The organism is Acinetobacter sp. YH12069 (assembly GCF_013419675.1).
Taxonomy (GTDB): domain Bacteria; phylum Pseudomonadota; class Gammaproteobacteria; order Pseudomonadales; family Moraxellaceae; genus Acinetobacter; species Acinetobacter amyesii.
This window is the reverse complement of sequence record NZ_VOZS01000014.1, coordinates 57672-100235: the sequence shown is the minus strand read 5'-3', so window position 1 is coordinate 100235 and position 42564 is coordinate 57672. Positions and strand designations below refer to the sequence as shown.

Sequence of the window (42564 nt, the reverse complement as noted above, 5' to 3'; positions counted from 1 at the left end):
TGATGAAATACGGTATTCTGATGTGACAAAACCTGAATCCTTTATAGTTGAAGTCTTTGTTAGCACTTACATTTTAACTATTTTGGACTCAGGTTTTTTATTTAAGTCAAACTATGGGACAGCAGTGGCGTTACGCTCCTTTTTAAATTTATGCTTTAGGCTTATCTTCAGCCGCTTTTACGCGAATACCCGCACCTTTGACTTTCAAAGTATTCAGGCCTTTAATCGCTTTTACAGCTTCACGACCATTTGGCATTTCGACAAAACCAAACCCTTTCGATTTACCTGTGCTTGCATCCATAACAACAACAGCAGACTCTACTGCGCCAAATGGTTTAAACAGCTCAACCAATTCAGCTTCAGTAACTGAACGCTCTAAGTTACGTACTAAAATTTTCATTCAATCTTCCAAATAGACAGCATCATCAAAAAGCATTTGTCTATTTTGCTTTTTAACTTGCGTGTAAATCACGTCAAAAATCTATTTTAATCGAGATCGATACCAAAATCTAAATTAATCGATTTTCTTTCGATTAACGCACTTTTTACGGTTTGCTGACGGGTTTTATAGTGTGTTTCCAAACTACATAAATTTCGAGTTAAATCATTCATAAAGTAACTTTCTACTTTACGCCCTTGCTCATCGACAGTTTCACGCGCCCAGTGGTTCAAGTTTTGCTTAGTCAAAATCAGTTCATTTTGCGCACGTGTCAGCGCTACATATAACACGCGACGCTCTTCTTCCACTTCATCGAAATTGCCTTGGGCACGTGCATGCGGGTATTGCCCTGGCGTGACATTCGCCACATAACAGACTTTTTGCTCCGTTCCTTTTGCCGAATGAATGGTAATTAAAGTCACGACATCACTGTCAGATTGGCGTTCAATTTCAGAAATGGACACTGGATCAAGGACATATTCTTCTAAGAATTCACTCAACTGCGTATGTTTGGATGCCAGTTGTTTCACCAAATCAAAATCACCCTGACGGCGGTTCCAATCTTTTTTATAGTTTTCTTCTAGCTGCTCAGAAATCGCTTGAACAGCCAAGCTTACACATTCTTTGACCTGATCTTTCAACACCGACATTTGCTTCATCATCAGAATCGCTTGGTCAGGTACTTTGCCAAAATTTTCCAACTTGGTTGCAATGGCTTGCATTTCTGGCTCAAGTAAAATCTGCTGCGATAACTTACTCGCACCGACATCACCCACACCATTCCACAAGGTTAAAAAGCGCATCCACGCGATATCATCTAAAGGATTGGCCACTACACGCAGCACACTGAGCAAGTCTTTGACATGGGCTGTTTCAAGTAATTTCATTCCGCCAATAAAGCGATACGGCACGTTTGCGGCAATACAGGCTGCTTCAATATGACGAGCAGCAAAGCTTGAACGCACAAGCACCATATGATCCGACCATTTGCTGCCTTCGAGGTAATGACGCTCTTTGATGTCGATGGCAATCCATTTGGCTTCATCAAACTCATTCGGGAAAATATGCATTTTTGGCTTAATCCCTTCACCACGATAGGCATCTAAGCGTTTGTCATATTTAATTTCGCTTTCATCCAACAACCAATTCGACAAGTCTAAAATTTCTTGGGTTGAACGATAATTTTTTTCGAGTTTGAAAATCTGTGCGTCTGGTACACGCTCTTTGAAATGATGAATGTTTTCAAAGTCCGCACCACGGAAGCCGTAAATGGACTGCGCATCATCGCCGACACAGAACAAGCTGACACGTTCTTTTAATGGCTCAAGTAACGCCCATTGCAGCGGATTGGTATCCTGCATTTCATCAACCAACATGTGGCGACAAATTGAAGCGACATAATCGACCAGTCCATCTGATTCCGCCAAGGCTTTCGCCACAATCGCCAAGATATCGTCATAATCTAAAAAACTACGCGCACGTTTACGAGCTTCGTATTCTTTCATGATATCCGCGATTTGATCTTTCAACGCAAAATACTCAGGCATTTGCTTTTCCATGGCAATGCTGAGTTTTTGACGCGTATTCCGCGCAAAGGAATACAGATCACAGAGTTCTTTCGGCTTGGGCAAGTGATTGGGGTTTTTCTTATCATCACGGCCACGAATCAGGCGGAACATCATGAGCTGATCATCACGATCAATAATCGAAAACTGTTCTAGACCAAAAGCTTTTGGAATGCGGCGCAATAGGTACATACAAAAGGTATGAAAGGTTGATGCGCGTAGCCCTTTGGCTTGCTCACCCAGAGCCAGCTCCACACGAGCGACAATTTCACTGGCCGCACGGCGAGTAAAAGTCAAAATTTGAATTTGATTGGCAGGCACGCCTTGATCAATTAAATAAGCTGCACGCGCTACGATGGTTTTGGTTTTACCACAACCTGCTCCCGCCAAAACCAAGCTATGCTGTGCTTCTGTTGTTGCGGCTTGTTTTTGTTGAGGATTTAATTCATCAATCAGGTTGGCTAAACTCATGTGTACTCATCATTTTATGGATAGGTATAGTTTAGCAGATTGAAAAAAAATACATGTTAATGTAGGATCAAAATTACAACTAGAAAAAGATAAGTTTATGAAAAATTTTAAGCTAATTAGCCATTTCCTTCAGCCAGTTTTATTACTTTTAATATTTACAAATCATCCATCTTACGCAAAAAAAATTGACTCAAACTGAATTTGATCACTTGATAAGTAAAAATAATCAGAAAGGAATTCAACTCCATGATGATCTAGCTGTAGCTCTAATTTCTGGCAATCATAAGCTTATATCCGATAATTTATGTGCAACTTATAAAATGAGTAAAGCACAATATGAAATTTCTTCAGAGAATTCTGAATTATTAAAAGCGAAACGGGCAAAAGAAAATGCAATAGAAAATATAAAAAACATTGAAAATATAATTCCAAAAAATCAAAAACCAATGGAAAAATATTGCAAAGATTTTCAACAAAATTAATCATATTTTCTAACTATGATTATCTTAAAACTCACTAGATGCATGTATAAATTTTACCTTGATTTTTATTTCAAACATCTCATCACATTTCTACAGCAATGTTCCAAATTTAGTTCCGCATATTTTAATGCATCTTCCAACTTACAATCTGGTGGGTTAATCCCAACAATCTGTGTGAAACCTAAATCATAGAGTTCTGCTATCCCCTCACCTACTAGACCAGTAAAGGCGATCACAGGTTTATTAAACTTTTTTGCAACTTGCGCCACACCAAATGGCGTTTTACCGAACTTAGTTTGATGATCAATTTTCCCTTCACCTGTCAGCACATAGTCTGCCTGTGCTATTTTTTCATTCAACTGACATTGTTCAATGACCAATTCCACACCTGATTGCATCGATGCACCTGCAAAAGCCATCAACCCAAAACCTAATCCACCTGCAGCACCTGCACCTGCTACATCACGTAAAGCACAACCCAGAGTCGCTTCAACGACATCGGCATAATGACTGAGGTTCTGATCTAACTGACGCACCATCTCCTGCGTTGCGCCTTTTTGCGGGCCAAAGATATGGGTTGCACCATTTTCACCACATAGTGGATTAATGACGTCGCTGGCAATGATAATTTCTGTATGCGCTAAACGTGAGTCGAGCTGCGTCAAATCAAGACTGTTAATTTGATCGAGACAACCACCACAAACTGCTATTTCCAAGCCATTTTCATCTAAAAATTGTGCCCCCAAGGCCTGCGCCATACCTGCACCGCCATCATTGGTCACACTCCCGCCCAAGCCAATGATAATTTTACTTACTCCGAAGTCTAGAGCAGCCTTGATCATTTCGCCCGTACCATAAGTTGACGTCAGTAAAGGATTTCGCTGAGCAATATCGACAAGATGAATACCATTGGCTTTTGCCATTTCAATCACTGCGGTTTTCCCACCGTCGATCAAACCGAAATACGTCGTCACACGTTGATTGGGCAAAGGACCTGTAAGCGCTATCGTCAATTTTTGGCCGTCGCAAGCACTGAGTAACGCATCTACAGTTCCCTCACCACCATCTGCCATTGGCACAGCGATGACATTGGCGTCAGGTATGAGCTTTAAAATTGCACGCTGCATCGCGTCACAGGCTTGTTGAGCACTCATACTTTCTTTAAATGAATCGGGCGCAAGAACAAAAGTGGTCATCTAAATGCTCAAAATAAAACTTGTCCTCAACCATAACGGTTTTAAAATAGCAGGTATATCTAAAAACATCAGAAAGGTTCGAAATGTCACGAATCAACCTAGGTCAGTCTGCACCTGAGCTATATAAAAAAGTCGCAGAACTTGATGCACTGGCAATGCAAAAAATAAATGAGACTGGTCTTAATGAAGGTTTAGCCCATTTACTCAAACTACGTGCATCCCAAATCAACGAATGTGCGTTCTGTATTCGCATGCATGCACAAGATGCACTTAAAACTGGTGAAAGCATTGAACGTATTAGCCTACTCAATGCATGGCGTGAAACTGCGTACTACGATGAAAAAGAACGTGCAGCTTTGAGCTTGATCGAAGCGATTACATTGATTGCCGAAGGCCAAGTTCCCGATGCCGTCTATGAAGATGCCCTACCATTTTTAACTGATGATCAAATCAGTGCGATTGAATGGCTCGCGATTGTCATTAACACATGGAACCGAATTGCAATTAGTAGCCGCTATAGCGTGAAACCTTAACGGGTTGTACACATTAAAAGTGAATAAAAAAAGAGTGCCTCAGCACTCTTTTTTTATTTATCGGAGACGCAAGCAACTTACTGCTCTGCCGAGCTTTTCGGCACTTCACGTCGAATATAAGATGCCAAAGTAAGGTAGTTGACCCCTTGGAATAAAATATCAACCGCCAAGAATAATCCTAATACCCAAAATGGCGCATCAGGCGAAATCAAAATGATCACCCCCGTAATCAAGGTCAATAGCCCTGAAAATAGCGTCCATCCCCAACCTTGAAATGCTCGAAATAGCACAGCATTAAAGATACGAATGACCCCTGCAATAATCAAGATAATCGCCAATAAATTGGTCAGGACAATGGCCGTTTTGACAGGCGTTGTAAATGCATAATAACCTGCGACCAAATACAGCACACCAAATAGTGCCCAGAACCAGCGGTAACCGCCTTCAAAAATTTTAAATGCTGCAATGAAATGGATTACGCCACCTAACATCATCAGCACACCAAAAATATAAATCACCGTAAGTGTCGCAAATGGCAAAGCTGCCAAAAGGACCAATCCGAAGACCACCAATAAAGCACCTAAACCGAGATACCACTTACGGTTTTCATGGAGCTGACTGCGAATTAAATCGTTGCCTACTGTTCTCATGTTTTTTCTCAAGTTATTCGTTATTCAATGGATTATGCAACTTTATGATGAAGAAAAATGAAAGAAAAGTCCAAATCTTATCCACACTGCTGACTTAGACTGTGGATAAGATAGGTTTTATCCACATTATTTTTTCCATCCCACTTCAATCGCTGTGACGTCATTCACCACAGTATCAGCTAAATCTTCAGGCATTTTACTTTGCGTCTGTGAGGTAGGAATATGCCCTGCCATCAGTTCAGCTTTGCTTTGTGGAAACAAAGGCTGCCGCTCAGGTTCTGCATAACCGACAGGGAAGATAGGCTGACCTGTGGCCAAATCATATTTATCAGTTGCACCAAAAGCGTGTAATAACTCATGGGCTAAAACGATTTTATTCTGCGCTGTCTGTTTATTCGATGCAAATAAATTCACCGATCCAATTCGACCATTTTCCAAGGCTGTGGAATGTTTAAGTTCTTTGGTTTGGGTCGGATCGTAATAATTTAAAAATAGCGTGACACTCGAAACACCATCTACATTTTCATGCTGCTGCCAAGCATAGTAGCGGAATTTCAAACTCCATAAGATAATGTCCAACATGCCAGCATCATTGGGTACTTTGGGAGGTAAAACTTTCAGCTCGCGACCTAACTTAAAATACACATAAGTCGGTTGCCCTCGGTATTTCTGTGCTGTCGCTTGTAAATATTGTTGAACATCATTTAAATCATTGACAGAGAGCTGCTGTATATAAGCTTGTGTGCTCTCTCGACCATCTGCATTAATTGGATGTAACAATACAAAGATCGGTTTACTCCAGTCTTGATTTTTGTCTTTATAGGCATTGACTGCGACAACCAATAAAATCAGCAATAAGCACAGTACCCGAATTTTTTTCCACATTTTAAATCGTACTCTGCTTTTTTATCTTTCTTAAATACATTTGACTCATTTCTATTTTTGTTTCAAACAAATTTAGCGTTTTAATTAGTCCAGATAATTTTGCTCGACCGTAGTTTCTAGAATCAAAGTCAGGTTTGACTGCGCTGATATATTGCCCAACCATACTTAAATTGGCCCATCCATTTTCATCCGCATTATCTTTCACAGCTTTATAAATCAAATTTAAAGTGGGTTTATCAATGATTTCAGTGATTGTATTCTCTTTAATCTGCACAGATGGCTTTGGTTCACTTACTTTTGTATTTTCAATGACTTCTTTAATTGGTGAAACAATAAGATCTTCTTCAGTATTTTTTAGCTCATTATCTTGCAGTAAGTTTTCAACATAAATAAATTTATCACATGCTTTTTTAAATGCCTCTGGCGTCGACTTTTTTCCAAAACCGTAAACACTTAGCCCATTTTCACGAATTCTAGATGCTAAAGGGGTAAAATCACTGTCGCTTGAAACAATACAAAAGCCATCCAATGCACCTGCGTACAGCAAATCCATCGCATCAATGATCAAAATCATATCCGTTGCATCTTTGCCCTTTGTGTAAGCAAACTGCTGAACAGGTGTGATGGCATGAGGAAGTAAGACTTCACGCCAATTTTTTAAGGTTTCGCTGCTCCAATCTCCATAAACCCGTTTAACACTTGCGATTCCATATTTTGCAACTTCTTCCAACACATATGGAATAGCATTGATCGATGAGTTATCCGCATCTATGAGTACAGCAAACTTTTTCGTTTGAATTTCCACTATTCCCCCCAATCATTTTTATCATTTAAATTTTGATTAATTCTGACATAAAAAATGCCGACCGAAGTCAGCACTTTATTGGTTTTAAAGCTTAAGCTTCAACCCACTTACCGTCTTGGTACACCAAAGACCATTTGGTTTGTTTGCCTTCAGCATTTTCAGAACCAATATATTGTGCTTGATTCTTACGGCTGAATTTCACCAATGTTGGGTTTCCTTCAGGATCGACATCCGGTGCTTGCAAGATAAACTGATATTTCGCATCCAACTGATCTGCGACAGAACGTAGTTCCGCGACTTTAGGCGCACGAGTTTCACGTACTTTCGGGAACTTACTTGCAGCTAAGAATAAACCTGCTGCGCCATCACGAAGGACAAAGAAGTCATCATGTTTGGTTGAACGTAAGTGTTCCATTTTAATTGGATCTACACGTGGAGGTGCCGGCTGACCGCTCTTCAACACTTTACGTGTATTGTCACAGCTATTACACGCAAAGTATGGACCGAAACGGCCTGTCTTCAATTGCATTTCGCCATCACACTTGTCGCAAGGAATAGTTGGGCCATCATAACCTTTGATTTTGAACTCACCTTCTTCAAGCTCAAAACCAGCGCAGTCTGGGTTATTACCACAGATATGCAACTTACGCCCACCATCAATCACATAGCTATCCATGGCTGTTTCACAGATTGGACAACGTTTTTTCGACATCAAATCTGCTGTTTCTGCCGAGTCATCGTCAGACAGTGCAGCCAATGATTCTACAGGTGTCAGGTTTAAAGTTCCCTTACAACGCTCTTTTGGCGGTAAGTTATAACCTGAACAACCCAAGAACACGCCTGTAGTCCCTGTACGAATCTGCATCGGACGATCACATTCTTTACAGTGCACCGCATCCACTTCTACAGGTAAATTACGGCGCATGCCATTTTCACCCTGAGCTGTGGTTAAACGTGTTTTAAAATCACCGTAGAAGCTATTGAGTAACTCTTTCCAGTTACGATCACCATCAGCGACTTTATCCAGCTGACCTTCAAGATCTGCCGTGAATGCATAGTTCATCAAGTTATTAAAGTTTTCATCGAGACGGTCTGTCACGATTTCACCCATTTTCTCGGCGAACAAACGACGGTTATCGAGCTTCACATAACCACGGTCTTGAATGGTTGAGATAATCGCAGCATACGTCGATGGACGACCAATCCCTTTTTTCTCAAGCTCTTTGACCAATGATGCTTCAGTGAAGCGCGCAGGTGGTTTAGTAAAGTGTTGAGATGGGTCTAATTTTTCAAGTTTCAGTAATTCACCGACTTTTACAGCAGGAAGCAGTACATCATCATCCGATTTGTTTTGGCCACGCACTTTAGTGAAACCATCAAAGACCAATGTACGACCTTTGGCTTTGAGTTCGACGCCATTGGCATTGACTAAAATCGTTGATGATAAATATTCTGCAGGGGTCATTTGACATGCAACGAACTGACGCCAGATCAAGTCATAAAGACGCTGTGCATCACGCTCTACACCCACCAAACTATCGCCTTTTAGCGCGACATTTGATGGACGAATCGCTTCATGGGCTTCTTGCGCACCAGCTTTATTGCCGTAGCGATTTGGTTTAGCCGGTAAATATTTTTGACCAAACTCAGTTTCAATATGACCACGAACCATATTTACAGCGTCATCACTCAAGAATGTTGAGTCTGTACGCATGTAGGTAATAAAGCCGGCTTCATATAACCGCTGTGCCAACATCATGGTTTTCTTCACAGAAAAACCTAAACGTGTACTTGCTGCTTGTTGCAATGTAGACGTGATGTAAGGCGCGCTTGGATTAACCTTGGTTGGTTTGTCTTCACGTGCTGAAACTGTGTAGTCGGCATCTTTAATCAGGTTCAGTAAAGCATCCGTTTCAGCTTTATTGTGCAGTTTTAAAGTCTTGCCATTTTGCTTCACCGCTTCTAAGCGGATATCGTCTTTCTTCGACTTGGTATCTGCAAAAACTTGCCAAAATTCTTCTGGAACGAAGGCACGAATTTCACGTTCACGCTCAACCACAAGTTTAACAGCCACAGATTGCACACGACCTGCCGATAAACCACGGGCGATTTTTTCCCATAAGAGTGGCGAGATCATAAAGCCCACAATACGGTCGAGGAAACGACGGGCTTGCTGAGCATTGACTTTATCTGTATCCAGGCGAGAAGGATGTTTAAACGCTTCTTGGATGGCATTTTTGGTAATTTCGTTGAACACCACACGTTGATAACGTGAGTCGTCACCGCCAATTACTTCTTTTAAATGCCAAGCAATTGCTTCTCCTTCCCTATCCATATCCGTTGCGAGATAGACCTCGTCAACTTGCGATGCAAGCTTTTTCAGTTCCGCAACAACATGTTCTTTACCCGGTAGGACTTCGTACTGTGCCTTCCAGTCATTTTCAGGGTCTACCCCCATACGATTAACCAAAGCTTTTTGTGCTTTTTTGGCTTTTTCAGCTTCAGTTAATTTCGCACGAGTTACTGGCTTTTTCTCTGCTGTTTTCGCAGAGCCACCTGTAGGTAAATCACGGACATGACCCACCGATGATTTTACGATGTAATCAGAGCCCAAATATTTATTGATTGTTTTCGCTTTTGCAGGCGATTCCACAATCACTAACGCACGCTTTTTCCCAGCATCGGCAGATTTTGCTGTGGTACTTTTAGATGTGGACCGAGGAGCGTTCGCCATAGTTAACCATCATTCCTGTTTAATAGGTTTTTTAAAATTTAAAGTTCAGCCAATGAATGTAAAAATGCTTTCATATCTTCAAGCTGTGTGGCTCTTAAGTCAGATTCTTCGTTCCAATAGAGTCCTACACAGTTTGCCTGCATATCAATAGCATAAATGCCCTTTAATGTAATGGCTAAATCCTTGAACTTGTTATCACCATGCACCAGTTCAAGTTTGTCATCGACCACTAAAGCACGCATTAAAGGCAAACGCGCATCTGGAATCAGCACACTGTAATACGCCACCATACTGGCACGCTTTTCAGATGCCATTGGAATCTTGGTCCAAGCAGGTGCAGCCACTAAACGTGGGTGCAGCCCCATCTTACGCGCCTTCTCGCGCATAATGCCCAAGGCTTTTTCTCTAGGATTTACTCGAAGTCCAAAAATCGACCCAAGTACAAAGACCACAATAAAAACGGTAACCCAGATTCCAGTATTTTCCATAGCACAACCTTTATATTCCTTTATTAGAGTTGCATAAGCGCAATATAAAACGCAAGTTCACTCGATAAAATTAATTCAGGAACATCTCATGGCTATATAGCACTTCGTGACCATTCCAATAGATATATCCTTTTTCGATCAACTCTTTAAGTAATAGTCGAACATCAGATTGTGGGAACATTTGCTCCAATAAATCACGTAAGGCGTAGATATCTTTTGGTTTATCTGACTTTAATTCATGCAATTTTCGGATCACTTCCATTTGCACAGGATCAATTTTATTGAAATTTTTAAATAAGCCTTGTTGTGCAGCCTGAATCATCGATGCCGTATCATCAGTATTTGAGGTTTGATCTTCGAGTGAAGCAGTAAATGCATTCAGGTCTGTTTTTATGGGCAATGCTGTTTCAGCAGTCGTATTTAAATCTAGCTGCACCCATTGTTTGAGTACTTTTTTTCGAATCGAAATCTGCTCATCAAAGCGTTTGACGATTTTTAGATTGATCAACATACCGACCAAATGCTGAGCTTTTTCGCTAGAGACTTGCAAAATATTCATCAATGAGTTTTTCAGTTTATCCAAACTGTTGGGTTTGCCACTGAGTTTTTCCAGACCATCACAATAGTGTTTAATCAGTAATAAATCAGGTTTATTCCGAATGGTTTCTAGGTCAGGAATTTTATACTTCACTTTATGTGAAACTTCTTGTTCTGACTGAATTTGAATGAGATGTACACTGAGTCCAGAGCCATCCAATTGTTCCATCAGTAATTCAATATCAGGCATTGCTGAAATGACTTCAATATGCGCATCTGGATCCATCAAGGCCATCAGTTGCCCCACAATCACCGCATATTCAAATTCTTTTTGCGGTGTTTCTGGAATATCCAAAACCACCAATTGACCACTCGCGATCCACCCTGCAATTTCAGTCAAATCTTCAAGTGCATATTCAAATTTTCCGCTGCAGCTAAACACATACAAAGTACTGTAATGTTCAATGATATTGCGCAATAGATTTGCTGTGGGCGGGTTATTTTCCAAATCTAGCAGGACAACTTTTTGACTCATGAGATGAAATAATGGGTTTCGATCAGCAGATGCGGTGCATTAGACCTGTCACGCTGCAAAAGGTCAAATAAATTTACACCAATCCACAGCTTTGGCGCTGATTCGTCATCTGCCTGTCATTCAATAGTGACATTAATAATGCGGTGGGCGGTTGGTCATCGGGTCAAATGCCGCGATGCCTTCAGATAAATCTGCCGATTCAATACGACGATACAACATCTGCATTTGTTTCTTTAAATCAGCGATTTCGGCGTTTTGACGCGCAACTTGATCATTCAGTTGGTCAACTAAATCATCTAAAAATGCAATTCGGACTTGCAAATCTTCAATGGGTGCGGAAAATGACGCCTGTTCATCAAGATTTTGTTGTGTAGTCAATTTACACTCCTCATATAAGATTTCAGGAAACATTATGGCCTATATTACTTTAAGGGACGTCCAGCTTGCATTTGGCGGACCTTCCCTACTCGACGGCGCGAACTTCAGTTTAGAACGTGGCGAGCGAGTGTGTCTAATCGGTCGTAATGGTGAAGGTAAGTCTACTTTACTTAAACTGATTGAGGGAACTTTATTGCCAGACGGGGGTGAAGTTTCATTGCAAAATGGCATTACGATTTCAATGCTTGCTCAAGATGTGCCCATGGATTCGGGCAAAGTTGCTGATATTGTTGCCGATGGTGCAGGTGAAGCCGCTACTGTACTGCGTGCTTATCATGAAGCCAGCGAAGCCTGCGTACTCGGTGATATGGACGCCTGTGAGCGCATGGGTAACCTACAACATCAGATGGATCAAATGGATGGCTGGTCACTTGAAACTAAAGTGAATGCCATCCTCAGTAAAATGGGCCTAGACCCAGAAGCTGACCTTGCAGATTTGTCTGGTGGTCGTAAGCGTCGTGTTTTATTGGCACGTGCTCTCTTGACGCAGCCCGACGTATTACTACTCGACGAACCGACCAACCATTTGGACGTTGAAAGTATTGAATGGCTCGAAAAATTCCTGCTTGATCAAAACAACTTAACCCTGTTGTTTATTTCGCATGACCGTTCATTTGTCGACAGCATCGCAACCCGTATTGTGGAACTTGACCGCGGCATTTTGCGTAGCTATGAAGGTAACTATTCACGTTACCTCGAACTCAAAGCTCAGCAAATGGAAGCGGAAGAAAAGCAAAATGCGCTATTCGATAAAAAACTCGCTGAAGAAGAAGTATGGATTCGTCAGGGCATTAAAGCGCGTCGTACCCGTAACGAAGGTCGTGTTCGTGCCTTAAAAGCATTGCGTGAAGAGTCTAAAGCGCGCCGTTCACAACAAGGCAAAGTGAGCATGGCAACGCAAGATGCGCAGCGCTCAGGTAAAGTGGTCTTTGAAATTGAAAACTTAGCTGTGCAATTTGGCAACAGCGCGCCAATCATCAAAGATTTCTCGGCACTGGTATTACGTGGTGACCGTATCGGCTTAGTCGGTGACAACGGTGTGGGTAAAACCACTCTTATCAAAGCTATTTTGGGTGAGCAAGAACATACTGGTACAGTAAAAACAGGTACACAGCTTGAAGTTGCTTACTTTGATCAGCTTCGAAATGCACTTGATCTTGAAAAATCAGTGAAAGATAACGTTTCTGAAGGCTCAGACCATGTCGATGTCAATGGTAGCCGTCGTCACATCTATAGTTATTTACAAGACTTTTTATTCTCTCCAGAACGCGCACGTACACCAGTTAAAGCACTTTCTGGGGGTGAGCGTAACCGTATTCTGTTGGCTAAACTGCTACTGAAACCATCGAACCTTATCGTGATGGACGAACCGACCAACGACTTGGATATGGTAACTCTTGAACTGTTGGAAGAAATGCTCAGCGCTTACAAAGGCACACTGTTACTGATTTCGCATGACCGTGCCTTTATGGACAACGTGGTGACATCAACTTGGGTCTTTGATGGTAAAGGTCAAATCGATGAATACATCGGAGGTTACCAAGACTATTTGGAACAGCGTCCTGACCAAACTGTCGTGGATCAAAAAAGCGATGTGAAAAAAGCCATGGCTAAAGCCGAAGCCGCGGCTGCCGCTGCCGTGCCTAAAAAAGTCAAGCTCAGCTATAAAGACCAACGTGCCCTAGAACAACTGCCGACTGAAATTGAAGCATTGGAACAAGAGCAAGCTGAATTGTCTGAAAAATTAGCTGACGGTTCTTGGTTTATGACTAACGCTAATGCTGCGACCAAAGCATCACAGCGTCTAGCTGAAATTGATGACGAAATGCTGGAAAAAATGGAACGTCTAGATGAGCTAGAAACACTTGCTAAAGGCTAAGTCCACAAAGATTCCATACAGAAAAAGCCGTATTTCGATACGGCTTTTTTTATGTCATATGACTCGACTGGATGGCTAACCTAAATGACGCTGTTTTAAATTGGAGCATACAGCGTTTGTAAAGACGATTCCGCTAATGTGAAAAGCTTGCTATGGTGACGTTCAACATAAGATTGAGTCACGAGCATGCAAATTTCAGATCAAATTGTCTTGGTTACAGGGGGCGCACGTGGCCTCGGTTTGGCAATTAGCCAAACGTTAATTGCTGAAGGCGCACGCGTGGTCGTGAACTATCTATCCAGTCAAACTGCAGCAGAACAGTTGGCGACCGCATTTCCTCAGCAAGTGTTTGCCTATCAAGCAGATGTCACCGATAAAGCTCAAGTAGAACAGCTTTTTGCGGCGGCGGAAGTACATTTTGGTACCGCAATCACCTCTGTCGTGAATAATGCCCTCATCCATTTTCAATTTAATGGCGATGCCCGTCCTAAAATGGAAGAACTGACTGCACAGCACTTACAGCAACAGTTTGATGGCGCAGTCGTCGCTGCACTCAACACCACGCAAGCGGCGCTTCCCAATATGAAAGCACAGGGTTTTGGTCGCATTGTCAATATTGGTACCAACCTAGTACAAAACCCCGTCGTGCCTTACCACGACTACACTGCAGCAAAAGCGGCACTTTTGGCCTTCACTCGCACAGCGGCGCATGAGCTAGGTGAGTTTGGGATTAACGTCAATATGCTTTCAGGCGGCTTATTACAAAGCACCGATGCCAGTAAAGCCACACCCGATGCCGTGTTTGATTTAATTGCGGCATCAACACCTTTACGCACAGTGACCACGCCTGAAGAATTTGCTGCGGCCATCATGATGTTCTTGTCCCCTTACTCACGTGCAGTCACCGGGCAGAATTTGATTGTCGATGGCGGTTTAGTCAAAGGTTAAGTCTAGCGCAGCATGAGTTTGAACTTTCTCTTTCAATTCAGCTTCATGCTAAACTGAACCCTATTTTTTAATCTTTGATTTAGCCCTATGAGTCAAAAGCCAACATATCAACCCGGAAAATTCCAATGGTCTTTCTTACTTCCTCAGTATTGGGGAATTTGGATAGGGATTGTATTTCTTATGATTTTGGCGATTCTTCCATGGGCAATTCAGTATCGCCTTGGGCAATTCCTCGGTTCTGTTGCATTTAATAATCTCAAATCACGTCGTAAAACCACGATTCGCAACTTGGAAGTTTGCTTTCCTGAATGGACGGCAGAACAGGTTGAAGCCAATGCAAGACAGGTTTTTATCGACCAAATGATTGGTATTTTTGAAACCTTAAATGCATGGTACAGCCCGCAGTGGTTCAAAAATCGGGTGCAAATTGAAGGCTTAGAACATATTCAAAATGCACAAGCTGAAGGCAAAGGTATTTTACTCCTCGGCACACATTCTACCCTGCTCGATGCTGGTGGCTATTTATGCGCACAGTTCTTTGAGCCGGATGTGGTTTATCGTCCGCAAAATAATCCGCTGTTGGATATGTTGATTGTGCGTTGCCGTGCCACCATCTATGCCAACCAAATCGACCATGATGATATGCGTGGCTTAATTCGCAATCTGAAAAATGGCCATGCCATTTGGTACAGTCCCGATCAAGACTTTGGTTTAAAACAAGGGGTCATGGCTCCGTTTTTTGGTACTCCCGCAGCCACTGTTACTGCGCATCGTCGCTTATTAAAAATTGCTAAAGCGGTAGCGATCCCATTGTATTTTTATCGAGACGGCGACATCAGCAACCCTCAATATCATGTGCTGATTGAACCTGCTTTAGACAATTTTCCGAGTGACGATGAAGTTTCGGATGCTATTCGAACCAATAAAATTATTGAAAATCAGCTGCGAATCGCACCGACACAATACATGTGGTTCCATCGCCGCTTTAAAACCCGCCCACAAGGCTATGACAAAATCTATTGAGTTCAACTCAGCACATAAAAAAGAGAAATGCTATGAAAGTGATGCAGCTTTTACCTGAATTGAACAGTGGTGGTGTCGAGCGAGGAACCTTAGAAATAGCTCGTGCTTTAGTGACCGCCGGTCATGAGTCCTTAGTGGTTTCAAATGGTGGCCGTATGGTGACTCAATTGGAAGCCGAAGGCTCAACTCATCTCACACTCGCAATCCATAAAAAAGCCTTATCAAGCTTATGGCAAATTCGTCCTCTACGTAAACTGATTGAGCAACATCAACCAGATATCGTGCATGTGCGCTCACGTGTCCCCGCGTGGCTCACGCATTTTGCCCTCAAAGAGATTCCTGCAAACAAACGACCTCACCTGATTTCAACTGTACATGGCTTTTATTCGATAAATCGCTACAGTCAAATCATGACGCAGGCTGAAAAAGTCATTGCGGTCTCGGATAGTGTTGTCAAATACATCACGGACAACTACAAAAACTGTCCTACCAAGGACATTGTGCGTATTTATCGTGGCATTGACCCCGCTGCTTTTCCGCATGGTTATCAACCCTCAGCACAGTGGCTCAATCAAACCCTAAAAGATTTCCCTGAACTAGAAAATAAGCGTCTGATTTGCTTACCAGGCCGTATCACCCGTTTGAAAGGTCATGAAACCCTGATCCATTTAATGGAACAGCTACAAACACAGTATCCCGACGTACATGCGGTGGTGGTCGGGGGTGCTGATCCGAAAAAAGCAGCTTATTTACAAGAAATGCAAGACAGCATTGCGGCGAAAGGACTGAGTGATCGGATTACTTTTGTCGGTCACCGTTCAGATATCCGTGAATGGTTAGCTTTTAGCGATTTGGTTTTATCTTTGTCGAGCCAAGCGGAAACCTTTGGACGGACTGTACTCGAAGCACTGTCTGTCGGTACACCTGTGATTGGTTGGAACCGTGGTGGCGTAGCTGAAATTTTATCGAATGTCTATTCGCAAGGTTTAGTCACTGTCGATGATGAAACACAATTACTCGACACTTTAAAGTTGCATTTAGACCAACCACAACACGTGCAGCCTATCAGCATGTTTAGTTTAAAAGAGATGTGTGATCAGACTTTGGAGTTGTATACGCAAGTGGTCTCTCAGCATTCAGCTTGATTGACTACACGCCATAGATCTTTGCTGTACAGGATAACGCTCTGGAAATCTTTTTAATTCAGCAACTAGATCAGCATCTAGAAAGGATATTGTGAAATACACAATATCCTTTTTATTATGAATGACTCAATGGTGATTCAACCCTACTATTTAGCCCTTCAATTTCGCGCTTCCACTTTTAGCCCTTCCACACACGGTATCGGGCCATCAACCAAAGAATTAGCGGCAACAACATGACATTTAGAATATGTTTCAAACTTTGCCCTATACGCCAAAAGCCTCTATCTAAAATATCATGGCGTGCATTAAACAATTCCAATCCCACTGCGACGACCACAACAGTCCAAATCGCATAAGGTGATTTCAATTGGCGGTGATGGCAAAAGGCCACAAAAAAGAACAGTATTAAGCCAAGGTAAATGGAAAGTGCATCGGTGGATAAGTGTGTAATCTGCAATATTTTTTGGTGCCATTCGGACAGCATAGAACGTCTCATACCTATATTTTTATTGGAAATTCATCGTTTTTTTCTTGGCACACTGTATAAAGAAATTGATCAAAAGAAAAGCAAAAAATTCTATATCACAAAAGCAAAACCCGAGTTCTGCATCCTGCAAAACTCGGGTCTATGAGGTTGTGCTTTCACAAGTATTCTTTTTATTTTTTATTGGCTTTCCTTTCCTGCATCCGTTCCGTGATGCTTCCATCGGCTTCGTCTTCCTTAGTGGGATGTTCCGTTCCCAGTTCCATGTGCCGATGAACAAAGAATAAGTCAATACACTTGACCTGACCATTCGTCAGAAGCCGAAAGCTGTGTAAGCTATTTCTTACACTTTTCTCTTAAATCAAACAAAATCAAGGTGCCTTCGTACCATCCTTATAATCACGGGCGATTTCATCAGTCACAATCTTCTCCTCTTCCTCAGCTTTTTCTATACCCTCCTGAATTGCCTCTTGCGCTTCTTGTTCATCTTCATCTGTTTGCTCTAATTCTTCTTGGATTTGCTCAAATACCCTGCCTGTTTGCAGCACCACATAGACTGGAAAATGGTCTGAACCGATATTGGGCAAGCGTTCCATATGTACCAATGCAAAATCTGTACTATGAAAAATATGGTCGAGCGACCAACGCAGCAGTGGATAATTGGCATGAAAGGTATTTACGAAATGCCGTCCAACACGTGGGTCTAAAAGCCCACTGATTCGTTGAAAGAGTCGTGTAGTACGTGACCATGCCACATCATTCAGGTCCCCCATAACGATGCAACTTTCATCTAAATCTTTAATCTGATCGCCCACAATCAGCAATTCTGCATCGCGTAAAGTTGAATCTTTGGCTTCTGTTGGACTTGGCGGTTTGGGATGTAAACAATACAGTTGAACCTGATTTCCTGATGCTAAGGTGACTCGGGTATGGATCGAAGGAATTTCATCACTGAGAATAAATTTGACTTCAGTTTCACTAAGTTCTAACTTGCTATACAAATGCATGCCATACAAATTATCCAAAGGTACGGGTACGCGATAAGGATAATCAGCTTCAATCACTGCCAATTCATTTTGCCAAGTTTGATCTGTTTCTAGCGTGAGTACTAAGTCAGGTTGATGCTTTTGTATTTGTGCCAATAATAAGTGATATTGAGTATTCGCCGTAAGTACATTTGAGACAATGATTGAAATTTGTTTCTGTTTATCTAGCTGGTCTGATCGAACTTTTTTGACTTGTTTTTTCCAAATAAAGGTATAAGGCAAAACCATTTTTAATTGATATGCCAAAGCAGCAATCAACCCAATTAAAATGATTTCACGCGCCAAGTCCCATTCAGCATTCCATAAAATTAAGCCTATGAAGGCAAAGATGCCCAAAGCCAAGATTTGCAGACGCGGAAAATCTGCACCACGAAACCACCATTCATCTCGTGGTATGAGTGACCAAAATGTCAACCAAATGACGAAGCCCGCCAGTATTTCAATCCAAATCATTACGCCTCCCTTATATTCTTTATTTTTTATTGATTCATAAATTTATATCAGTTTTGCATGTAACATAAACAAGATATATTGCACAATATTATTGGTGTTTTCATTATGTAGCGCTTGCAGTTATGCGCCCTTTTGGTACACTCGAACCCCCTTTTTATTTTTTTAACGCACCGAGGCAAAGTGACATGAAAGTAGGTCTGGTCGGTTGGCGCGGGATGGTTGGTTCCGTCCTTATGCAACGTATGGTTGAAGAAAACGATTTCGCTCATTTCGAACCGTTTTACTTTTCTACCAGTAATGCAGGTGGTGAAGCCCCTGCGTTTGGTGGTAAGACTGCCCCAGCACTTATGGATGCAACGGACATTGATAGTCTGAAGCAAATGGATGTCATTATCACCTGCCAAGGTGGCGATTATACGACTGAAGTTTTCCCTAAGCTTAAAGCAGAAAACTGGAATGGCTACTGGATCGATGCTGCATCGACTTTACGTATGGATGATGAAGCGATCATCGTACTTGACCCAGTAAACATGAACGTAATCAAAGACGGCTTAGTGAAAGGTACAAAAACATTCGTGGGCGGTAACTGTACCGTTTCACTTATGCTGATGGGTTTAGGCGGTCTATTCCAAAATAATTTAGTGGAATGGGCAACGTCTATGACGTATCAAGCGGCTTCTGGTGCAGGCGCGCAAAACATGCGTGAACTGATTTCAGGTATGGGCTACTTGTATAACAACACCAAAGACTTGCTAGATGACCCACGTTCACCAATTTTAGATATTGATTCTAAAATTGCACAGTTACAACGTGGCGAAGGTTTCCCATCTGCAAACTTCGGTGTGCCTTTAGCGGGTTCTCTCATTCCTTATATCGACAAACAGCTTGAAAGCGGTCAGTCGAAAGAAGAGTGGAAAGGTCAAGTTGAAACCAACAAGATCTTAGGCAACCAGCAAATCGTTCCAATCGATGGACACTGTGTCCGTATTGGTGCGATGCGTTGTCACTCACAAGCATTGACTTTAAAACTTCGTAAAGATGTTCCACTGGATGAAATCGAAGATATCATCGCAAGTGCCAACGATTGGTCTAAAGTGGTTCCGAATACGCGTGAAGCTTCAATGACTGATCTGACTCCTGTTGCTGTAACTGGCACCTTGTCTGTTCCAGTTGGTCGTCTACGTAAGCTCAATATGGGTAAAGAATACCTAGGTGCATTCACTGTGGGTGACCAATTGCTTTGGGGTGCTGCTGAACCTTTACGTCGTATGCTAAGAATTCTCATTGATTATAAAAATGCTTAAGCATTTTTAAGTCTCTGAATAAGAAGCCGATCACAATTGATCGGCTTTTTTATGTAACTGTCGTGTAAATATTTTACAATTCTTCGACAACTCGCTAATCTATAATTTTCGCCATGCGACATATATTCGAGCTAAAGATTAAGATGACCGTATATAACAAATTAAAGATCGCCATTTTAGCCGTTATTGCATCTCAAAACATTCAAGCGATCAGCATTGATCCTGTACAAGTCCAGTCAGCACCCGGGGAATTGCTGTACGCTGAGATTCATTTTCGCCACTCAAATACATCTGTGCCGCTCAATGCAAGTTTAGCCACGGCAGAGGATTTATTGAGTATGGGTACAGGGCATCAACCACCGGGGCATTTAAACTTCTTCACGCGTCGTGATGGTGCGGGCAATGGGGTAATTACCATTACCTCTTCGCGTCCAGTGACCGAGGCTGAGCTTAATTTTATTGTCAATATTAAAGAAGGTAATGCTTCACGCCTGCAACAAATTCGTACCCCATTAAAACGCAATCCAGCGCCGTCGAATGCGACTCAAACCCGTGCCAATGAGCGTGCTTTAGCACCTGTTGTGATCGTAAATGAAAAAGAAATTGCCTTAAATTTACCTGTTAGCACCCTTTACACCGCAAAAGCACCTGTAGCTGCAGAACAACCCTTATTACTCAGCACCAAAACACCGCCGAAGTTAGCACAATTAGCAACGTCAACGCCTGTTGCGATTGAACCTGTCACGCATGTGCAAAATTATAGCGTTGCACCTGCGGAGCAAAATAGCGCAAGTACTTCATCAGGTGCTGAAACATCAATTTCGCAAGTTACAAAAACCAATTCGACCGGTTCTGTCAGTTCAGAAATGCAAGCTGCAACAGCATCAACTGCAAGATCTCAAGACCCATTGGCACAAAAATTTGCTGCGGAACAGGCAGCACAGAAACGTGAAAATCCAACAACGACAGCTCAAACAACATCTACACCAAAACCAACAAGTACTGCAGCTGCATCGACAGCAACACCAGCGGCAAAATATGTGGTTCGCTCGAATGAAAGCCTTTGGGGGATTGCCTCACGTATTGCGACAGAACAAAACCGCCCTGTTTCTGAAGTCATGCAACAGATTAAAAACAGTAACGAACATGCATTCATTCAAGGCGATGTCAACCGTCTGCGCCGTGGTGCTGCCTTAAATCTGCATGGTATGCAGCAAGCAAAACAGCCTGTCAAAGTCTCTGCTACAGAACTTACCAAAGTGCCTTCGAAGCAGTCAGGCAAAACCAAATACCGCTTAAATCAAGCTGAAATGAGTCTGGTTGCAGAGAAAGCGCAAGATTCGGCACAATCTTCTGCCAACAGTGCAGCAGAAAAGAATAAAACTTCGAAAGAGTTGTCATTAAAAGTTATGACATCTCGTGAAAAAACCGTTAAATTACAGAGAAACGTAACTCAATTAGAATTGGCGCTAAATCAAAAGGATCACAGAATTCAATTATTAAATGCTCGTCTTGCCCAATTGCAACAACAGTTGAAAGCTCAACAAGCAGATAAAAGAAGCCAATAAACTAAAACGTTACCAATCAAGATTTTATAGGGATGAGTGCAACTGTATATCGCTCTATCTCCAAGGGGTTAAAACATGCTGATTTATGTGATTCCATTAGTGATCTTAGTGATCGTATTGGTTTTTTTAAACAAACGCCAAAAAGGTCAAGAATCAGATAAAGCCAAACCAACATCCACTAAAACCAAGAAAACGGGTGTTTCGGCCAAAGCGACTCCGAAGAAAACTCAAGTGGTTGAAAGCAGTGTCATTGAAAAAAAATCAATGACGCCGTTAACGACCGATGCTCGTGGTAAAATTGAAAAATTAATTGCGGAACGTAATTTCTTTTCTGCTGAAGCGCAAATTAATCAATCATTAAAACGTGACAACTCACAACATGAGTTATATCTATATCTATTAGATATTCACATTTTACAAAAAGACGAATTTGCCATCAGCCAATTGCTGAGCCATATTCGTTCACTTGAACTCGATGAAATTTTAGAACAAGCTGAAGCAAAAAAAGTAGAGTTTGAAAATTCTCAAAATGTGAAAGATGATGCCATTAACTTTGTATCACCGATCACTGAAGAGGTTCCATCAAAAGCTCAAAATACCTCTGATTTTGATGCTTTAATGCAAAGTTCAACTGCTGCACCTGTTGAGCCCAAAGCAGCCGAAATTAAACCACTAGATTTTAATTTCACCACTGAAACGCCTGCAAAAGCAGACATTTCTACCCCAGTTGAAAGTGCTCCTGCTGAAAAAATACAGCCGCTTGAATTTGACACGCTTTCAATTTCACCAGAACCTGCACTTGAAGCGACACCGAAAACCGAAAAGATTGCTCAGCCATCTCCTGCCGTTGAAGAAATCAAACCGATTGATTTTGCAATGGACTTTGCCCCAAGCACTGAAGCTGCGGCTGAAACCAAAACAGAAACTGTAGAAGATAAAATCGAGCCTTTAGATTTTTCATTTACAACAGAAACACCAGAGGTAGAAGAAAACAAAGTTGAAGCTCCAACCTTAAACTTTGACTTAGGTGCTTTTGAAATAGCAAAAACAGAAGAAGCGGTTGTTGCTCCTGCAACAGAGATTAACCTTGAGTCTACGCCTGAAATTAAACCTGCCGCACCTGCTTCAAGTGGTGTGAGTTTTGACATTAGCGGTTTAGGCACACCGTCAACCCCATCTGCTACAGACCAAAATGATCCATTGGTTCAATCATTCCCTGAACTGGTTGAAGTCAATGAAATTGAATTGAATCTTGAATTGGCAGCGCAATACATCAAACTGGGTGCTTATGACGCTGCACGTGAAATTTTAACTGAAAAAGAGGCTGAGTTTTCTTCATCTCAACGTCAACAAGCAGATCAGTTACTGAATCAAATCGCATCTTAAGCAAAAGCGATTTAAACTAAAGCAGTCTTTCAAGGCTGCTTTTTTTATGATGAAAAAAATTGCTCTTATTTATATGGGTGGTACCTTTGGTTGTATCGGTGAACCTTTAAGCCCCATGCCAGCGAATGCGTTTTTACCTAAATTACAGCATGTCCTGCCACTGCACCTTAACATTGAATGTTTTGTCGCACCTGTCATTCGTGACAGTAGTGCCTGTACCGCACCCGACTGGCTGGCACTGATCCAACAAATTCAAAGCTTACAATTACAACAATTTCAGCATTTCGTAATTATTCATGGCACAGACACGCTTAGCTATGCCAGCGCAGTGCTTGCACACTTTATGGGACAGTCTGCTCATATCGTGCTAACAGGCAGCCAATATCCGCTGTTTAATGTGGCTGGTGACAACACCCGTGAATTTACCGATGCCATCGACAATTTAAATTTTGCATTGGAATCGGTACATCAATTGAGTGTTGGGGTTTATTTGGCCTTTCACCATCAATTGATGCATGCTCAATCCGCACTGAAAGTGCATACAACCGATCTGAAAGCCTTTGATGGGCTGCCAGCCACACAGCCACTTTCAATGCTGACATCGCCTTATATTGTTCAGGCCAATGATTTAGACAAAGCGGCTCATTTCAATTGCCTGAATTGGATGTGGCAACCGATTGCAACCAAGCTACACAGTCAAAATTTAACGACTCTGCTTACACACACGCCAGACGTTTTGATTCTGCAAGGTTTTGGCACAGGCAACATTGCCGTTGATGCTGAATTACTCAATGTATTGAAAGCCATACAACAAAAAAATTGCAAAATTATCTTAAGTACACAGGTTGTTCATGGCGGTATAGATCAGCGCTATGCTGTGAGTGACTGGGTCAAAGACAGCGGAATTTTACTGAGTAATTGTTTGGGGCATGCAGATCTTTATGCCAAATGTTTGAAAATGTATTTACAATACGGCAGTGACGCAGACTGGACTGCGCATTGGAACGATTAAGTCATTTGAGGTAACTATGCAACGTTTTGCGATTGGGATTGAGTTTTGTGGCATGCAATACAAGGGCTGGCAAACTCAGCAACCGGGCGTACCAAGCGTGCAAGAAACCATTGAAACCGTCCTCAGTAAAGTGGCCAATGAGCCAATCATGTTGCACGGTGCTGGCCGAACAGATGCTGGTGTCCATGCAACCAATATGGTGGCACATTTCGATACTCAGGCGATTCGTCCCATTCGTGGATGGTTAATGGGCAGCAATAGCCAATTACCCCGTGATATTTCCATCCAATGGATTAAGGAAATGGATCAGGACTTCCATGCCCGCTTTAAAGCGCAAGCACGTCGTTATCGCTATGTGGTCTATAACAATCCACAACGTCCAGCTTTACTGCACAAGCAAGTGACTCATGTTTATGCCAAGCTAGATGTGCTAAAAATGCAACGTGCCGCGGCCAAATTTGAAGGCACTCATAATTTCGAAAGCTTCCGTGCCGCAGCCTGTCAGTCCAATCAGCCTGTTCGTCATGTCAGCCATTGCCGTCTGATCCAACACGGATGCTACTTGGTCCTAGATATTCAGGCCGATGGTTTTTTACATCACATGGTGCGTAACATAATGGGCTGTTTATTGGAAATTGGGCAAGGTATGTATGACGTTGACCATATTGACGACATTTTTGCGGCTGAAGACCGAAAAGCAGCTGGTGTCACCGCACCGCCCGATGGGCTGTATTTTATCCATGCAGACTATCCAGCACAGTTTGAACTTCCTCAAGTTCCGCTGGGACCTCATTGGTTAAATATGCCTGAATAAAAAATTCCTCCCAACCTCCCTTTCACAGAGGGATGAGTGTCATTTTCGCCATTGCTAGGTTCTAAAAATGAAAGTACCCCTTTCAAAGGGGGGATTCTGTTTAGGGAAGGATTTTATCGAAGATCAACCTTAACGCTGCTTCCGCTTACGGTATTCCACGGGCGTTTCATTGGTCCAGCGTTTAAATGCGCGATAGAACGTACTTGGCTCAGAAAAACCCGTTAAGTAAACAATGCGCTCCACACTTTCATTGGTATTGGCCAATAATTTTTTAGCCAAACGACAGCGATAGTCTGACAAAATTTGCTGAAAACTGGTATTGGCTTCTGACAACTGAGTCCGTAAACGACGTGGGGTAATGTTGAGCTGTGCAGCGACCGTTTCGAGTGTGGTTTCACCACTTTCAAGCGTTGAACCAATAGCACGGCGAACTTCACCAACCAAATCATAACGCGCCAACTCCTGAAGTTTTTCAATCGCTAACTGCTCATGCAATTGTAATAACTCAGGTTCTGCCTGCCACAATTGATACTCTAAAATAGCCGGATCAAAATATAATCGGGTTTCTTTCTGCCCTAAACTCACAGGGCATTCATAGACACGGAAATACTCATCATCTGGCGCGCCCTGACTAAAGTTAAAGTCGATATAAATTGGCTGAAAACGCCCTTCAGTAATAAACTTAAAGAAACGCAAAACACCCGACATCGCGCATTCAGAAAAATGACGATTCACGATATTTTCTGCCCAAGACTGATGACCATTGGTCAAATAGCAGCGGTCATCTTCAATCACCAATTGCGCATGAAAGGCATCGCTAATGAGGCGTTGATAGGCCAAAGCCCGCTTTAAACCTTCACCGAAATTCTCAGATGAAATAAATAAGTGTTCAATCACCTGCCCTCGATATAAAGGCAAATGCTCTCCCAGATGCAAACCAATATCAGGATCCTTACTGACTTCTTCTGCAGCCACCCAGAATGCAAATTGTGCATTCAATGGGGTACGGTCATTGGTTTCAACCTGATTTAATGCCACACCCGCTTTTGTTAAAATTTCTTCTGTTGGCAATCCGGCACGACGAATCGCTTGATACCCTAAACGCAACACAACAGATGCATCAGTTAGCTGACCCACTCCAGAACCTTCCTTGTATGTACTTCATTTATACCTAAAAAGATTGATTTTAGATTAACTGCGATTGACCAAACTGACAACAGTTACTGCACATTTTTTGTTGAAAATATTTAACTAAATTGTTCGCTTATTTTACTGACAGTCGATCAGTTCAAAGCCTTTTACGGCTTGTATTCTGAAAAAAAATTGACTATAATTTGCGCCTTGCTAATTTATTCATTCAGGTAGGCTATGGCCAATAAAGAGGAACTCATCGAGTTCGAAGGCGTTGTCACCGAGACGCTTCCTAATACTATGTTCCGTGTACGTTTAGAAAACGGTCATGAAGTGATTGCTCACATCTCTGGCAAAATGCGTAAACACTATATCCGTATTTTGACTGGCGACAGTGTTAAAGTAGAAATGACACCTTATGATTTGACTAAGGGTCGTATCACTTACCGTGCGCGCTAAGTTTTAGCGAAGCGAAAAAGCCACTTTATCAGTGGCTTTTTTTGTATTTATTTCAATACAATGATAAAAATTGACTGCAAATTTGCTTTCCTTTACAGTCTAAAAACATAAAAATTCGATTATAAAATTCAAAATATAAGGACATAAAATCATATGAAACATCTAGGATTAGTCGGTGCTATCTTTTGTGTTGCTTGCGCCACGACAGGCCAAAAGCAACTCAATCAATCCCTACAACACTATATTGGACAGCCAGCTGATCAAGTTCGTAAAGAGCTCAACTTGAGTCAATTGGGCTATAAAGTGATGGGAGCACCCGTACAAAGCAACGAAAAACTCAGTTATACCATTTTACGCTCGATGCCAATCCCGATTGGTACACCAAATATCGGCACCAGTATAGCCATGGGCGCCCCTATCCCAACGCCGTCTAAAGGTGGTGTCACTGTCGATATGGAATGTAAAATCGAGTTCAAATTACGCAATCAAATAGTTGAATCCATTGACTATGTTGGCAGAGCTTGTTGATCCTGCATGAGAATCCTAGAGGCTAATCTTGCTCGGATGACCGTGTATCAAATGACTACAGTGTTATACAGACCGAACTGACTAAACTGAATTTATTTCGTGAGGAACTAACCCATGGAATTTATTTTAGAACATCAGGTTTACAAAGATCAGCGTTTTATTCGCCCAATATTGAGCATGGGATACGTTCTAAGCATCGTATTGTTGGCTGGCTGTAGCACGACATCAACGATATCCTCCGTTGAACGTGAACGCTATTTAGCCTCATTTATTGGTCAATCGAGCCAAACGATTCAAGCAGAACTTAATCTCAGCAAACTCGGCTATCAAAGAACCTCTCCCGTAGAGGTCAGTTCAGACTACCTTCGTTATCGTGTTACACGCCCGATCAGTATTCCTTTACCGATGGCGGAAAATCCTGCGATGCGCATGGGCAGCGGCGCTGCTGTGCCGATTCCCAGTGGAAATACACGCTATGAGGTTGAGTTAAACTGCCTTATTCAATTTCGCATAAAGCATAATATTGCAACTGATGTCCGATTAACTGGTCGCACCTGTTAGCGCATCAATTCTAGGATTGATAATTTCTAGGCACAAAAAAACGCAGCATAAACGCTGCGTTTTTTGATTCGCCATTAGTTCAATGCAGAAACTACAGCTTGACCCATTTCAACAGTACCGACTTGAGTACTGCCTTCTGACATGATGTCACCTGTACGTAAACCTTGATCTAAGACATTACCTACTGCATCTTCAATCGCTTTTGCCGCCGCTTCTTCACGGAAGGTATAACGTAGCATCATAGCAACAGACAGAATTGTAGCTAATGGGTTCGCAATGTTTTGACCTGCGATGTCTGGCGCTGAACCGTGGCAAGGCTCATACATACCTTTACCATTTTCATCTAAAGAAGCCGATGGCAACATGCCGATAGAACCGGTTAACATCGCCGCTTCATCAGACAAGATATCGCCGAACAAGTTACCTGTCACGATTACATCAAACTGTTTTGGCGCACGGACCAATTGCATGGCAGCATTGTCAACATACATATGAGACAAGTTAATTTCAGGATACTGCTCTTCTTTTAACGCAGTTACAGTTTGTTTCCAAAGCTCAGTCACTTCTAGTACGTTGGCTTTATCCACTGAACATACCTTACCACCACGTAAGTTCGCCATTTCAAAAGCAACTTTGGCAATACGCTTGATTTCAGATTCAGCATATACGTCAGTATTGAAACCTTGTTTTTCACCGTTTTCGAGTTCACGAATACCACGTGGTTGACCGAAATAGATCCCGCCAGTTAACTCACGTACGATCAAGATATCCAAACCTGCTACGATTTCAGGTTTTAAGCTCGACGCATCTGCAAGCTGCGGATAAAGAATTGCTGGACGTAAATTGGCAAATAAATTTAATTCTGAACGAATTTTTAATAGGCCACGTTCTGGACGAATTGAACGCTCAATGGTATCCCACTTAGGACCACCCACTGCACCCAATAAAATCGCATCAGCAGTCTTCGCTTGTGCTGCTGTTACTTCTGGATAAGGTGAACCGTGCGCGTCGATCGCTGCACCACCTAAAAGACCTTGTTCCCAAGTCAAACCTAAGTTGAATTTCTCGTTTACACGTGTCAGCACTTGTTCAGCCGCTTTCACGATTTCAGGACCAATACCATCACCTGGTAAAATCAAAATATGTTTTGACATGAGTCTTTCCATTTATACGCTGGCTTGATTACCAGTCGGATTTAAAGTTTCTTTTCTACAAACTCACCAAGTCCTGTGAGGACATTGTAGGGTCGGCAGAAACGTCGAATCGTTTTTGCACCTTGCTTTAAGTCTACACAGAGCGGATCAGGCGCAGATTTATCTAGTAAACTGCCTGTGTTTTTTGAACGCTCACGGTACATTTTAAAGGTGTACTCGTGTTTGGACCTAAAGTTGTGAATGACATGCAAGCGCTCTGCTTTTTCCTGAGAAATTGGATAATAGCGAATCACGACTTCATGCTGACCTGAAGGTACAGACAAATACAAAGGATTAGGCTCAGACAATGAACGACCATTCAACCGTACAATGCCTGCTTTAATCGCAGCACGTTGTACATGTTGATTATTTGGATCAACCACCTGTATTTGATCAAAACGCTCAAATTCACAATGCGCTGTACCTGCACAGTAAATCAGAGCATTATTTTTTGTACTTTCAGTTTCTTTCACATTTTTAATGCGTGCCGTGTCAAAGCTTTGACAGGCAGAGAGCGTTGCGAACAGCGCTCCCGTTACAACCAGCTGACCGAAGAACTTTTTCATTTTTCGAACCCAACCTGATAAATTCTGGCTAACGTATAAATTTTGTTTCGCCTGATATTAGCAAGACTTAAGCCGACTGACTACTAAGAAGTTCTACAGTGACACTGACTTAAGCTTTAATTTCTGCAAATACCCAAGGGCGAGATGCTTTGGTTTTTTCTTCATAAGCGCGAATATCATCGGCTGCTTGTAAGGTTAAACCGATATCATCCAAGCCATTCAATAGGCAGTGTTTACGGAATGGATCGACTTCAAATGTAAATGCTTCACCACTCGGTGTACGTACTTCTTGCGCAGCCAAATCAATGGTTAATTGATAGCCTTCAGATGCAGCACATTCTTTAAATAACTGATCGACGATCTCTTCAGACAAGATCACTGGCAACATGCCATTTTTAAAGCTGTTATTAAAGAAAATATCCGCATAGCTTGGTGCAATGACAGTACGGAAACCATATTCTTCTAATGCCCAAGGCGCATGCTCACGGCTCGAACCACAACCAAAGTTTGCACGAGAGATCAAAATCGACGCACCTTGATAACGCGGTTTGTTCAATTCGAAATCGGGGTTAATCGGACGTTTTGAAATGTCCTGACCTAAATAGCCTTCATCCAAATAGCGCAACTCATCAAATAAGTTGGCTCCGAAGCCTGTACGCTTAATAGATTTCAAAAACTGTTTTGGAATAATTAAATCTGTATCAACATTGGCACGGTCTAATGGTGCAACGATACCTTGTTCAACGGTATATTTTTTCATGTTTATTTCTCACTGAATCCGTGACCTCTCCCTAACCCTCTCCTAAAAGGAGAGGGAACTCCTTCTCTTGCGCCATGATATGGCTCAGGGAGAAGGTTGGGATGAGGGCTTAAACTAGAATGTACGAACGTCAACGAAGTGACCTGCAATTGCCGCAGCTGCTGCCATTGCTGGACTCACCAAATGCGTACGACCACCATTACCTTGACGACCTTCGAAGTTACGGTTAGACGTTGATGCACAGTGCTCACCCGGTTGCAACTTGTCAGCATTCATTGCCAAACACATTGAGCAACCCGGCTCACGCCATTCAAAGCCTGCTTCAATTAAGATTTTATCTAAGCCTTCTGCTTCTGCTTGTGCTTTAACTAAACCTGAACCCGGAACCACCATGGCTTGTTTAATCGATGCCGCCACTTTTTTGCCTTTGGCCACTTCAGCCGCTGCACGGATATCTTCGATGCGTGAGTTGGTACATGAACCAATGAATACGCGGTCTAACTGGATATCAGCCAATGCCTGACCCGCTTCTAAGCCCATGTAGTTGTATGCACGTGTCCAGTCATTACGCTGTACGTCATCTTTAGCTTGTTCTAAAGTTGGCACTGCTTGAGATACAGGAATCACCATCTCAGGAGAAGTCCCCCAAGACACTTGTGGCTCAATCTCTTCACCTTGCAACACCACAACAGTATCAAAATGCGCGCCTTCATCAGACACTAAAGTCTTCCAATATTCTACTGCAGCATCCCACTGTTCGCCCTTCGGTGCATATGGACGGTCTTTTACATAGGCAATGGTTTTGTCATCGACAGCCACCATACCCACGCGCGCGCCACCTTCGATCGCCATGTTACACACCGTCATACGACCTTCGATCGACATATCACGGAATACTTGACCACCAAACTCAATTGCGTGACCTGTACCACCTGCCGTACCGATTTTACCGATAATTGCTAAAACCACGTCTTTAGGAGTTACGCCTTGACCCAATTGACCGTCAACACGCACCAACATGTTCTTCATTTTCTTTTGAACTAAGCATTGAGTCGCCAACACATGTTCAACTTCAGATGTGCCGATACCATGTGCCAAGCAGCCAAATGCACCATGCGTTGCAGTATGTGAATCACCACACACCACGGTCATACCCGGCAACGTTAAACCTTGTTCAGGCCCAACTACATGCGCGATCCCTTGGCGTACATCGTTGATGTCAAACTGGGCAACATTAAAGGTTTTACAGTTGTCATCTAAAGTTTGCACTTGGATACGTGAGGTATCATCTTCAATACCCGCAATACCTTCAGCACGCTCCTTAGTAGACGTAGGTACGTTATGGTCTGGCGTTGCCACGTTAGCGCTTAAACGCCATGGTTTACGACCTGCAAGTTGTAGCCCTTCAAAGGCTTGTGGAGAAGTCACTTCATGCAATAAATGACGGTCGATATACAATAATGAAGAGCCATCATCTCGTTGTTTTACTAGATGGTCATCCCACAATTTGTCATACAAGGTTTTTTTTATTTGGGTTTCCGCTTTTTGGGTTTCGCCTGCCATGTCGATTTGCTCCACTGGACTGGGTAAATTCTTTCGTTAAATCGATTATAACCACGTATTCACATAAATCTAATTTATCATTTTTATTAGTTTAAAAACTTATAGGAATGATATTTAACTGCTGATTTCCGCTGCATTTTAATCACCATTGATGCGTTCAAAACACGCTCACTTCAATACTTTCAGCAGATGAAACTTTAGAATTTTCTCCGACTTTTTGATCACTTTCTGCCATTTTTAAGCAGTGATTTAGAAATTCAATGATCATAAATTGAATTTTCTCTTTTACATTGCAAATAAGAATCATTATTATTAACTCATTGCCAAGATTTATCAATTTAACAAGGAGCATTCTCATGGCACACATTAACAAGTTCGTCGAAAATAATCAGCGCATGTTCAAAAAAACCTTGAGCTATTACATTATGCATATCACGGTTGCGATGTTGGTTGGTTATTACGTGACAGGCAGTATTGCAATGGCCATTACCTTAAGTTTACTTGAACCAACTGTTCAAGCGGTTGCCTTTTTCTTCCACGAAAAAGCATGGGAAAAGAAAGATAAAGCTGTAGAGGAAAATATCCCCGCTTAATCCAATCCTGCTCCTTGTAAAAAAACCACCATCACGGTGGTTTTTTTAATGACCTTAAAACGTTCTTTTACTCTATCCACTTTAACTTTCTATTCATTTCATCCTATAGATTCAATTGTAGACAGATCATCAAAGCTTGGGTTTTTGTTGTAAGACCAGCTGATCATGCGCCTCGATCAATTGTTCTATCGCAAGAATCAGTTTGTTTTTTGCCGCATTACACTCGGCAGCTGCACGGTTTTCGTCGTCTTCGTCATCTGCGATTTCATATATTGCACAGCGCTTTTCGACTGTCCCTTCAAAAATATCCAATAAATTTTTAATGTGTTTAATATCCATCGCCTTCTCCCTGTGAGGTACGCCATCGCTAATCGATGCCGCCTTGACTGTACCTGTTGCTTTAATTATTCAATGAAAGTATGTCCCCCAAGCCATCAAAACTTGAGTTCATTTTTTGTTTTAGTTCAATGCCGAGTTAAAAAGAAAAGCCATCGCTCCTCTTTAATTTAAACGGTTGACGTACTTTCCAGCCGTGTATTTTTTATATTATGCATAACTCTGGTTTCGGTTTAAAAAACAACTTTGTAACAACGCATTTGAGCTAAAAACGTCACAGCTCCATCTTAAATCATGCAACAATCAAGCACTCAAATAACACTATTGAACCCTGAAAATCCCCTCAGATTTAAAGGGTCATCTGGCTTGAACGCCTAGTTTTAAATCAAAAGATACAACTTTTCCTTTGATTTATTCTTAAAATATTATAACAATGAGACTACGCATAAAAATTCTTTATAGGAATGAAGATGAATCTCGCAGCCTTTGAAGCCTTTGTAAAAGTCATGGAAACTGGTTCGATCTCCTTGGCAGCAGATCAGCTCTTCATTACGCAACCTGCTGTGACCAAGCGTATTCACAGTTTAGAAGAATACTTCGGTGTCAAACTTTTTGAATCCGCGGGTCGTGGTGTTCAAGCGACGCATGCAGCAAACTCTCTCTTGCCAAAAGTAAAAAGCTGGCTGAATGAATTGGGTGATATTCACCATACGCTCAGCCATGAGCAAGGTCAGGTTCAAGGTAAACTGAAAATTGGCACCAGCCATCATATCGGCTTACACCATTTACCGGCGCATTTGCGTCAATATGTACAACAGTTTCCAGAAGTGACCTTAGATGTACACTTTGTTGATTCTGAACAAGCCCATGAGCAAGTTTTGGCTGGCGACTTAGAGTTGGCATTTTTGACTTTACCACCACAAGGTGACAGCCGTTTAAAATACATCACGACATGGAATGATCCACTGGTATTCGTGGTTGCACCTTTCCATCCTTTGGCGCAAGTTGAGCATTTAACCTTAGAAGATTTGATCCAATACCCAAGTCTATTGCCTGCGGCGCAAACCTATACCAGTCAAATTACCTTAGCTGAGTTTGAAAAGTATGGACTCAAGCCCAAAGTCACCATGAGCAATAACTCACTTGAGTCGATTCGTATGTTGGTTTCCATTGGTCTTGGTTGGTCAGTCCTTCCTAAAACCTTATTGAACCAAGATTTAAAACAACTGAATTTACCTTCAAACATGAATCGTCAATTGGGCATGGTATGGCACCCAGGCCGTACTCAGTCACTTGCTGCACAAAAGCTGGTTGAATTGATGAAACACATCTAATTCATTTTTTTGCCTACAAAATTCAATTATTAATCAAGCCACTGCTATGGTGGCTTTTTATATTCATCTGTTTAAGCATTTAGAAAAAGCGAATAATTTTCTATATGTTGAATAGTCGCTTAAATTTCTTTTGCATTAAAAATGGGATCGCCTATTTCAGCCGATCCCATTAAAAAACCAAGGAAGACCTGTGGGTTTTATTTCGTCAATGAATCTTCATGTAATGATTCATTCAATTGATCGACAATAATCGCCCACTCACCATCTGACTTAATTTTTTCGGCCAAGAACTGGCGCTGAGCATCTGTCCAATAATCTGCTTCGGTAATTTTAGTTTGGGCACTGAGTTGATGCGTCACGATAAATAAAGCAATCGCGTCTTCACTCGAATCTAAACCCAGTTGTTCAAATAGATGAGTCATGCGTGGACGTACACTCATTGTCATTCTCCGTGTTAAAACTTATTGTTTATGGATACAAAATTTCTGTTTTAAGGATATAACACGGAACGAACACGCACTCAATTACAGAATTCTATAGCGGTGAAAATTGAATAAAAGGCAAACTGAGCATAATCATCACGACAGATTGAATAAATACCAACAATAAAGGCAGCCCCCAGTTCACTCCGCCTTCTTCAGCAAACACCTGTTCACTATATTTCGGCTGCTGCATATAGGCTTTGGTCTTTTGCACCGCAAAATCGCTATAAAGCCGCTTTCCGATGCCAGCGAGTATGAGGTTAGGAATCAATGCTAGCCCCATCAAGACTTGATCAGGCACTCCGATGATGAGTGCCAACATACTAATCAAAAAACCAACCGCAAAGAATAAGAAGAAATAGCGATACATCTTCCGATAGAGTAACCAATAGGGCCCAAAAATTAACCCCGCCCAACTCAGGCCACTGTTCTGCCCACCTTGTTGTTCTATGAACTTTAAATAAGATTGAGCACGTGGCCCTATAAAGATTTGAATTAAATGTTTAAAAGAAGCTTCTGTCTGCATATAGAGCGATAGTTCAAATTAGTGAGCTGAAGTTTAATCAAAAGGACGTCAAATAAAAAAGCATCTAATGATGCTTTTTTATCATATCTATTTTTAGGCTTGAATTGACCAGTCTTGAATGTCCCAACCTTGTTCTTTTGCAAGGACTTCTAAACGGTCATCTGGGTTAATTGCAAAGGCATGATCGGCATATTCCAATAGGAAGCGGTCATTAATCGAATCTGAATAGGCCCAAGATTCTGTCACATCACGACCTTCTAACCATTGATTCAAACGGACTAATTTGCCCTTTTGGTAGCACGGAGTATTAATCACTTTACCCGTATATTTACCATCCACAACTTCGGCATTGGTCGCAATGATTTCAGTAATACCAAATTCACGAAAAATCGGTGCGGTAATAAAATCAGACGTTGCGGTGATCCCGACCAATTGATGTCCTGCATCTTGATGGCGCTGAATGGCAGCAAAGCCCTCAGGACGCATTTGCGCACGAATAACTTTTTTCATAAACAACTGATGTAACTCAGTTAAGTAGGCATTGTCATGTTGGGTTAAAAACTCAAATACAAATTCGTTATAAGCAATCGGATCAAGCTGGCCTTTTTTATAATCATCATAAAATTTGTCATTCATGGCACGATGACGAATTGGATCAACCAAGCCTTCATTGACCAAAAACTCCCCCCAAGAATGGTCTGAGTCGGTATTTAATAAGGTGTGATCAAGGTCAAACAGTGCCAATTTCATGAAAATACTCGTAAAAGCTGAAATTTAAGAAAAAAATTGTAAATCTATCTCCGCTAGTCGATAGAAATTCGTTAAGATCATAACAATTTTAACATTTTTACACTTTGCTTTTTCGAGATGGACACAGAAATAAACGTCCCCGTGAGCAAAGTCATAAATTACACAATATTTAGGTAGCCAAATGATCGATTCAGAAGGTTTCCGACCCAACGTCGGGATCATTTTGGCAAACGACATTGGACAAGTTTTATGGGCAAAGCGCATTGGTCACAATGCCTGGCAATTTCCACAAGGAGGTATCCAACATGGAGAAACCCCCGAACAGGCACTTTACCGTGAGCTGAGAGAAGAAGTTGGCTTACTGCCCGAACACGTCCAGGTGATAGCACAAACCCAAGGGTGGTTGCGCTATCGTTTGCCACATCGGTATATACGTACCGATTCAGCCCCCGTTTGTATTGGTCAAAAGCAAAAGTGGTTTTTATTGAAACTGACAGCTTCAGCACAGCATATTCAGCTGGATTTGTCAGACCCACCTGAGTTTGATCAATGGCAATGGGTCAGCTATTGGTACCCACTAGGACAAGTGGTGAATTTTAAACGCGATGTATATCGTAAAGCCATGGTGGAACTTTGCAGTCAGCTTCCACAAAAGCCGTAAAAATTTGCAGAATGGATGCAGATTTTTAGGATGAGTGTTGTTATAAATAAAGCAGAATAAATTTTGGAGCAGACACGATGTCGAACATGCAGCTGGATACATTAAGACGCATAGTCCAAGAGATTAATGCGTCAGCCAGTTTGCATGAATCTTTAGACATAATGGTCAATCAAGTGGCAGAAGCCATGCATGTGGATGTCTGCTCAATCTACTTGCTTGATGAACGAAACCATCGTTATTTACTGATGGCTTCTAAGGGTTTAAACCCTGAAGCCGTTGGGCATGTCTCTTTGCATACCAGTGAAGGTTTGGTCGGCTTAGTTGGACAACGTGAAGAAATCGTCAACTTAGACAATGCTCCCAAACACGAACGCTTTATGTATCTGCCAGAAACCGGGGAAGAAATTTACAATTCCTTCCTCGGTGTTCCGGTAATGTATCGCCGTAAAGTTATGGGTGTCTTGGTGGTTCAAAACAAAGAACCTCAAGACTTTAGCGAAGCTGCCGAATCCTTCCTCGTGACCCTATGCGCTCAACTTTCAGGGGTGATTGCCCATGCACATGCCGTCGGGAATATCGAAGTCTTTCGTAAACCGAACAACCTCCCAGCCTATAAAACCTTCCAAGGCATTTCAGGTTCAGGCGGCATTGCTCTAGGTCGTGCAGTCATCTTATATCCACCTGCTGACTTGGCTTCAGTCCCTGATCGTGAAGCCGATGACATTAGTGAGGAGCTCGAATTACTCGACAATGCCATAGACGCAGTTCGCCAAGAAATTCAGTCGCTTGATGAAAAAATGCAAGATGCCCTCATGGCTGAAGAACGGGCATTATTTAGCGTGTTCTTACGGATGCTCGATGCCAATGCCCTCCCCGCGGAAATTAAAAGTGAAATTCGCGACGGTAACTGGGCACAAGGTGCTGTTCGCATTGTCATTGATAAACACATTGCGCTCTTTGCACAGATGGAAGATGACTATCTCCGTGAGCGTGTCTCAGACTTAAAAGATCTGGGGCGTCGTATCTTAGCCTTTTTGCAAGAAGCAGATGCCAGTCACCGTGAAATCACCGATGAAAGTATTTTAATTGGTGAGGAAATTTCTACAGCTGCTTTGGTTGAACTCCCAGTCGATAAAATCGCAGCGATTGTGACCACTGAAGGTGCCATGAACTCACACATGGTGATTGTGGCGCGTGCCCTCGGCATTCCAACTGTAGTCGGTGTGACTGAACTGCCAATTAACACCCTCGATGATGTCGAAATGATTGTCGATGCACATCAAGGTCGTGTATTCATCAATCCACCTCGTCGCTTACGCACACGTTATAAAGAGATTCAAAAAGAAGAAGAGCAAATTGCCAAAGACCTAAAACAATACGAAACAAAAGATGCCATCACGCCAGATGGCGTCGCGGTTCGATTGTTTGTAAATACAGGCTTGATGATCGATGTAGTTCGCGGTGTACAACGTGGCGCCAAAGGTGTCGGTCTATACCGTTCTGAAATTCCATTTATGCTGCGTGATCGCTTCCCAGGTGAAGAAGAACAGCGCGCGATTTATCGTCAACAGCTCAGTCATTTTGCCAATAAACCCGTAGTGATGCGTACCCTCGATATTGGTGCAGATAAAGACCTGCCTTATTTCTCGATTGAAGAAGAAAACTCAGCTCTGGGTTGGCGTGGGATTCGCTTTACCCTCGATCATCCTGAGATTTTTTCAGCCCAAATTCGTGCCATGCTCAAAGCCAGTATTGGCCTGAACAACTTGCATATTTTGCTGCCGATGGTGACCAGTGTCAGCGAAGTGGAAGAAGCATTGTATTTACTCGATCGTGACTGGCAAGCGGTGCAAGAAGAAGAACAGGTGAAGATTACCAAACCCAAAATCGGCATCATGGTCGAAGTGCCGAGTGTGCTGTTACAGATCGATGAGTTTGCTGAATTGGTTGACTTCTTCTCGGTCGGATCTAACGATTTAACCCAATACTTACTTGCGGTTGACCGTAATAACCCACGGGTTGCCAATGTCTATTCACACTCACACCCAGCCGTACTTCGTGCGCTGACTCGCTTGGTGCAAGAATGTCATAAATACGACAAGCCGATCAGCATCTGCGGGGAAATGGCCGGTGATCCACTCACCGCTATTTTACTGATGGCAATGGGCTTTAATACCCTATCGATGAGTTCGAGTAATATCCTGAAAGTTCGTAAAGCCATCTGCCATGTGCCGATGCCAGATGCAAAAGAGCTCTTGGATCGTGCCTTAAGCATGAATAATCCACTGATGGTGAAAAGCTTAATGGAGTATTACTTTAAGACTCATGGTCTAGGTGATATGGTGAAATCAGCGACACGAATAGTCAGTTAAATTATAAAAATACAGACCAATAAAAAGGGAGATAATCATTCGAATATCCCCCTTTTTTGTGCTTTGCATAGCCACGTTTTGCATTTTTCTTTCGATCTACAAAAGTTTGGCTTTTGTTAAAATCGTTCATGTGTTTTGCCACAAAGTTGCGAACTTCAACTTCAGGCAGGACTTTTTTCTTTGCCATTTGCATTCACCTTTTTGCCTATACAGCACCCTCGTACTGTAGTGCATATATTGATCTATTTTTAGATTTTTTCAAGCACTTTCCTATGGCTTTTTGATACAGCGTAGTTAGCCCCAAGGCCATAAAAAAATTGCTTTGCCACATTATTTCCCTCTCCCTAACCCTCTCCCATTGAGAGAGGGAAATACGTTGTATTTAGCTAGCAAAAGCCCGTTCTAATACTCGCTCTACATCGACCTTTTTAGCATCCAGCATGCCCACCACTTGCCCATGTTTCGCACTATAGCGGCTTTGAATAAAACCATTTGCTACATAATCAGGCGCATAGCGTTTCAATAACACCGCTTGTGCAAGTACCGTTAAACGACTGACCAAACTGCGCCCCATAAATTGTAAATCTTCAGGTGATTGATGGAACAACCTGAACAAGTCCTGCAATTCTGTTTGCAAGCTTTCATCTGTACTTGCTGTACTCGCCAAATCTTTAAACAGCACTTCAATAGATTCAGGGTCACGCCCAATCGCACGCAGCACATCTAGGCACATGACATTGCCTGAACCTTCCCAAATGGTATTCACAGGTGCTTCTTTAAAGATGCGCGCCATGATGCCGTTATCGACATAGCCATTGCCGCCAAAGACTTCCATCATCTCCCCTGTTAGCTCTACGGCACGCTTACAAATCCAAAACTTGGCTGCTGGGGTCATGATGCGTTTCCATGCCACAGACAAAGTATCATCCGATTCATAGCACTGCGCCAAATGGAAACTGAGCTGCGTCGCTGCTTCACTTTCTAAAGCCAAATCTGCCAAGACTGCACGCATAAGCGGTTGATCAATCAAATGTTTACCAAAAGCCTGACGCTGACGGGTATAGGCAATGCATTGCACCAAAGCTTGACGCAGCATGGCGCTCGAACCGACCGAACAGGTCAGACGGGTGTAATTCGCCATTTCAATAATGGTTGGAATGCCACGCCCTGCCTCACCAATCATAATGCCCCACGCATTTTTGAATTCGACTTCCGAGCTTGAATTACTGCGGTTACCGACTTTTTCTTTTAGGCGTTGCACCTGAATATTATTCTTCGTGCCATCTTCCAACCAACGCGGTACAAAGAAACACGCCAAGCCATCTTGTTCGGTTTTTGCCACCACCAAATGCGCATCACACATCGGCGCAGAGAAAAACCATTTATGCCCTGTGAGCAAATAAGCCTTGCCTCGTCCTGTTTCTGCTATAGGCACGGCAATGGTTTCATTGGCGCGTACATCCGAACCGCCCTGCTTTTCGGTCATGCCCATACCGAGCCAAATCGACTTTTTCTTCGCGATGGGTACATCACGTTCATCATATTCCGTCGATAATAGTTTCTCGCCAATTTTCGCCCATAGTTCAGGTTCACGTTGAATTAAGGGAATACTGCCCAGCGTCATGGAGTTCGGACATAAATTGCCACACTCGACCTGACCTGCGAGATAAAAACGTGCTGCCCATTCCACCCATTTAGTCTTGGAGTTAGGCTGATTAAAAGGATGCGCATGGGTATCAAACTGACGGTTGAGTCCCATCCATTTATGCCATGAAGGATGAAATTCGATAAAGTCAGTACGGCGACCACGAGCATCGAAGGCATGTAAAATTGGGGTATGTTTGTTGGCTAAAGCCCCATGCTGAAAGTATTCACTCGAACCTGCGACTTTGCCCATTTCGCATAAGATCGGCTGATCGTGGCTGCCATAGCGCTTTAAGATTTCATGTACAACCGTATCGCTTGAAAATAGATTGTAGTTTTCCAGTTCATCAAATTGGTTGCTGATTTGATGCGTCATCCATGTCTGTTCTAATGTATTCATCGTCTATATTTTCCGCTTGTTCTTGTTGGCTTTTCATTTCAGTATAGAGAAAATTTAAAGCATAGACGTTCGGTTTTCCGCGCTTAAAAATATGAAGCATTCAGCCATTCAAATACGGCGTAAGCCACGTCAATCACGTGCCAAACTGACGCAAGAAGCCTTACAGGACAGTTTTGTTCGGCTTTTGCATGAGCGTCCTGCCAGCCAAATTACCATTCGGGAAATTACCGACCTTGCAGGCGTGGGCTTGGGAACGTTCTATGAATATTTTTCTAAAAAGGAAGATTTGATTGCGCTAACCATTCATTTACATGTGAAACACAATGCGGAAAGCTTAAAAAGTTATGCACATAGCTTGATCAAGTTATCCACAGATTTGAAGTTTCAGACTTATTTAGAGCGAATTATTCATTTTCAAATTGAGCAAATTCAAGCACAGCAGTTTTTATGGTCACAGGTGTTTTTGTTAGAACGGCAGATTTCAGATATTGAAAGTTACCGTAAGAGTTATGCCATGATGGTGCAAATGTGGCGCAGTATGCTTGAGCCATTTATACAGGATGATGAACAGCTCAAACAGATGGCTTTAAATATGCAGCGGGTGTGTTATGGCTTTGTGTCGCAAACTTTATTGATTGAGCCTGATTTTGGGGAGTGGGATGAATTAAAGCGAGATATAATTCATATGTTGCGCGATTAGACTTCGCGGACAAGTCTAATGATGTTTCAAATGCATCGGTGAATAAAATAAAGTCATGTTATTTACAAAAAATCGGCTCTTAAACCAGTTATTTTAGATATTTAGGAAATTCATTTTTACGGTAGAAGAAAATCATTCATCACTTGTTTCATCCGTCAATAAAAGTGCTTTAGAAGTTAAGCTTTTATTGCCAGCTTACTTGTCTCATTTATACGCCTTTGCAATGCTGGCCAGTTGTAAGCTCTTTAAAAATTCAGCCGTATATTTTGGACTATGGCCTAATGCACCACGATGATAGCCATTTGGGATCGCCTGATAGACTACTGGCAATTTTTTATTTGCACACTTTTTGGTAATAACTTTGAGTACCAAGGTGATCGACAAATGGTCTGCGGCGCCTTAAACAAACATCAGTGTTACGGTTAGGGTCATATATTCAATCGACTGCCGTTTTAAATAGCTTGGGGATGGCCTTAAGTCTGAATTTTTTAAAAGATTGGCTGAGGTGCTTATTTTAACTAATTTTTTTATTTCTGATAAACAACGTTTACGGGCCTGATTTAGTAAAGACTGCATATCTGGACTAACCTGTTGATCTACATTGATCGATCTGCTTCGGCTGCTCCCAACAACACGCTGGGGAAAAATGCCGCTACGTTGGTATCTGGATTTGGATTGGTTTCTACGTATTCAGCAATACATTCATATTGATAACCACCCGGTGCCAAGGGTATTGCAGCTTTAAGATTCAATTCAAGCGCATCTTTTTGTCCCTGAGCTGCAACCGCAATAGCAGCTGCACCACCTTGACTATGCCCCCATCACCATCCAGTCTTTATTAAATTGCTTCGGCTTCCAAGAATGCAGTGCATGTACAGAATCCACCAAATTATAAACTTAACTGACTACATTCATATAAGGGTGCTGTTTTGGCTTACCTAGTCCTTGATAATCTGTTGTAACCACTACATAGCCATGCCTCAAACAACTGTCGATTGCACCATCTATGACTAGTTGCAAACTATACACAGGCCCATTGTATAATCACTTGAAGGAGCACTTGTATCAGCCACACAGTCGTGCCATGTGCTCATGCCAATACGGTCCAGTCTTGTTTAAGTACTTATCCTTTTGGGAGTAAAATATACCCCGAGGTCAAATGGGTTCGCCATTAACCCCCTCGAC

General features: G+C 42.2%; 43 protein-coding genes. 19 read left to right on the top strand and 24 right to left on the bottom strand.

Features of this window, described 5'->3' with window-relative positions; translation table 11 throughout:
* Positions 1–148 precede the first annotated feature (148 nt).
* Together FTU16_RS12115 and FTU16_RS12110 are read right to left on the bottom strand one after the other, a co-directional pair.
* Positions 149–400, bottom strand: coding sequence for an RNA-binding protein (locus tag FTU16_RS12115; RefSeq protein WP_078189697.1), 252 nt, complete (start codon positions 398–400; stop codon positions 149–151).
* A gap of 86 nt (positions 401–486) precedes the next feature.
* Positions 487–2475, bottom strand: coding sequence for an ATP-dependent helicase (locus FTU16_RS12110; protein WP_180163346.1), 1989 nt, complete (start codon positions 2473–2475; stop codon positions 487–489).
* A gap of 185 nt (positions 2476–2660) precedes the next feature.
* On the opposite strand from FTU16_RS12110, the gene FTU16_RS12105 reads away from it, so the two are divergent.
* A complete protein-coding gene (locus FTU16_RS12105) occupies positions 2661–2957 on the top strand; it encodes a hypothetical protein (protein WP_180163345.1) in 297 nt (98 codons plus the stop codon).
* Between the two features lie 65 nt (positions 2958–3022).
* Here FTU16_RS12105 and FTU16_RS12100 read toward each other — a convergent pair whose 3' ends face one another.
* Entirely contained in the window at positions 3023–4153 is a 1131-nt protein-coding gene (locus tag FTU16_RS12100; protein WP_180163344.1) for a glycerate kinase, read from the bottom strand.
* An 83-nt stretch (positions 4154–4236) separates the two neighbouring features.
* Between FTU16_RS12100 and FTU16_RS12095 the strand changes: the two genes are divergently transcribed.
* Complete coding sequence (locus tag FTU16_RS12095; RefSeq protein ID WP_180163343.1) at positions 4237–4686, top strand: carboxymuconolactone decarboxylase family protein; 450 nt, start codon at positions 4237–4239, stop codon at positions 4684–4686.
* A 77-nt stretch (positions 4687–4763) separates the two neighbouring features.
* On the opposite strand, the gene FTU16_RS12090 is transcribed toward FTU16_RS12095, so the two are convergent.
* The 7 genes from FTU16_RS12090 to FTU16_RS12060 all read right to left on the bottom strand — a co-directional run bounded on the left by FTU16_RS12090 (position 4764) and on the right by FTU16_RS12060 (position 11698).
* Complete coding sequence (locus FTU16_RS12090; protein ID WP_180128346.1) at positions 4764–5336, bottom strand: HdeD family acid-resistance protein; 573 nt, start codon at positions 5334–5336, stop codon at positions 4764–4766.
* Positions 5337–5462: 126 nt separating this feature from the next.
* Positions 5463–6221, bottom strand: coding sequence for a hypothetical protein (locus FTU16_RS12085; protein WP_180163342.1), 759 nt, complete (start codon positions 6219–6221; stop codon positions 5463–5465).
* A gap of 1 nt (position 6222) precedes the next feature.
* Positions 6223–7026, bottom strand: a complete 804-nt coding sequence (locus tag FTU16_RS12080) for an NYN domain-containing protein (protein ID WP_180163341.1) — start codon at positions 7024–7026, stop codon at positions 6223–6225.
* A 91-nt stretch (positions 7027–7117) separates the two neighbouring features.
* Positions 7118–9760 (bottom strand): type I DNA topoisomerase, encoded by a 2643-nt coding sequence (gene topA / locus FTU16_RS12075; RefSeq protein WP_180021116.1) that lies wholly within the window; start codon positions 9758–9760, stop codon positions 7118–7120.
* Between the two features lie 38 nt (positions 9761–9798).
* A complete protein-coding gene (locus tag FTU16_RS12070; RefSeq protein ID WP_180163340.1) occupies positions 9799–10248 on the bottom strand; it encodes an ammonium transporter in 450 nt (149 codons plus the stop codon).
* Between the two features lie 70 nt (positions 10249–10318).
* Positions 10319–11320, bottom strand: a complete 1002-nt coding sequence (locus tag FTU16_RS12065; protein WP_180163339.1) for a hypothetical protein — start codon at positions 11318–11320, stop codon at positions 10319–10321.
* A gap of 132 nt (positions 11321–11452) precedes the next feature.
* Positions 11453–11698 (bottom strand): SlyX family protein, encoded by a 246-nt coding sequence (locus FTU16_RS12060; protein WP_078189840.1) that lies wholly within the window; start codon positions 11696–11698, stop codon positions 11453–11455.
* Positions 11699–11732: 34 nt separating this feature from the next.
* On the opposite strand from FTU16_RS12060, the gene FTU16_RS12055 reads away from it, so the two are divergent.
* The 4 genes from FTU16_RS12055 (at position 11733) to FTU16_RS12040 (ending at position 16753) form a co-directional block, all read left to right on the top strand.
* Positions 11733–13637 (top strand): ATP-binding cassette domain-containing protein, encoded by a 1905-nt coding sequence (locus FTU16_RS12055; protein ID WP_180163338.1) that lies wholly within the window; start codon positions 11733–11735, stop codon positions 13635–13637.
* Positions 13638–13823: 186 nt separating this feature from the next.
* Entirely contained in the window at positions 13824–14585 is a 762-nt protein-coding gene (locus tag FTU16_RS12050; RefSeq protein ID WP_180163337.1) for a 3-oxoacyl-ACP reductase, read from the top strand.
* Between the two features lie 87 nt (positions 14586–14672).
* On the top strand, positions 14673–15608 hold the full coding sequence (lpxL, locus tag FTU16_RS12045) for an LpxL/LpxP family Kdo(2)-lipid IV(A) lauroyl/palmitoleoyl acyltransferase (RefSeq protein WP_180163336.1): 936 nt from the start codon (positions 14673–14675) through the stop codon (positions 15606–15608).
* 32 nt (positions 15609–15640) lie between these two features.
* On the top strand, positions 15641–16753 hold the full coding sequence (locus tag FTU16_RS12040; RefSeq protein WP_180026614.1) for a glycosyltransferase family 4 protein: 1113 nt from the start codon (positions 15641–15643) through the stop codon (positions 16751–16753).
* 178 nt (positions 16754–16931) lie between these two features.
* Here FTU16_RS12040 and FTU16_RS12035 read toward each other — a convergent pair whose 3' ends face one another.
* The gene (locus FTU16_RS12035) at positions 16932–17237 is read right to left on the bottom strand and encodes a hypothetical protein (RefSeq protein WP_228144755.1); all 306 of its coding nucleotides are present in this window, start codon (positions 17235–17237) and stop codon (positions 16932–16934) included.
* A gap of 371 nt (positions 17238–17608) precedes the next feature.
* Positions 17609–18736, bottom strand: coding sequence for an endonuclease/exonuclease/phosphatase family protein (locus FTU16_RS12030; RefSeq protein ID WP_180110580.1), 1128 nt, complete (start codon positions 18734–18736; stop codon positions 17609–17611).
* A gap of 185 nt (positions 18737–18921) precedes the next feature.
* Between FTU16_RS12030 and asd the strand changes: the two genes are divergently transcribed.
* The 5 genes from asd (at position 18922) to truA (ending at position 24820) form a co-directional block, all read left to right on the top strand.
* Positions 18922–20040, top strand: coding sequence for an aspartate-semialdehyde dehydrogenase (asd, locus tag FTU16_RS12025; RefSeq protein WP_180005293.1), 1119 nt, complete (start codon positions 18922–18924; stop codon positions 20038–20040).
* A 143-nt stretch (positions 20041–20183) separates the two neighbouring features.
* Positions 20184–21608 carry a hypothetical protein gene (locus FTU16_RS12020; RefSeq protein ID WP_180163335.1) on the top strand — a complete coding sequence of 475 codons (1425 nt, stop codon included), beginning with the start codon at positions 20184–20186 and terminating at the stop codon, positions 21606–21608.
* A 75-nt stretch (positions 21609–21683) separates the two neighbouring features.
* A complete protein-coding gene (locus FTU16_RS12015; protein ID WP_180163334.1) occupies positions 21684–22994 on the top strand; it encodes a fimbrial protein FimV in 1311 nt (436 codons plus the stop codon).
* A gap of 49 nt (positions 22995–23043) precedes the next feature.
* Complete coding sequence (locus FTU16_RS12010; RefSeq protein ID WP_180163351.1) at positions 23044–24006, top strand: asparaginase domain-containing protein; 963 nt, start codon at positions 23044–23046, stop codon at positions 24004–24006.
* A 16-nt stretch (positions 24007–24022) separates the two neighbouring features.
* Positions 24023–24820 carry a tRNA pseudouridine(38-40) synthase TruA gene (truA, locus tag FTU16_RS12005; protein ID WP_078189716.1) on the top strand — a complete coding sequence of 266 codons (798 nt, stop codon included), beginning with the start codon at positions 24023–24025 and terminating at the stop codon, positions 24818–24820.
* Positions 24821–24949: 129 nt separating this feature from the next.
* Here truA and FTU16_RS12000 read toward each other — a convergent pair whose 3' ends face one another.
* Positions 24950–25957, bottom strand: coding sequence for an AraC family transcriptional regulator (locus FTU16_RS12000; RefSeq protein ID WP_180163333.1), 1008 nt, complete (start codon positions 25955–25957; stop codon positions 24950–24952).
* Positions 25958–26188: 231 nt separating this feature from the next.
* On the opposite strand from FTU16_RS12000, the gene infA reads away from it, so the two are divergent.
* The 3 genes from infA to FTU16_RS11985 all read left to right on the top strand — a co-directional run bounded on the left by infA (position 26189) and on the right by FTU16_RS11985 (position 27499).
* Positions 26189–26410, top strand: a complete 222-nt coding sequence (gene infA / locus FTU16_RS11995; protein WP_001284370.1) for a translation initiation factor IF-1 — start codon at positions 26189–26191, stop codon at positions 26408–26410.
* A gap of 153 nt (positions 26411–26563) precedes the next feature.
* On the top strand, positions 26564–26938 hold the full coding sequence (locus tag FTU16_RS11990; RefSeq protein WP_078189718.1) for a hypothetical protein: 375 nt from the start codon (positions 26564–26566) through the stop codon (positions 26936–26938).
* Positions 26939–27052: 114 nt separating this feature from the next.
* Positions 27053–27499 carry a hypothetical protein gene (locus FTU16_RS11985; protein ID WP_257227129.1) on the top strand — a complete coding sequence of 149 codons (447 nt, stop codon included), beginning with the start codon at positions 27053–27055 and terminating at the stop codon, positions 27497–27499.
* Positions 27500–27573: 74 nt separating this feature from the next.
* Here FTU16_RS11985 and leuB read toward each other — a convergent pair whose 3' ends face one another.
* The 4 genes from leuB to leuC form a co-directional block, all read right to left on the bottom strand.
* Complete coding sequence (gene leuB, locus FTU16_RS11980; protein WP_078192754.1) at positions 27574–28653, bottom strand: 3-isopropylmalate dehydrogenase; 1080 nt, start codon at positions 28651–28653, stop codon at positions 27574–27576.
* 41 nt (positions 28654–28694) lie between these two features.
* Positions 28695–29258 (bottom strand): hypothetical protein, encoded by a 564-nt coding sequence (locus FTU16_RS11975; RefSeq protein ID WP_168377913.1) that lies wholly within the window; start codon positions 29256–29258, stop codon positions 28695–28697.
* 109 nt (positions 29259–29367) lie between these two features.
* Positions 29368–30018, bottom strand: a complete 651-nt coding sequence (gene leuD / locus FTU16_RS11970) for a 3-isopropylmalate dehydratase small subunit (RefSeq protein ID WP_078189721.1) — start codon at positions 30016–30018, stop codon at positions 29368–29370.
* A gap of 114 nt (positions 30019–30132) precedes the next feature.
* The gene (leuC, locus tag FTU16_RS11965; protein ID WP_180055611.1) at positions 30133–31581 is read right to left on the bottom strand and encodes a 3-isopropylmalate dehydratase large subunit; all 1449 of its coding nucleotides are present in this window, start codon (positions 31579–31581) and stop codon (positions 30133–30135) included.
* A gap of 356 nt (positions 31582–31937) precedes the next feature.
* Here leuC and FTU16_RS11960 point away from each other — a divergent pair, with 356 nt between their 5' ends.
* Positions 31938–32174 carry a DUF2061 domain-containing protein gene (locus tag FTU16_RS11960; RefSeq protein WP_078192757.1) on the top strand — a complete coding sequence of 79 codons (237 nt, stop codon included), beginning with the start codon at positions 31938–31940 and terminating at the stop codon, positions 32172–32174.
* Positions 32175–32303: 129 nt separating this feature from the next.
* On the opposite strand, the gene FTU16_RS11955 is transcribed toward FTU16_RS11960, so the two are convergent.
* Positions 32304–32513, bottom strand: a complete 210-nt coding sequence (locus FTU16_RS11955; RefSeq protein WP_180005297.1) for a hypothetical protein — start codon at positions 32511–32513, stop codon at positions 32304–32306.
* Between the two features lie 467 nt (positions 32514–32980).
* Here FTU16_RS11955 and FTU16_RS11950 point away from each other — a divergent pair, with 467 nt between their 5' ends.
* Complete coding sequence (locus tag FTU16_RS11950; RefSeq protein WP_078189725.1) at positions 32981–33844, top strand: LysR family transcriptional regulator; 864 nt, start codon at positions 32981–32983, stop codon at positions 33842–33844.
* Positions 33845–34041: 197 nt separating this feature from the next.
* On the opposite strand, the gene FTU16_RS11945 is transcribed toward FTU16_RS11950, so the two are convergent.
* From FTU16_RS11945 to FTU16_RS11935, 3 genes are all read right to left on the bottom strand, one after another.
* On the bottom strand, positions 34042–34284 hold the full coding sequence (locus FTU16_RS11945; RefSeq protein ID WP_078189726.1) for a DUF2789 family protein: 243 nt from the start codon (positions 34282–34284) through the stop codon (positions 34042–34044).
* A 94-nt stretch (positions 34285–34378) separates the two neighbouring features.
* Positions 34379–34852, bottom strand: a complete 474-nt coding sequence (locus FTU16_RS11940) for a DUF2628 domain-containing protein (RefSeq protein WP_168377917.1) — start codon at positions 34850–34852, stop codon at positions 34379–34381.
* Positions 34853–34945: 93 nt separating this feature from the next.
* Positions 34946–35602, bottom strand: a complete 657-nt coding sequence (locus tag FTU16_RS11935) for an HAD family phosphatase (RefSeq protein ID WP_111884093.1) — start codon at positions 35600–35602, stop codon at positions 34946–34948.
* 181 nt (positions 35603–35783) lie between these two features.
* Here FTU16_RS11935 and FTU16_RS11930 point away from each other — a divergent pair, with 181 nt between their 5' ends.
* A complete protein-coding gene (locus FTU16_RS11930) occupies positions 35784–36263 on the top strand; it encodes an RNA pyrophosphohydrolase (protein WP_078192761.1) in 480 nt (159 codons plus the stop codon).
* 77 nt (positions 36264–36340) lie between these two features.
* Positions 36341–38635, top strand: a complete 2295-nt coding sequence (gene ptsP / locus FTU16_RS11925) for a phosphoenolpyruvate--protein phosphotransferase (protein ID WP_180024480.1) — start codon at positions 36341–36343, stop codon at positions 38633–38635.
* A 1-nt stretch (position 38636) separates the two neighbouring features.
* On the opposite strand, the gene FTU16_RS11920 is transcribed toward ptsP, so the two are convergent.
* Positions 38637–38822: a hypothetical protein gene (locus tag FTU16_RS11920; RefSeq protein WP_180024481.1), complete on the bottom strand. Its 186-nt coding sequence runs from the start codon at positions 38820–38822 to the stop codon at positions 38637–38639.
* Between the two features lie 195 nt (positions 38823–39017).
* A complete protein-coding gene (locus FTU16_RS11915; protein ID WP_180163332.1) occupies positions 39018–40679 on the bottom strand; it encodes an acyl-CoA dehydrogenase family protein in 1662 nt (553 codons plus the stop codon).
* A gap of 91 nt (positions 40680–40770) precedes the next feature.
* On the opposite strand from FTU16_RS11915, the gene FTU16_RS11910 reads away from it, so the two are divergent.
* Positions 40771–41379 carry a TetR/AcrR family transcriptional regulator gene (locus FTU16_RS11910; protein WP_180002945.1) on the top strand — a complete coding sequence of 203 codons (609 nt, stop codon included), beginning with the start codon at positions 40771–40773 and terminating at the stop codon, positions 41377–41379.
* A 596-nt stretch (positions 41380–41975) separates the two neighbouring features.
* Here FTU16_RS11910 and FTU16_RS11905 read toward each other — a convergent pair.
* On the bottom strand, positions 41976–42131 hold the full coding sequence (locus tag FTU16_RS11905; RefSeq protein ID WP_180048820.1) for a hypothetical protein: 156 nt from the start codon (positions 42129–42131) through the stop codon (positions 41976–41978).
* Between the last annotated feature and the right edge of the window lie 433 nt (positions 42132–42564).

What these genes read in the sequence shown, in the direction of transcription:
- FTU16_RS12050 (WP_180163337.1), top strand. Translation starts at nt 13,824, where the DNA reads ATGCAAATTTCAGATCAAATTGTCTTGGTTACAGGGGGCGCACGTGGC.
- FTU16_RS11975 (WP_168377913.1), bottom strand. Translation starts at nt 29,258, where the DNA reads ATGAAAAAGTTCTTCGGTCAGCTGGTTGTAACGGGAGCGCTGTTCGCA.
- FTU16_RS11940 (WP_168377917.1), bottom strand. Translation starts at nt 34,852, where the DNA reads ATGCAGACAGAAGCTTCTTTTAAACATTTAATTCAAATCTTTATAGGG.
- FTU16_RS11920 (WP_180024481.1), bottom strand. Translation starts at nt 38,822, where the DNA reads ATGGCAAAGAAAAAAGTCCTGCCTGAAGTTGAAGTTCGCAACTTTGTG.
- FTU16_RS11960 (WP_078192757.1), top strand. Translation starts at nt 31,938, where the DNA reads ATGGCACACATTAACAAGTTCGTCGAAAATAATCAGCGCATGTTCAAA.
- FTU16_RS12100 (WP_180163344.1), bottom strand. Translation starts at nt 4,153, where the DNA reads ATGACCACTTTTGTTCTTGCGCCCGATTCATTTAAAGAAAGTATGAGT.
- FTU16_RS12015 (WP_180163334.1), top strand. Translation starts at nt 21,684, where the DNA reads ATGCTGATTTATGTGATTCCATTAGTGATCTTAGTGATCGTATTGGTT.
- FTU16_RS12035 (WP_228144755.1), bottom strand. Translation starts at nt 17,237, where the DNA reads ATGCTGTCCGAATGGCACCAAAAAATATTGCAGATTACACACTTATCC.
- FTU16_RS11930 (WP_078192761.1), top strand. Translation starts at nt 35,784, where the DNA reads ATGATCGATTCAGAAGGTTTCCGACCCAACGTCGGGATCATTTTGGCA.
- FTU16_RS12010 (WP_180163351.1), top strand. Translation starts at nt 23,044, where the DNA reads ATGAAAAAAATTGCTCTTATTTATATGGGTGGTACCTTTGGTTGTATC.
- ptsP (WP_180024480.1), top strand. Translation starts at nt 36,341, where the DNA reads ATGTCGAACATGCAGCTGGATACATTAAGACGCATAGTCCAAGAGATT.
- FTU16_RS11935 (WP_111884093.1), bottom strand. Translation starts at nt 35,602, where the DNA reads ATGAAATTGGCACTGTTTGACCTTGATCACACCTTATTAAATACCGAC.
- FTU16_RS12040 (WP_180026614.1), top strand. Translation starts at nt 15,641, where the DNA reads ATGAAAGTGATGCAGCTTTTACCTGAATTGAACAGTGGTGGTGTCGAG.
- FTU16_RS12095 (WP_180163343.1), top strand. Translation starts at nt 4,237, where the DNA reads ATGTCACGAATCAACCTAGGTCAGTCTGCACCTGAGCTATATAAAAAA.
- truA (WP_078189716.1), top strand. Translation starts at nt 24,023, where the DNA reads ATGCAACGTTTTGCGATTGGGATTGAGTTTTGTGGCATGCAATACAAG.
- leuD (WP_078189721.1), bottom strand. Translation starts at nt 30,018, where the DNA reads ATGAAAAAATATACCGTTGAACAAGGTATCGTTGCACCATTAGACCGT.
- FTU16_RS12115 (WP_078189697.1), bottom strand. Translation starts at nt 400, where the DNA reads ATGAAAATTTTAGTACGTAACTTAGAGCGTTCAGTTACTGAAGCTGAA.
- leuB (WP_078192754.1), bottom strand. Translation starts at nt 28,653, where the DNA reads ATGTCAAAACATATTTTGATTTTACCAGGTGATGGTATTGGTCCTGAA.
- FTU16_RS12055 (WP_180163338.1), top strand. Translation starts at nt 11,733, where the DNA reads ATGGCCTATATTACTTTAAGGGACGTCCAGCTTGCATTTGGCGGACCT.
- topA (WP_180021116.1), bottom strand. Translation starts at nt 9,760, where the DNA reads ATGGCGAACGCTCCTCGGTCCACATCTAAAAGTACCACAGCAAAATCT.
- infA (WP_001284370.1), top strand. Translation starts at nt 26,189, where the DNA reads ATGGCCAATAAAGAGGAACTCATCGAGTTCGAAGGCGTTGTCACCGAG.
- asd (WP_180005293.1), top strand. Translation starts at nt 18,922, where the DNA reads ATGAAAGTAGGTCTGGTCGGTTGGCGCGGGATGGTTGGTTCCGTCCTT.
- FTU16_RS11910 (WP_180002945.1), top strand. Translation starts at nt 40,771, where the DNA reads ATGAAGCATTCAGCCATTCAAATACGGCGTAAGCCACGTCAATCACGT.
- leuC (WP_180055611.1), bottom strand. Translation starts at nt 31,581, where the DNA reads ATGGCAGGCGAAACCCAAAAAGCGGAAACCCAAATAAAAAAAACCTTG.
- FTU16_RS11955 (WP_180005297.1), bottom strand. Translation starts at nt 32,513, where the DNA reads ATGGATATTAAACACATTAAAAATTTATTGGATATTTTTGAAGGGACA.
- FTU16_RS11990 (WP_078189718.1), top strand. Translation starts at nt 26,564, where the DNA reads ATGAAACATCTAGGATTAGTCGGTGCTATCTTTTGTGTTGCTTGCGCC.
- FTU16_RS12110 (WP_180163346.1), bottom strand. Translation starts at nt 2,475, where the DNA reads ATGAGTTTAGCCAACCTGATTGATGAATTAAATCCTCAACAAAAACAA.
- FTU16_RS11915 (WP_180163332.1), bottom strand. Translation starts at nt 40,679, where the DNA reads ATGAATACATTAGAACAGACATGGATGACGCATCAAATCAGCAACCAA.
- FTU16_RS12030 (WP_180110580.1), bottom strand. Translation starts at nt 18,736, where the DNA reads ATGATTTGGATTGAAATACTGGCGGGCTTCGTCATTTGGTTGACATTT.
- FTU16_RS12065 (WP_180163339.1), bottom strand. Translation starts at nt 11,320, where the DNA reads ATGAGTCAAAAAGTTGTCCTGCTAGATTTGGAAAATAACCCGCCCACA.
- FTU16_RS11985 (WP_257227129.1), top strand. Translation starts at nt 27,053, where the DNA reads ATGGAATTTATTTTAGAACATCAGGTTTACAAAGATCAGCGTTTTATT.
- FTU16_RS12020 (WP_180163335.1), top strand. Translation starts at nt 20,184, where the DNA reads ATGACCGTATATAACAAATTAAAGATCGCCATTTTAGCCGTTATTGCA.
- FTU16_RS12070 (WP_180163340.1), bottom strand. Translation starts at nt 10,248, where the DNA reads ATGGAAAATACTGGAATCTGGGTTACCGTTTTTATTGTGGTCTTTGTA.
- FTU16_RS11950 (WP_078189725.1), top strand. Translation starts at nt 32,981, where the DNA reads ATGAATCTCGCAGCCTTTGAAGCCTTTGTAAAAGTCATGGAAACTGGT.
- FTU16_RS12090 (WP_180128346.1), bottom strand. Translation starts at nt 5,336, where the DNA reads ATGAGAACAGTAGGCAACGATTTAATTCGCAGTCAGCTCCATGAAAAC.
- FTU16_RS11945 (WP_078189726.1), bottom strand. Translation starts at nt 34,284, where the DNA reads ATGAGTGTACGTCCACGCATGACTCATCTATTTGAACAACTGGGTTTA.
- lpxL (WP_180163336.1), top strand. Translation starts at nt 14,673, where the DNA reads ATGAGTCAAAAGCCAACATATCAACCCGGAAAATTCCAATGGTCTTTC.
- FTU16_RS12085 (WP_180163342.1), bottom strand. Translation starts at nt 6,221, where the DNA reads ATGTGGAAAAAAATTCGGGTACTGTGCTTATTGCTGATTTTATTGGTT.